The organism is Spirillospora sp. NPDC052269, from assembly GCF_040679435.1.
Lineage (GTDB): Bacteria > Actinomycetota > Actinomycetes > Streptosporangiales > Streptosporangiaceae > Spirillospora.
Map to the genome: position 1 here is coordinate 1 of NZ_JBFAUU010000018.1, position 57,671 is coordinate 57,671.

The window sequence follows — 57,671 nt, forward strand, 5'->3', positions numbered from 1 at the left end:
GCCCGCATCCGCAGCCAACGCCAGCAACGCTGGGGACGCCCACACCCCAAAGCCGCATGAACAAACCAGGCAAACGTATGTGGTCAGCGCACTAGCGGCCCGTCATCAAGATCCGGAACATGCGCGGAACGGCCGCCTGGACGAGGTCGCGAGCGCTCGTGTGCAGGTCAGAGGGTGGATGGCGGGTGATCAGGTCAGCGCCCTCCGGAACCGTGTGTGCAGGTTCGAATCCTGCAGGTTCGTGGATGTGCTCGTTGGTGGGCGGGAAGCCGGTTCCGACGATCTGGCCTTGGTCGTTGATGTCGAAGGCGGTGGTTCCTGCGGCGTTCGGGGCGTCGAAGGACGTGGTCTTTCCGCGGGTTGAGATGAAGGCGTGGCCGTCCGTTGAGTTCTCGGGGACGTAGTAGCCGGTCAGGTCGCCGTTGTCGGAGGCGGCGTTGACGCCGGTGTAGGCGGCGCCGGGGATGTCGAAGCGTGTGAATTCGCCGTGGGATTGGATGAAGCCGTGTTGCGGCGTCGCGTCGGGGGTCACGACGTACAGGCCCACGATCACGTCGTGGTCGTTGATGCGGTGGACTATGGAGTGGTTCGCGCCTGGGTAGGCGATCGGGATCAGGGCGGCGTTGGCCAGCAGGTATTGGGGCTGGGAGCCATCGGGGCGGACGGTCTGGACGGTTATTCGGCCCTGGTTGTTGATCCCGAAAGGCCAGGTCTCCTGGGCGCCGGGGACGTCGATGGGCATGAACTTGCCGTTGGCGAGGCGGAATCCATGGACGATTCCGCCGGTGCCGACGTAGCTGCCCACGATTTCGCCGTGGTCGTTGATGCCCGAGGCGACCGTGCCGGACAGGCCGTAGTCGGTGGCATCGCCTGTGGCGTTCGGGTGATCAAGGGTTGTATAGCGGCCGTTGAGCAGCACGAAGGCGTGGCTGCGGCCGGACGTGTCGTCGTACGTTCCGGCGATCTGCCCATGGTCGTTGATGCCCATGGGCATGGTTCCCGTTGCTCCTGGGACGTCTACGGGGGTGAAACGTCCGTCGGGTTGTCTTAGATAGCCGTGCCCTCCACCGGTTATGCCGGTCATGGCCTGCGCGGCTGCCTGGTGCGGGGCAGCGAATATCGAGATCGCGACGGTCAGTAGCGGAACGAGTACGGCCCCGGCGGAGCGGATCACAACGTTCACGGCGCTTCCCTCCCTGCACTGGGTCGTTCAGGGGTTTCTCGGGTCGGAGACATGATCCGCCGACTGATCAGGGCTCGTCAACGATTCCCAGTTCCTGGCGCATGATTCCCCGCATGTGCGTCAGACCGTCCATCACGCCGGCCAGGCTTTGGAAGAGCTGGGCCAGCTGCTCGTCGCGGACGCTCGAGGCGCGACCACGCTCCACCTTTTTCAGAAGGCCATAGGCTATTTGGAGACCTCGGCTCACCGTTCTTTCCGCGTCGAGGATCCTCTCGCTCGCGAGCAGTTGAGCCTCGGCTCTGGCATCGCGTTGGGCACGGCGGGCTTCGGCGACCTCTTCCTTCTCCGCCTCGGTGGCATCGTCTTCGCGAAGGCTGTGGGCGTACGCCAGCATCGCATCGCGATATTGGCGGTCGGCGGCATTCAGGTTCACGAGGCAGGTCCGCAGCTCGACGAGTCGGCGCTGCTCGTCCTCAGCCGCTCGTTCTTCGCCGCGCATCCGCTCTTGGTGTTCGAGCTCCTTCAGCTTGGAGCTCTGCGAGAGCCGCTGGCTGAGCAGCGCGGATGAGAGCGTGCCGACAACACCCACTACGGAGACTATGAGGGAGGCGATTGAACTGAACATCACGACCTATGCGTTGAGGAGGGATGGGATCTGGAGGCGGAGTTTCAGGTACTGGCGCCGCCACCATGGAGTGGTCAGGGGGACGACTATCTCGGCGTAGACGGAGCGGCCGGTGGGGGTTCGCCGGAACCAGCGGGTTGTTTCGTCTATGAGGTATTGGGCTGTTGGTTCTTCGGCGGCTTCCACCAGGGTCCAGATGATGGCCGGCGTTAGCGTGGGGGTGGTTTGGGTTTTGTCCAGCCAGGTTTTCAGGCTGGATTCTAGGAGGGGGCCTTGGGCATGGGCTAGGGCGGCTCGCCAGGCGGGGGTGGTTATGTGAGGGTCGATTTCTTCGGGGGTCAGGCGCCAGCGGAGGAAGGCTGTGGCGGCGGTTTGTTTGCGGCGGGCCTCTTGCCGGAGGCTGAGGTTTTCTGTGCCTGCACCCTTTGACCAGGTCAGGATGGCGTTCAGGATTTCGTCGGGGTGGTCTTTCGCCAGGGCGAGGAGGGCGTCCGCGGTTTCGGCGCGGACTTGGGGGTTGCCGTTCGTCGCGAGGTGCTTGAGGCGGGTCAGGGCTATTGAGGTGTGGGTCTGGGCCAAGGTCTGGCAGGCCCGGACGAGGGTGAGTTTCAGGGTCTGGTCGACCTTGACCTCCCTCGACCAGCGGTACATGGCGCTGCGGATCCGGCCGCCGACCGTGGGGGCCAGGCAGGTGCGGGCCAGGGCTATGTAGGCGAGGTCGGCGTGGTCGTTCTCGGCCCAGGTCTGGGCGGTTCGGATGATCTGGTCGGCGGCGTCGTGCTCGGCGGCCAGGTCGGCGAAGGTCTCGGCGAGCTTGGAGCGGAGGACGCCCGGGACGGCGGGGTCGCCCGGGAGGGCGGCCAGCCAGTCGAGGAGGTCCGTCCTGATCAGGGGGTAGTCGTCCCAGACGTGGCGGAGGACGGACTCGGTGAAGCCGTGGCGGCGGAACTCGACGCGGTCGGAGTCGGTCGCGGCGGTCAGGAAGCCGCGCAGTCCGGCGGCCGGGGTCCAGGCGAGACCGGAGCCGTGGACGGTGACGTCCAGGCGGCGGAGCAGGGACGCGGCGACGGTGTAGACCTCGGTCGGCTCGGCCCGCTCGAGGGTGGCGGCGGCCACGAGGAGGGCGCGGTCGTGCGGTTCGGGGTGCTCGGTGAACCAGCGGGACAGCTCCTCCGACCAGTGGCGGAAGGACTCCTCGGCCTCGGTGGGAGAGCCGACGGCGGCGGCGATGTCGGCGAGGCGGCGGGCGTCGGCCGGGGACGCGCCGGCCAGGAGGGCGGGGGCGCGGTTCCAGCGGATCCAGGTTGTGCCCAGGCCCTGGCGGGCGACGCGGCGGCGGTACACCTCGACCGGGTCGGGCGGGTCCAGGCGGATGGAGTGCGGGGTCGGGGCGGTGGTGAACACGACCGCGAAGGCGCCCGCGGCGCGGACCGCGTCCGTGAGGCTCCCGAGGGTCGACGGTGACTCGGCGTCGCCGTCGACGAGGTAGCCGCAGGCGGCGCTGACCTTGATCTCCCCGACCTCGTCGCGGTCCGGGGAGAAGAGGCGGATGTCGGTGTTCGGGGTGACGCGTCGGAGGGCGGCCATCGCGGTCGTGCGGCGGCCGGAGCCCGGTGGGGCGGAGAGGGTGACGACGTTCTCGGCGGCCAGGGTCTTGACGATCAGGTCGTGGTTGCGGGCGGGGACGTGGTCGGCGATCCGGTCGAGGATCTCGCGCGGGCCCAGGTACATCGCGGGGTGGGCCCGGACGAACCTGATCATGTTCTGGACCAGGTCGCCGTGGACGGTCGTTCCGATGACGGTCTGCCCGTCGTCGCCGGTGATGTCGACGTCCTGGATGACGGTCATGAGCGCTCCCGTCGGAGGCCCGCATCCTGGACGGCGGTCATCCGCGCTCCTGCCGGAGGTCGCCGCCCGTCCAGTTGCCGAAGGCGTTCTGGTTGCCGTCGCCGGAGATGGTCACGCCGTTGAGGGAGAGGCCCGAGGGCGCGGGCGGCTGCTGCGCGGCGGCCCGTCCAGGTGCTTGCTCGGGGGCCGGGTCCTTCTCCCGGGCGGACGGGGCCGGGACGTAGAGGTAGGCGGGACGGTCGAACTGCTTGACCTTGACCCGCACCTGCGTGAAGCGGCTCGGGGGCAGGCCGTCCACGTGGCCGCCCCGGACGTAGGTGTCGAAGACCTCGGCGGACACGATCAGGGCGGCGAAGGTGACGTCGGGGTCGCTGCCCGTGAGGGCGGCGCGGAGCGGGGCGCTGTCGAGCAGGCGGCTGACGTCGTTGGTCGCGGTGGAGATGCCCGCGGTGACCGGGTGCCGGTCGTCCACGAGGCCGACGTGGAGGGCGACGCGGAGGCGGAGACGGATGCCGTCGGCGCGCAGGCGGCGGGCGGCTCCGGCGAGGACGTCCTGGAGCCGGTCAACGAAGGGATGGACGAGCGCGGGGGTCGCCTCGTGCGGGAGGAGGGCGAGGATTCCGTCCCCGGTGCTCTGCTGGAAATCGGCCGAACGCCAGACCTCGCCCAGGCCGGACGCCTCGCAGGCAGCGTCGAGGGCCTCACGGATCTCGGTGTGGAGTGCGGGCAGGCGCGCGTCCGGATGCTTGCTGAAACCTTCGGCGTCGACGACGAGCAGGCTGCGGAACTGGGGTGCGGTCATGGATCCTCCCGTTGCTCATGCGCCCGCGCGGGGGCGTGCCTTCACGGTCTCGGGGCGGCGCTCGTCGCTCTGTCTGGAATCAGACGTTCGGACGGCTCGATCCGGCCAGGATGCGGAGGGCGTCCGGATCGGTGATGACGACGCGGCGGCGAGCGGTCGTCACGATCCCCCGTTCGCGCAGGTGGGCGAGCTCGCCGGCCGCTGTGCTGCGCGCCAGGCCGGCGGCGCCTGCTATCTCCGTTTGGTCGAGTCCGATGGCGCCTGTGGGGCTTGCGCCGAAACGCAGGAGTGTTCGGGCGAGCCTCGTGCGCGCGGGGAGGGCGCTGAGTTCGGCTCGCCAGGCTTCGCTTTCGCGGATCCGGGTCATCGCGTGGCGTAGGAGGTCGGCCTCTAGGCCGGACGTCCGGACGAACGTAAGGAAGCGGTCGGCGGGGATCGCATAGGTGGTACATGGCTCGACGGCGATGACCGTGGCGGATCGGTCGTCCTGCCCAAGGACGGAGTAGTCGCCGAGGATTTCGCCTGGGCCGCGTACCGCGAGGACGAGATCGTCGCCTTCCGTGGACGAACGCACGATTTTCACTCGTCCGGTGGTCAGGGCGAGGACGTGGGTAGGCGGGTCCCCTTGGCGCAGCAGGGTGCCTCCGGCCGTGTAGGGGCGCGCGGAGCCGAGCTCGAGGAGCCGCCGCCACGCCTCGTCCGTAACGTTCACACTCTTGTCTCTCACAGTTCACAGGCGGAGAAAAGAGATCGGTCCGGAGTCGTCAGGACGGCCCGGCGCCCGTGGGGGCGCCGGGCCGGGACCGGCTAGTTCTTCGGTGCTTCCGCGTAGGAGTGGAAGCGCATCGCGTAGGACGCGCGGCCCTGGGTCAGGCCGCGGAGGTTGGCGACGTAACCGAACATCTCGGCCAGCGGGACCTCGGCCTCGACGATCCGGGCTCCGCGCTCGTCGGTCAGGGCGCGGACGCGGCCGCGGCGGGTGCCGAGGTCGCCGATCACGTCGCCCGTGTGGTCGTCGGGGGTGGTGATCTCGACGGCCATGACGGGCTCCAGGATGACCGGGGACGCCTTCCGGACCGCCTCGCGGAAGGCGTGGGACGCGGCGATCCGGAACGCGAGCTCGGACGAGTCGACCGTGTGGAAGTCACCGTCCAGGAGGGTCACCTGGACGCCGGTCATCTCGTGACCGTCCAGGACCCCCTGGCGCATGGCCTCCTCGCAGCCCGCGTCGACGGCCGGGATGAACTCTCTCGGGACACGTCCGCCGGTCACGCGGTTGACGAACTCATAGGTCGCGTTCCCTTCGTTGATCGGTTCGACGCGCAGCCTGACCCGCGCGTACTGGCCCTTGCCTCCGGTCTGCTTCCTCCAGGTGAAGTCCGCCTCGGCGGCACGGGTGATCGTCTCGCGGTAGGCGACCCTCGGACGGCCGACGGTGGTCTGGACGCCGAAGTCGTCCGCGAGCCGGGTGACCTGCACCTCGAGGTGCAGTTCGCCCATCCCTCCGATCAGGGTCTGGCCGGTGCGCGGGTCGGCGCGGACCTTGAAGGACGGGTCCTCCAGGGCCAGCACGCGCAGCGCGATGGCCAGTCTCTCCTGGTCGGCGTGCGTTCTCGGCTCGACGGCGAGCTCCAGGACGGGCGCCGGGAACTCGATCGGGGCCAGCTCGACCGGATGCGCCGGATCGCACACGGTGTCGCCGGTCGTGGTCTCGCGGAGGCCGCGGACGGCGACGATGTCGCCCGCGACCGCCTCGGTGACCTCCTCGCGCCGGTCGGCCCGGATCCGGAAGATCTGGGCGACGCGTTCCCGCCGCCCGTGCCGGGGGTTCAGGACGGTCTGGCCCCGGACGAGCCGTCCCGCGTACAGGCGGACGAAGATCAGCGCGCCGACGTGCGGGTCGGTCATGACCTTGAACGCCAGGGCGCTGAACGGGTCGTCCGCGCCGGTCGGCACGGCCTCCTCCGGGGACGGCAGGTAGCGGACGACGGCGTCCAGCAGCGGTTGCACGCCCTTGTTCTTGAACGCGCTCCCGCACAGGACGGGCGTCGCCGCGTTCGCGAGCGTCAGGCGCCGGATCGCCGCGTGGACGTCGTCCGCGGACGGCTCACCGTTGAGATAGACCTCCGTGAACGCCTCGTCGTGATCGGCCAGCGTCTCCAGGAGCCGGGCACGCCAACGGATCGCCTCGTCCACGTGCGAGGACGGGACGCCGGCGGTCTCGTAGGCGTCGCCGGGCTCGGCGTCCGCCGGCCAGACCAGGGCCTTCATCGCGACCAGGTCGATCACTCCGCGCAGTTCGGCGCCCGTCCCCAGGGGCAGCTGGACGGGCAGCGGGACCGCGCCGAGCCGGTCGGCGATCATGGCCACGCAGCGTTCGTGGTCGGCGCCCACGCGGTCGAGCTTGTTGACGAAGCAGACGCGCGGGACGCCGTACCGGCCGGCCTGCCGCCACACCGTCTCCGACTGCGGCTCGACGCCGGCGACGCCGTCGAACACCGCGACCGCGCCGTCCAGGACGCGCAGGCAGCGCTCGACCTCGACGGTGAAGTCGACGTGTCCGGGCGTGTCGATGAGGTTGACCGTGTGGCGGACGCCGTCCAGCGTCCAGTGGCAGGAGACGGCGGCCGAGGTGATGGTGATGCCGCGGTCGCGTTCCTGTTTCATGAAGTCGGTGACGGCCGCGCCGTCATGGACCTCGCCGACGCGGTGGGAAACACCGGTGTAGAAAAGAATACGTTCCGTGGTCGTGGTCTTGCCCGCGTCGATATGGGCCATGACCCCGATGTTCCTGACGGTGGACTGGTAACGGTTCGCGGTGCGCATGGGGATGGCCCTCCCTACCTGATCGACTGATTCGGGCCGCCACGAAACTAGCCGTTGACTCAGCGTGAGGTCGAAGGGTTTTCCGGGCCGTCACTTTCGGTAGCGCCGGTTTCCGCGATGCCACTACGGCGCGTCACTTCGGTGGCGTCATTTACGGCGTCGGCGCCGTCCGCCGTGCCGGCGTTTGACCTGGCCGAGCTTGTTCCACCATGGGGGCGGTTCGGGGCCGAAGTGGCGGGCGGGCGGCTGGCCGGGATGAAGGCCCAGGTCACGCAGGGCGGACGCGCTCACCTTGAGGGAGATCCAGCCCCGCCAGCGGCCGGTCTCGTCGGGACCGCAGGCCAGGTCGATACGGATCTCGTGATCCTCGAACGGGATCGTGAAGATGCCGCGGTCACGCAGTCAAGCGTGGAGGACCGTGGCCGCATGCGGGCCGCCGGGGACGTTCTCCCACCCGTCGATCTTGATCCACTCTTCGTCGGATTGCCGCTGCATGCCGTCCATCATGGAGGTTCTCCACTGGCCGCGGGAAGACGCGGAGGAGAAATCCTCACAGCCCATTTCGCTGGACGGAACTCATGGGTCGGACGGCGCCCGCCGGACGCACTAATGTGGGCGGGGACATCCGTTCGGTGAGGGGAGTTGTCGTGGGCGGCTCTGACGTCGGGGGCACGAGGATCGACTCGTCGGTGCCGCATTCGGCGCGCGTGTGGAACTACATGCTCGGCGGCAACGACAACTACGAGGTCGACCGGGCGGCGGCGGAGCGCTTCATCGCGACGTTCCCCGCGATCCTGGCGATCGCGCGGGCCGACCGCGCGTTCCTCGGACGGGCCGTCCGGCACCTGGTCGGCGATCTCGGGATCCGGCAGTTCCTGGACATCGGGACGGGCCTGCCGACGATGGACAACACCCACGAGGTCGCGCAGCGCATCGCGCCCGAGACGCGGATCGTGTACGTCGACAACGACCCGCTCGTCCTCGTGCACGCGCGCGCGTTGCTGGCCAGCACGGCCGAGGGCGCCTGCGACTACATCGAGGCCGACCTGCGCGACCCGAAGGCCATCCTGGGGAAGGCGGCCGGGACGCTCGACTTCGACCGGCCCGTCGCGATCATGCTGCTGGGGATCCTGCACTTCGTCCACGACATCGACGACGCGCACGCGATCGTCCGGACACTGCTGGACGCGGTGCCGTCCGGCAGCTACCTGGTCATCACGCACTCCACGCTGGACTTCGACCGCGACCCGTCCGCGCAGGCCGAGGCGCAGAGCGACTGGAACGCCAAGTCGGCGAACCCGATGCGGCCGCGCTCCCAGGCCGAGGTCGCCTCGTTCCTCGACGGGCTGGACGTCCTGGAGCCGGGCGTGGTGTCGATGACGCGCTGGCGCCCGTCGTTCGAGGACACCGACTCCGTCGCCGGGTACTGCGCGGTGGCCCGCAAGAACTGATCGCGCGGGATCGCACAGAACCGCGAGGTACCGCGCGGAAGCGTCGGCCTGGAGCGTCAGGCGGGTTCGTAGCGGTAGCCGCGGCCTCGCAGCGTGGTGATCGCGCGCGGGTCGGCGCCGTGCTGGGCGAGCTTGCGGCGCAGCGCGGAGATGTGGACGTCCAGGGTCTTGGTGGGGCCGAACCAGTTGACGTCCCAGACCTGGTCGATGAGCTCCTCGCGGGTCACCACCTCGCCCGCCCGGGACACCAGGCAGGCCAGCAGGTCGAACTCCTTGGGCCGCAGCGTGATCTCGCTGCCGTCGAAGGTCGCCCTGCGGGCGGCCAGGTCCAGGCTCAGGCTGCCGGAGCCGACGAACCGCTCGTCCGCCCGGGACGCGCTGCTGCGCCGCAGGTGGGCGCGGAGCCGGGCCATCAGCTCGGTGAGCCGGAACGGCTTGGTCAGGTAGTCGTCGGCGCCCGCGTCCAGCGCCACGACCACCTCGAACTCCTGGGTGCGGGCCGTGAGGACGACGATGACCGTGTCGGTGAGGACCGAGCGCAGCCTGCGGCAGAGGGTGACGCCCTCCATGTCCGGCAGGCCGAGATCGAGCAGGATCATGTCGGGCGCGCGCGCGGAGACGCGCTCGAGCGCGTCCTTCCCCGTGGCCGCCCAGCCAGGCTCGTATCCCTGCGCCGCCAGGGCCTCGCCCAGCTCGGTGCCGATGACCTCGTCGTCTTCCACGACGAGCACGTATGGTCCCGCCATGCCACCTAGAGTAGGGGCGGCTAGGTTAGCGTGACGTTCACACCCGTATCGGGCGTTCACCCCGGTCAACACGCGCTCCCCCCGATCGGTCACGCGGCGCCCCTATGCGGGTGCGTCGTGGCCGGACTCCGGCGCCGGACGGCTGACCTCGCCGCGCACCGGCTGATGGCAGTAGGTGTTGCGGGAGGTCATCTGCAGGGTGTCGCTGACGGTGTCCACGACCTTGGACAGCCGGCCTCCGCTGTGCGGCTCGCTCTCGCACGCGCTGGACAGGGGCGACCGGGCGGCGTGCCCGATGCCCAATGTGGCCAGCAGCGCCAGGGCGAGGACTCCGATGAGCACCTTGCGCATGTGACCTCCCGGGCACGTTCCGTCGCCGTATCGACGGACCAGGCTAGTCCCCCGTGGGTGAGAAGTCCTTGCAACGGCGGTTATGGTGACGTTTACCTTCGCTGCTGACCCACCCGGATATCCTCCGGACACCACCGGTGCCCAGGTGAAAGGGGGATGCCGATGCCGGTCCGGAATCCGGCCGGTGCCACGAGCACGCCGCTGCGCCGCCAGCTTCTGGTCACCATCGTGGGCATCACCTCCATCGCCGTCCTCGTGCTCGTGCTGCTGCTCGCCGTCGCCGTCCAGCGGCTGTACCACAGCGAGGCGATCACCAAGCTGGAGCGGGACGCCACCAGGGTCGCCGCGACCGCGCCGGACGACGAGGCGCACAACCCCCGGCCGTTCAACAAGCCGGCCGGGCTGAACGAGCGCCTGGTCGTCGGGATCTACCGGGTCGACGGCAGCCGCATCGTCGGGGACGGCCCGGACGTCTCGCCCCTGGCCTCCGAGGCGGCCAACGGGCGGCTGCACGAGTCGGTCGAGGGCGGCACCCTGACGGTCGTCGCGCCCATCCCGTCCGAGGTGGGCGTGACCTCGATCGCCCGCGTCGGCATGCCGCAGGACGAGGTGTACGACCGGCGCAACCGGGCCTGGCTCCTGATGGCGGTGTTCGCCGTGGTCGTCATCGGGCTGGCCGCGGCGGCGGCGTTCTACCAGTCGCGCCGGCTCGCGCGCCCGCTGGAGCGGCTGACCCGCGCCGCCCAGTCGCTGGGCGACGGCGACTTCACCGTCCGCGCCGAGCCGTCCGGGGTCCGCGAGGCGGACGAGGCGGGCCGCGCGCTGGAGGTCACCGCCCGCCACCTCGGCTCGATGCTGGACCGCGAACGCGCCTTCAGCGCCGACGTGTCCCACCAGCTCCGCACCCCGCTGACCGGCCTCCTGCTGGGTCTGGAGTCCGCGCTGGAACGTCCGGGGGCCGACCTCACCGCCGCGATCCGCGCCGCCGTCCGGCGCGGCGAGCACCTGCGCGACATCATCGACGACCTGCTCCGCCTCGCCCGCGACGCCGGTCCCGACGCCGAGGTCCTGGACGTCCCGGACCTGCTCGGCGACCTGCGTTCCCGCTGGTCGGCCACCCTTACCGGGGTCGACCGCCCGCTGTCGGTCACCGCCCACGACCCGCTGCCCGAACTGCACGTCAAGTCGTCCGCCGTCCGCCAGATCCTGGACGTCCTGATCGACAACGCCGTCACGCACGGCGGCGGGCGCATCACCGTCGAGGCCAGCGACATCGGCGGCGGCCTCGCCATCGACGTCTCCGACCAGGGCCCCGGCGTCACCGACGACACCGAGGACATCTTCGCCCGCCGCAACTCCGCGTCCGCCGAGGGCCACGGCATCGGCCTCGCCCTCGCCCGCTCCCTCGCCGAGGCCGAAGGCGGCCGCCTCGTCCTCCGCCGCCCCTCCCCACCCATCTTCACCCTCCTCCTCCCCGCCGCCGAACCCCTCCCCCGCACCGATCAGCTCCATCCGTGAAATACCCCAGAGTTACATTTTCCGGCCTCTACTTCACCCTTGGTGAGCGCAATACCCAGCACCCTCTAGGCTGAGCTTTTGTTGGGCCGTCCGCGCGCGGCTTTTTGTCCGGCCGTCCGTGCACGCTCATCCGTACCACCCTGATGACCTGCACGGTCCCTTCTTCTTGGGCGACACAGATGGCAGAGGAACCGGACGGCTGGCGTTTCCGGTTCGGTCTGCTCTGGACGGGTTCGGCGGCCTCCCTGCTCGGCGCGATGAGCGTCACCACGGCGGCACCTTTACTCGCCTTCACGCTTACCGGATCGCCTACTTTTGTCAGTTATGTCGTTGCCGCCGGAACCGTTCCGAGCCTGCTGCTGCACATCCCCGCCGGAATGCTGGTGGACCGGCTCGACCACTGGTGGACGATGCTGCTCAGCCAAACCGTCCGGACGCTGATGTCGCTGGCGGTCGTGCTGACCCTCGCCGCCGGGCTGTTCCGGCCGCCCGTCCTGATCGTCGCCGCGTTGGTGAGCGGAACGTGCACGACCTTCTACAACGTCGCCGAGGTGACGGCCGTCCCGAGCGTCGTCCCGGCGGCGCACTTCCAGCGGGCGATGGCGCAGAACGAGGGCCGGGCGAACGGCGCGATGCTGCTCGGACGGCCCTTGGGCGGAGTTCTGCACGCGGCCGGCACCGGATTTCCCTACGCCGCCGACGCCGCGTTCGGGCTCGCGTCCACGGCCGCGATCCTGACGCTGAGGTCCGCCGGGCTCCGGGGACGCTGGAACCATGCCCATCCGCTGCACGCCGATGGGCCGACCGACGCGTCCAGGATGCGACCCGGTCTTCAGCGAGGCGGACCTCTCGTCGCCGAGATGCTGGAGGGGTTGACGTGGCTGTGGCGGTACCGGTTCCTGCGCACGACGCTGATCGCGTGCACGGCCACGAACCTGTTGTTCCAGGTCGTCACGCTGCTGTTGGTCGTGCGCGCGCGTGAAGCGGGCCTTCCGATCGCCATGGCGGGGGTTCTCCTCGCCGCACCCGGCCTGGGCGGGTCGTTCGTCTCCGGATATGTGGCGGTCACGCGCCGGCGCCGTTTTGGACGCCGCCCGATCAAGCTCGTCAGGCTGTGCATGTGGGCCTGGCTCGGGATGACCACCCTGCTCGCCGTCTTCCCCTGGGCCGGTGTCTGGATGGTCGCGTGGGGCGGCGTCGGGTTCGTGGGGGCGCGGCTGAACATCGCACTGTCCGCCTACCAGGCCAGCCGCACCCCTCTTGAGCTGCGCGGACGCGTCGCCGGGACGAACCGGTTCGTCACCCTCGGGATCGCGCCGATCGGCACGATGTGCGGCGGCGTGGCGATCACCGCGGTGGGCGCTCGCGCCGTCGCGTGGGCGGTGCCGATCGCCATCGCCGCCACCGGCGTGCTGCTCTGGGCGGCCCGCCGGGCGCGCGTGCTCCGGCTTCGGCGGCGGCTCCGTCACGGCGTGCTTCGGGAGGCCGCAGTGCCTGCCCGAGTGTGAGGGGCGATTCGGCGAGCGTCGGATCCGTGAGGGTGCGTCCCACATCGCTCATGAGGCTTTGGAGTTCGTCGTCCACGGCGGCGGCGCTTCGCGGATCCTGTTTTCCGGCGTCGCCGAGGCCGTGCAGCCAGGCACGGCGCACTTCGGCGCGCAGGGCCTCCACGGGCTTCGCGAGGCGCGGATCGTGGCCGACCGCGTCGAGGAACCCTTGGATCTCGCGGACCGCCGTCCGGTACTCGGTGGAAACGCGGCGTCCGCCCGCCAGTTCCTCGTCCTCGCCGAGGGCGCCGAGAGAACGCAGGCGTTCGCAGAGGCGGATGGTCACGCCGAGGTCGACGACGGCGCCGTCCATGCTCCGCAGGGCTTCACGGACGCGCTGGTCGGCGGCCACGGACTGCTCGGCCTGCCGGGCGTCCGCCGCGCGCCGCCGCTCGTAGGTGTGGCCGAGGCGGGCCGTGACCACGCCCACGAACGCGGTGAGCGTTCCGGTGAGGACGGCCGTCCCGCCCGTCACCAGCGCGGTGGCAGTGGAGCCCATACCGTGATCCTCCGCCCGGTGTGGACGCGGCTCAGCGTCACATGCCACACCTGGCGGATCTGTCGTCCGGCGTTTCTCACACGTCCGCCAGGAGGCGCCACGCCTCGGCGCGAAGGTGCTCGGGCAGGGGCGGGTGCCGCGCCTCGACCGCCCGGGTCGCGAGGTCGGTGGCGGTCCCGGTGTCGCCGGTCATCAGCTCAACCTGCGCGGCCCGGTACAGCGCCGGGCCGCTTTCCGCGCCCGCCACGACGGCCTCGCCGATCTCCGCGCGGGCCGCGTCCAGACGGCCCCGCCTCGCGAGCGCCAGCGCGCGGGCCGCGCGGGCGGCGGGATCAGCGGACCGGCCGAGCCGGTCCAGGTCGCGCAGCGCCGACTCCGACTCCCCGCGGTCGGCGAGGATCTCGCCCCGGATCTCCCGGGCCTCGGGCACGTCCCCGTGCCGGTTGAGCACACCGCTGAGCACCGCGAGCGCCGCCTCGGGACGTCCTGCCCGCCACAGCATCCGCCCCAGGCCCACCTGGACGGACGCGTCGCCCGGTGCGAGGTCCGCGCCACTGCGCAGCAGGGCGACGCCCCGTTCGACGTCCCCGGCGGCGAACCGTGCCCAGCCCTCGGCGGCGAGCTGCCGGACGACGGCCGCGCTGTCCTCGATCGTCTGGAGCAGTTCGCCCGCGCGCTGGTGGCAGCGGGCCGCCTCGTCGAAGCGTCCGTGCAGGTAGGCGATGTTGCCGAGGACGGTCTGCACGTCGGCCTGGAACCCGGCGTCGGTGTCGGGGTGACCGGCGGCCGACCCTGCGAGTCCCCGAGCGAGCAGCGCCTGCCCGGCGGCCAGCGCGGCTTCGGCCGCGCGCAGCCGATGCCAGGGGCCGGTGCGGTACCGGCTGTGCCTCGGCCGCTCTCCCAGTCGGTCCAGGGTGACGGCGAGCTCAGGATGCTGGAGAACGTCCGCCACGGAATCACCGGTGCGGACGCTCTTCACCAGATGCGCCTCCCTAAGCAGGTGTCGCGCGGCGGCGGACGCGGTGGAGCGGTCGCGTCCCCGCTCTCGGGCGGGAGCCTCCGCCTTCTCGGGACGCGACGGGATCTCGGCCGCGTGTCGTGCGACCTCCTCTGGCGTGCGCTCCCAGGTCTTCAGCGTCTGCCACTCGGCTTCCGAGGTCGCGCCCGCAGAACGTGCGGCGGCGTCCAGCGCGTCCACGATGTTGCTGACGGTCGCGGTGCAGAGGTCGGCGAGGATGTCGTCCAGGCTGGGGACCAGCCGGCCGGGGATGCTCTCGTCGGTCTCGCCGAGACGGTCCCAGAGCGTTCGGCACGCGGCCTGCAGCAGCACCGGTTCCACGACCGCGTCCTCGTGCCCGGTGCTCAACTCGTCCACCAGGCGTTCGGCCGCGCCGTCCTCGAACGGACGGCCCGCCTGCTGCGCGGGTTCCATCACAGCGGTCAGCGCACCGCTCCAAGTGAGCGGTCCGAGGCGCATCTCCGCGACCGGCAGGCCATGGCGGGCGACGAGCTCCGCCAGGTGATCGGCTTCCTCCTCCCGGACGGAGAGCAGCAGCCGGGTGCCCGGATCGGCGGCCACGGCCGTGAGGAGTTCGTGCAGGCCCGTTTGCCGGCGGGAGAACGCGCCGCCGGTGAACCAGCGCTCGGCGCAGTCGACCGCGAGCAGGACCGGGCGCTGCGCTCCGAACCGTCCGCGGCGCCTGGCCCGGCGCAGGAACGCGGCCACCGGGCCGGCCTCACCGGGTTCCTCCCGCCACGCTGCGAGCAGTGCCAGGAGGTAGGGGTCCCACTCCGGGAACGCCGCGTTCGGCAGGACCCGTCCCTGGAGGGGGACGGCCAGCGGACCGATGTCCGCGACGGGGACGGGGTCGTGCCGGGCGTCGCGCAGCAGCGGGATGGCGCCCGCGTTGATCAGTGAGGTCCGGCCGCAGCCGCTCGGCCCGCGCAGCACCGTGACGGGACGGTGCGTCCAGAGCTCGGCGAGTCTCCGAGACTCCTCGGCACGACCGAAGAACCGATGTCGCTCGGCATCGGTGAACGGCCTCGGCCCGGGATACGGACTCGGGTCAGAGGAGCGGGGCATGTGCTGCTCCACGGCGCCACTCCCTCGCCCGACGTCCTTCTGCCTGTCGGTGCCAAGCTCAACATCACGGATCAGGCGCGTCACTCTTCGCTGAGGTAGGCGCTGAAGTTGGCGCACACCGCTGCCGGCCTGCGCGCAGGCGCAAGCAGGGTCCCGATCTCGTCGGCGAGAACCGACCCACCCAAGCCGCTCAGCTCGTCCAGGGAAGCCCCAGAGAGATCCGGCAGGTCGCTACGGAAATCCACCTCGTCGCGCATCGGAAGGCTCCTTGCTCCGGCGGTCGGGGCTCGTCTGTGATTGTGCCTGTTCCCTCCACGCCGCGGGGCAACCTGGCCACATCGCGCCATTGAGCTGTCCGGCATTGCCACCTTGTATTACGCGAGAGACCATGCGCCTTTCACCCGAACCCCACCGGACCGTCCAGGCTGGACTTCCCGCATGGTCGGACCGTCTCCGGCGGCATAGGATGCGAAACGAGATCAGTGGTGCGACCACGTGCGGAGGCGAGCCGCGTGACGGATCCAATCGACGCGACCCCGATGAACGCAGGAATCCCACGCATCTGGGGCACCAAGATTCCCGCGCGAAACCATAATTTCACCGGTCGCAAGGATTTGCTGTCCTCACTTCGTGAGGGCATCAGAAAGAACGTCGCCGCAGCAGTGGTCCCGTATGCCTTGCACGGGATGGCCGGAGTTGGCAAGACACAGCTCGCAATCGAGTACGCGCACCGTTTCCGTTCCGAATACCAACTCGTCTGGTGGATTCCGTCCGCGCAGGAGAGTCTCGTCAGGTCCTCGCTCGCCGGGCTCGCTCCCCGCCTGGACCTGCCGCCCGCCAACAAGGTCGGCGTGGAAGAGGCCGCCAACTCGGTACGTCAAGCCCTGGAACGCGGCGAGCCCTATAGCCGGTGGCTGCTGATCTTCGACAACGCCGACGAGCCCGAGGACATCAACTCCTTCGTGCCGCAGGGCCCCGGCGACGTCCTCATCACTTCCCGCAATCCCAACTGGAAAGGGCGCGGACGCGTTGCCACCGTCGAGGTGGACGTGTTCTCCCGCACGGAGAGTGTCGAGTTCCTCAGTCTGCGCCTGCCCGGCGCGCTGGGCGACGCGGACGCCTCCCATCTCGCCGACGAACTCGGCGATCTCCCTCTCGCACTCGAACAGGCGGCTTCGCTCCTGCAGGAGTCCGCGATGTCGGTGCGGGATTATCTCTCCCTGCTCCGCGAACGAATCGGCGATCTCCTCCTGGTGGGCGAGGCGAGCGAGTATCCGCGTCCGATGACGGCAGCGTGGAGGCTCGCGGTAGAGGAGTTGGAGCGGAACTATCCAAATGCTGTCCCGCTGTTGCGCTGCTGTGCGTTCTTCGGACCGGAGCCGTTCCCACGGGACGTGTTCCGAACCGCGCCCAAAGGCGTGTCGCCGGAGCTGGCAGAGATCCTTGGCGACTCCATCGAGACCAGCCGCGCCATCGCGGGCCTACGCAGGTATGCCCTGGTGCGGGTGGAGATCGAGGGCGACAACCGCACGATCCAGATGCACCGGCTGATCCAGGGCCTCGTCCGCAACGCCCTGTCGATGGAGGAGAGGGCACACTACCTCTCGGACGTCCACCTGCTGCTGGCGGAGGCGACCCCCAAGGACCCGGACCAGACCGAATCGTGGCGGGAGTTCGGCGCCCTCTACGGCCATATCCAGCCGACCGCTGCCATCGACAGCACCGATCCAAGGGTCCGCTCGATGGTTCTGGCGTTCGCGCGATATCTGTACGTATCGAGCGACCAGGCCGGCGGAGCCAGCTTCTCCAAACAGGTTCAGGACCACTGGCGGCTGACCTCGCCGCCGGACGACCCCGACGTCCTGGCGGCCCAGAGGCTGCGCGCCATCCTCATCCGGGAACGGGGTCAGTACACCGAGGCGTACAAGATCAACCAGGACGCCCTGCGCACCATGCGGGCCAGCAGCCGCAACGACGACGCGTTCCGCGATCTACTACTCGCCGTGATCGACAGCAGCGGTGCCGACCTGCGCGCCCGCGGCGACTTCCGGCAGGGCCGGGAGCAGGGGGAGTTCTCCCTGCGCGAGCATGAGAACTTCTTTGGGCCGGAGCACTTCCGCACCCTCCGTGCGATGAACAATCTGGCGCTCGACCATGGCCTGGTCAGTGACTACGTGAAGGCACGGGACCTCCAGGAACGCTGCTACCGGTTGTCTTCCGGGCGGCCGCGTCCCCCTGGGGTGAGCGCCATGGAGGAGGCATTGCGGCTGAACGGGCTCGCCCGGGCCGTGCGGCTCCTGGGCGGGTTCAGGGACGCCATGGACTTCGGCGAGGACGCGCTCGCCCTCGCCACCGAACAGCTCGGGCTGGACCACGCGGTGACCGTCCGCGCGTCCACCGACCTCGCGATCGCCAGGCGTCGCTCCGGCCGCTATCAGGAGGCGTTTGAGCTCGCCAGAGAAGCACATGAGCGGTGCCTGCGGGTATTCGGCCCGATCCACCCTGACACGCTCGCCTCCGCGACCAACCTGGCGAACACCTACCGGACCCTGAACAAGCAGGATGAGGCGCTGAAGTTGGCAAAGAGCGTCGCCGACCTCTACCCCGACATGTTCGGTCCTACGCATCCCTACGTCTTCGGGGTCCAAGGGAATCTGGCACTGCTCCATCGGGTGCGCGGCGAGACGACGACGGCTCGATCGGTGAACGAAACGGCCCTCGGCGGGCTGGAAGCCAGACTTGGCCGCGACCATCACTATGCGCTGACCATCGCCACCAACCTCGCGAGTGACCTCGCGGACCTGGGCGACCTCGACAGCGCGATCGCGCTTGGCCGGGGCACGCTGAGGCGGCTGCGGTCGCTGCTCGGCATGGAGCACCCCATGACACTGGCGTGCGCCGCGAACCTCTCGACGGACCTCGAGCGTGAGGGCCGGGAGCAGCGGAACGACGCCTTCCAGCAGGAGGGCGAGGAGCTGTACGAGGACACCATCCATCGGTACGCGCGCGTGCTCGGCCTCAACCACCCGGACGCGGTCGTCGCTGCCGAGCGTCGGCATCTGGACTGCGACTTCGACCCGCCACCGATCTAGGCCACCGCCGGTCCGGACCCGCACCGGTCCGCGCCACGGTGCCCGTCCTCACTGTTCGCCGGGTCAGTACGGCGTGCGGGGGGCACCGTGCCGGCCCCGCCAGCGCTCGCGATGCCCGGCCGCGGCGGCGCGTGCGAGGTCGAGCGCGGCGGGCGGGACGGGTTCGCGCCGCCACGCGCGCAGGGTGCGGTCCATCTCGGCGACGAACCGCTCGCCCTCAGTGGTCAGCCTGCCGCTGCGCTTGAGAACATCGGTGACCAACGCGGAGGCGTCACGCCAACGCGCGAACTCGGCGTGAGCCCGCAGTGCTGTGGCACCGCGCTCGTGGTGTCGCTGCCTACGCCAGAACCCGGCCACGCCAAGGTGCGCGTACGCGCCGGTGAGCAGTCCTGCGGTTGGGCGCGGATCGTCCCGCCAAGGCGCGTAGTGGCGAGTTCCGTCGTCCGGGTGAGTGAGAGGGATCGCGTCGTTCAACGCCCCCAGTTTCGCGTGCTGGATCTCGTGCGCGAATGTGACGGCCAGATCCCGTTCGTCTTGTGGAAGGGACGTGAAAACGACGCCGAACGCCTCATGGGCGGTGGAGCTGCTCATGCCCTGTACCGACGGGGCGATGGGGGTGAGGACGCGCAGGGTGCGGGCGGCCTCCTCGGCGATCGTCCAGTGGTGGCGGACGAGCAGGCGCCAGGCTCCTCGCACAACGTCGCGCCACTGCTCGGTCTCCTCCGGGGTGAGGCGTGGCATCGGGTCGCCGCCGATGGAGCGGAGCGGGTCGCAGTCGTCAAGGAGGAGGCGCAGGGCCATGCCGTGGTACTCAGCTTCGAGAGTCCGGAGACCGTGCCAGCCGGGGGCGTCGCGGTGCGGGTCGTCGTCGGGGAGGACGGTCGAGCCCGCGTCGGACGAGATCGTGACCGGGGAGTCGGGGGCGGCGCGGACGACGCCGATCCCGGTGAACGGCGCGGCCACGCCCAGGGACGGCAGGAACAGGCCGTCCGGGCCGCCGACGACCTCGATCGGACGCGGGTCGCGGGCGTGGATCGCCGCGGCGGCGGCCAAGGCGGTGATCGGATCCGTGTCGGCGTCGCCGGCCGCGACCGCGTGTGCCCAGACACCGACGGACGGGTGGTCGAGGACGGCGCGGACGTCGTCCGGCGCGCGTCCCTGGATGTCGGCGAGCAGGGCGTACGCCTGGCGGGCTCGGGCCTCGCGCGCGGGGTCGCGTGACCTGGCGGCCTCGCGTACCCAGCGCAGGAGCAGGAGGCGCTTGGAGCGCTGGACGCGCCACAGCTCGTCCACGGCGTAGGCGCCGCCGCCGCCCTGGGCGAGGCCGACGAAGACCTTCTCCGGGAGGGACAGGCGCTTCAGTTCCGGCCGCATCGGTTCGCTCCTCGGCGACGCGCGTCCTGCCCGGGCCGCCTCGTCCCTCGCACGTGCCAGATCGCGGTCGACGGCGTCACGGACGTGGCTGACCAGCCGGAACAGGTCGCGGCAGTAGACGGACGGGTTCCGGAAGCCGCTGCCCGCCCGGTACCTGTGGACGTACTGGCCGCCGCCGCAGATCTGGCCGACCGGGCAGGCCTTGCAGGTCGCGGACAGGGCCTCCGCGCCGATCTGGCGGGCCGCGGTCGAGGGCAGCGCGAGTGCGGCGTCGAAGCCGTCCCGGCCGATGTGCAGGCCGGTCGTGGCGGCGCCCTCGTAGGCGGACTTGAGCGTGTCGACCTGCTCGATGGTGCCGTCCGTCTCGACCACGACCATCGCGGCCGGGGACAGCCCGACCATCTCGCTCGTGGACGGGCGGCCCAGGCTCAGCGCGATGAGCTCACGGAACAGCCGGACGTGCGTCTCCCGGCGCGGGGCGGCGGTCCAGCGGTCGAAGACGGCGATGAGCCAGTCGCCATAGGGGGTGTCGTGGGCGTCGGGGTCACGTCCGGGCGGCGGGGTGTCCCAGTTGCCGTGTGGAAGCAGGAAGTCGATGGCGGGCGGACGGAACCGGAGCAGCGCCTCGTAGGTCTCGACGGGCGGGTTCGCGAGGTCGATGGTGGCGAGCAGGCCGGAGAACAGGTGCCGGTACGGCTCCGCCGTGAGCATCCCGAGGCCTGCGGCGGTCTGCTCGTAGCTGCCTTGGCCGTTCGCGTGCAGCCGGTGCCGGTCGTGGCCGCGTTCGTCGCCGTCCAGGCTGACGCTGACCCGGACGTCCAGTTCGTTGAAGAGGTCGAGGAACGGTTCGTCCAGCAGGACGCCGTTCGTCTGGACGCCCATCCGCACGCGCGCACGAGCCCCGACCTCCTGCCGGACGGCCAGGACCGCGCGCCGGATCAGGTCGGGGCCGGCCAGCAGTGGTTCACCGCCGTGCAGGATCACCTCGATGTCGGTCAGGCCGTGCGCGCGGACGTGTTCGCCGATCCGCCGCGCGGTGGCGTCCACCACGGCGCCGCTCATGCGCCGGGGCTGCTCACGCCAGCTCTGGTCGGCCATCTCGTAGACGTAGCAGTAGTCGCACGCCAGGTTGCAGCGGCTGTGGATCTTCAGGATGAACTGCCGGAAGGGGGTCGGCCGCCAGCCGGACGCGCGCAGCGGCGCCAGGTCCAGAACGCCGGGCCACTCGCCTCCACCGATGCGAGCCGCCACGCCGATCAGCCCCCAGGGTCGGTCCGGGCAGGGTGCGACGCCGGACGGCCAGCACCTTTGTCCTGATATGTAAGCATTCTTCAAGATCGACAAACCCGTCCCACCGGCCACATGCGGGCAGCGGCACCGCGTCCGGCGACGCGGCGACTTCCGATTCCGTCGCCCGGACCCGCGTCACGGAACGCGATCCTCGACACGACCCCGAATTGCCGTGGAATGGTTATCCGGAATTTATTTTCAACCGCTATGATGACTTCAATAGGATCGGTTCACGTTTTAGCATCGCCGCTGGGAATCCTTTCGGGAGGCGGAGTGATGCGGGACGGGACGGCCAGTCGGACGGCGATGATGGTGGCGGGGGCTCGGGCGGCTCATCTGGTGGTCGACGGGGAGCCGGTGATTCTGCGGGACGACGTCGCGGCGGTGTTGCTCGGGGACGCGGCGGACGGGCTGGTCGGATATCACCGGGAGCATGGCGGGCACATCGTGTTGTGGGGGACGCGGGCGCTCGGGGTGACGCGGGGGCGGTTCGTCGAAGATCGGATCGCGGCGGCCGGGGTCGAGCAGTATGTGGTGCTCGGGGCGGGGCTGGATTCGTTCGCCTTCCGGAATTCGGGGGTCCGGATATTCGAGGTCGACCATCCGGATACGCAGGCGTGGAAGCGGGAGCTGATTTCGGCGGCGGGGCTCGCCGTGCCGGAGGGGCTGGAATTCGTCCCGGTCGACCTGGAGGGCGGCGGGTTGGCCGAGGGGCTCGCGGCGGCGGGGTTCGAGGCGGGGCGGCGGACGCTCGTGGGATGGCTCGGGGTGAGTGTTTATCTGTCCCGGGAGTCTGTCGTGGCTACCGTCCGCGAGGTCGCCGGTCTCGGGGCCGAGCTCGTCATGGACTACATGGTCCCTCCCGGCCTGCGGGACGGGATCGGGCGTGAGTACGGGGCGATCGCCGATCGGGTGGTCGCGGAGAGCGGCGAGCCGGCCCGGACGTTCCTGACGCCGGACGAGGCCGAGGCGCTCGTGACGGGATGCGGGATGGGAGTGCGCGCACACGTGGGGATGGAGGACGCCGTTCCCCCCGAGACGTGGCGCCGGGACGACGCGCTGCGACCGTTCGTGTTCTCCCGGATCCTGGACGCCACCGCGCTCATCTGAGGTGCTCGAGGCAGCGGCGCGGACGCAATCCCGGTTAGGTGCCGGGCCGCAAACTCGGGCGGACGGCGACGGAAAACCGGACCAGCCCTGCGTATGACACGTACCAGTACAGACCAGGGCAAGACTGCCGATAACGGTTGAGACTCGTGGGTTATCGGCCTCTTGAACTGGTACGGACCACCTCTTATCGTCGGGCCACGCGCGTTTCTGCTCATAGGGCATTCGTACCGCGCACATTCTTTCAATGTGCGCGGAGAAGGCGGGGACCAGATGAAACGGCAACTCACGGTCGCCATCGCCGCGGGTCTCACGGTCGCCGTGGGCGCGAGCGGTTGCAGCAAGGGCAGCTCGTCGAGCGACAGTGGCGGATCCAACAAAACGATCAAGTTCGTCGCCGCCATCTACGACGACAACACCAAGGGTTTCTGGGACGGCCTGATCAAGGACTTCGAGGCGAAGAACTCGGGGTACAAGGTCGACCTGGAGATGGTGGACTGGACGCAGATGGACGCCAAGGTCAAGACCTACGTCCAGACCAAGCAGGTCCCCGACGTCCTCAACTACAACGCGTTCTCCGACTTCGCGCGGGACGGCCTGATCTACCAGGCGTCCGACGTGGTGTCACCGAACACGCTGAACGACTTCTCCCCGACCTTCGTGGAGCAGGCCAAGTACAACGGGACGCAGTACGCGCTGCCGTTCATCTCCAGCGCCCGGCTGATGTTCTACAACAAGGACCTGTTCAAGAAGGCCGGCATCAACGACGCGCCCAAGACCTGGGCGGACGTGAAGACCGACGCGCAGAAGGTCAAGGCGGGCGGGGCGATCGGCTACGGCCTGCCGCTCGGGCCCGAGGAGGCCCAGGCCGAGTTCTACTCCTGGGCGATGAACAACAACGGCGGCTGGGTCGACTCTTCCGGCAAGTGGGCGATCAACCAGCAGGCCAACGTGGACACCTTGAACTTCCTCAAGGACCTCAACAAGTCCGGGCTGACCCAGCCGAACCCGGAGAGCACCGACCGCAAGACGGTGTTCAACCAGTTCGCGCAGGGCCGGGTCGGCATGTCGATCGGCGGCCCGTTCACCCGCGCGGGGTTCATCGACCCGGTCAACAAGAACCTGAACTACGGCATCGCGCCGCTGCCCAGCAAGGACGGGAACGAGCACAACACGCTCGGCGTCATGGACATCCTGGCCGCGTTCAAGAAGAACGACGGCAAGAACAAGGAGGCCGTGACCAAGTTCCTCGACTTCTTCTACACCAAGGACAACACCAGCAAGTTCCTCAAGCTGGAGAACTTCCTGCCGGTGACCAAGTCCGCCGGTGACGCGCTGAGCGCCGACCCGTACTTCAAGCAGTTCGTGGACTCGCTGCCCACCAGCAAGTTCGCCCCGACGAGCAACCCCGCGTGGAGCGCGGTCGCGGGCGCGGTGAAGCAGCAGCTCGGCACGGCCGTCGCGAACAAGGACCCGAAGACCGTCCTCGGCGACATCCAGAAGACCGCCGAGAAGGCCGGCTGATCGAGCCGTGCACGACGTCCAGCAACCGGACGACGTGAGCCCGGTGGACGCGGCGTCCGGAGTCCCCGGCTCCGGTGCCGCGTCCCCGGCCGCGCTGCGGGCGCTGCGCAAGCTCGCGCCCCTGCTGTGGCTCGGCCCGTCGATCCTGCTCATCGCCTTCGTGGTGCTGTGGCCGGTCGTGGAGATGGCCCGCACCTCGCTGCAGAAGATCACCTCGTCCGGCCTCACCCAGGGCTGGCACGGGGTCCAGAACTACTCCGACCTGTTCGACGAGGACGCCCTCATCCCGGTCCTGCTCCGCACGGTGCTGTGGGTCACGGGGGTCGTCGTCGTCACGCTGCTGCTGTCGCTGGCGCTCGGCCAGCTGCTCAACGCCCGCTTCCCCGGCCGCCGCGTGGTGCGCTGGGCGGTCATCGTGCCGTGGGCGGCGTCGGTCCTGATGACCGCGCTGATCTGGAAGTGGATGCTGGACAACTTCTCCGGCCTGGTCAACCGCGTGCTGCTCGACCTGCACGTCATCGGCCACCCGCACAACTGGCTCGGCGATCCGCACCAGGCGATGCTCTGGATGATGTGGGTGGCGGTGTTCGTGTCGCTGCCGTTCACCTCGTTCGTGATCCTCGCCGGGCTGCAGACCATCCCGGCCGACGTGTACGAGGCGGCCCGGGTGGACGGCGCGGGCCCGTGGCGGTCGTACTTCCAGATCACGCTGCCGCTGCTGCGCCCGGCCGTCCTCATCGCCGGGATCATCAACGTCATCAACGTGTTCAACTCGTTCCCGATCATCTACGAGATGACCGGGGGCGGACCGGGCAACGACACCGACACCACGACCACGTTCATGTACAAGCTGGCCTTCTCCGACCAGCACGTGGGCGAGTCCGCGGCGATGTCGGTGGTCAACTTCGCGCTCGTGCTGGTCATGGTGCTGCTGTACCTGCGCTTCTCGCGCTGGCGGGAGGAGACCAAATGAGCGAGTCGACGGTCGCGCCCCCGGTCCGGGGGCGCGCTGGGCGGCGGCCGGTGCGGCTGCGGACGGTCCTGCTGACCGGTGTCGGATGGCTGGTGGGGCTGCTGTTCGTGCTGCCCTACCTGCAGATGTTCCTGACGTCGCTGAAGTCGCCGTCCGACCTGACGCACTCGCCGGGCACGTACGTGCCGTCCCACTGGCAGTGGTCGAACTACGCGGACGTGTGGAAGGGCACCGGCGTCGGGCAGGCGCTGGTGGTGTCGCTCGAGGTCGCGGTCGCGTCCACGCTGGTGACGCTGCTGTGCGCGCTGCCCGCCGCGTACTACACGGCGCGCAACCGGTTCCGGGGGCGCGGGGCGTTCCTGCTGCTGGTCCTGGTGACGCAGATGTTCGCGCCGACGGCGCTGGTCATCGGCATCTACCGGGAGATGGTGGCGCTCAACATCACCGACACGCTGCTCGCGCTGATCCTGGTGAACGCCGCGTTCAACCTGCCGTTCTGCGTGTGGATCCTGCACGGGTACTTCTCGTCGATCCCGCGCGAGCTGGAGGAGGCGGCTTTCCTGGACGGGGCGGGCCGGATGGGCGCGCTGACCCGGGTGACCCTGCCGATCTCGATGCCCGGCGTGGTCACGGCCGTCGTCTACACGTTCATCGCGGCGTGGAACGAGTTCATCGTCGCGCTGACCGTGACGGTCTCGCCCGACCGCAAGCCGCTGACCGTGGTCGCGCCGTCGTTCGTGACGCAGTACCAGGCGCACTGGCAGTTTCTCTTCGCCACCTCGATCATCGCTATCGTGCCCGTTGTGATCCTATTTGTCGCAATCGAGCGCTACCTGGTCGGCGGACTCACCGCGGGCTCCGTCAAATGACCGTCGTCGCCCTGGACGTCGGCGGGACGTCGCTGAAGGGCGCGCTGATCGAACCGGACGGGAGGGTCCTCCGCACGGAGGGCCGTCCCACCGGCCGTGAGCACGGGCCCGACACGGTCGTCCGGGCGATCGTCGAGTTCGCGGCCGAGCTGGCCAGGAGCGCGCCCGGCGTCACCGCCGCGGGCATCGCCGTGCCCGGCCTGGTGGACGAGGCGACCGGAACGGCGGTCAACTCGTCCAACATCGGCTGGCGGGACGTGCCGCTGCGCAAGCTCGTCGCCGAGCGCCTCGGACTGCCCGTGGCGCTCGGCCACGACGTGCGGACGGGCGGCCTCGGCGAGGCGGTGCGCGGGGCGGGCCGCTCCGGCGGCGACTTCCTGTTCCTGCCGATCGGCACCGGCATCGCGGCCGCGATGGTGCTGGACGGCACGCCCTACCCCGGCTCGTCGGGGTGGAGCGGCGAGATCGGGCACGTCGTCGTGCGGCCGGGCGGCGAGCCGTGCGCGTGCGGGAACCGGGGCTGCCTGGAGACCTACGCGTCGGCCTCGGCGATCGCGCGGCGCGCGGGCGGGATTCCGGCGGAGGAGGTCGTCGAGCGCGCCGCCGCCGGGGACGAGCGCTGCGCCGAGGTCTGGTCCCTGGCGCTCGACACCCTCGCGGACGCGCTGGCCGCCGCGACGCTGATGCTCGACCCGTCCAGGATCGTGCTGGGCGGCGGCTTGGCCGAGGCGGGCGACGCGCTGCTGCCCCCGCTCGCCGAGCGCCTCGTCCCGCGGCTGACCTTCCGCGCTCCCCCACCCCTGGTCCCGGCGGAGCTGGGGCCTCTGGCCGGCATGCACGGCGCCGCGGTGATGGCGCAACGCCTCGTCAGTTCCTGATCTCCGGGCGGTGGTCGTCGCTTTCGCAGGACGGCGGCCATCGTCCGGCCTTGGCTGGCTGAAATGCCGGATCTGGCCCGTTCCCAGGGAAGTGGAACGGACCAGATCCGGGGGGAGCGGCACGGCTCGCGGGTCGCCGCTCGTTCGGGGGGTGCGGCCGGGGTCAGGCCAGGGCCTTCTCGGTGGACGGTGACTCGTCGGCAAGCGGGGCCCGGTCGGCGGACGGGGACTGGTCGGCGAACTGGGTGCGGTGGAGTTCTGCGTAGCGGCCTCCTTCGGCGAGCAGGGTGTCGTGGGTGCCGCGCTCGACGACGCGGCCGGACTCGATGACCAGGATCTGGTCGGCGGCGCGGATGGTGGACAGCCGGTGGGCGATGATGATCGACGTGCGGCCGTCGAGCGCCTCGGTCAGGGCCTCCTGGACGGCGGCCTCGGACGTGGAGTCGAGGTGCGCGGTCGCCTCGTCGAGGATCACCACGCGCGGGCGCGCGAGGAGCAGGCGGGCGATGGTGAGGCGCTGGCGCTCGCCGCCGGACAGCCGGTATCCGCGCTCGCCGACGATGGTGTCGAGGCCGTCGGGCAGGGAGCGGATCAGGTCGTCGAGGCGGGCGCGGCGCAGGGCGTCCCAGATCTCGTCCTCGTCGGCCTCGGGACGGGCGAGCAGCAGGTTCTCGCGGATCGAGTCGTGGAACAGGTGGCCGTCCTGGGTGACCATGCCGAGGGTGTCGCGGACGGCCTCGAAGGACAGGTCGCGGACGTCGACGCCGCCGAGCCGGACGGCGCCCTCGTCCACGTCGTAGAGGCGCGGCAGGAGCTGCGCGATCGTGGACTTGCCCGCGCCGGACGAGCCGACGAGCGCGATCATCTGGCCGGGCTCGGCGCGGAACGACACGTCGTGCAGCACTTCCTCGCCGCCGCGCGTGTCGAGGGTCGCGACCTCCTCGAGCGAGGCGAGCGAGACCTTCTCGGCGGACGGGTAGCCGAACCGCACGTGGTCGAACTCCACCGAGACCGGGCCGTCAGGCGCGGACTTCGCGTCGTCCTTCTCCTTGACGAGGGGCTCGAGGTCGAGGACCTCGAAGACGCGCTCGAAGCTGACCAGGGCGCTCATGATCTCCAGGCGGGCGCCGGCGAGGGCGGTGAGCGGCGCGTACAGGCGCGTGAGCAGCAGGGCGAGCGCGACGACCGCGCCCGCGTCGAGCTGGTCGCGCAGCGACAGGAAGCCGCCGAGGCCGTAGACCAGCGCCAGCGCGAGCGCGGACACGACGGTCAGGGACGTGATGAAGACGTGCTGGAGCATGGCCGTGCGGACGCCGATGTCGTGCACCCGGCGGGCCCGGACGGCGAACTCGGAGGACTCGCGGGCGGGCCGTCCGAACAGCTTGACCAGGGTCGCGCCGGGGGCGGAGAAGCGCTCGGTCATCTGCGTGGACATGGCGGCGTCGTTGGCGGCGGCCTCACGGCGCAGCCCGGCCAGGCGGCGGCCCATCCGGCGCGCGGGCAGCACGAACACCGGCAGCAGGACGAGCGCGAGCAGCGTGACCTGCCAGGAGATGCCGACCATGACGGCGAACGTGAGCAGCAGGGTGACCATGTTGCTGACCACGCCGGACAGGGTGTCGGAGAACGCGCGCTGCGCGCCGATCACGTCGTTGTTGAGCCGGGAGACCAGCGCGCCGGTGCGGGTGCGGGTGAAGAACGCGACCGGCATGCGCTGGACGTGGTCGAACACGGTGGTGCGCAGGTCGAGGATGAGGCCCTCGCCGATCCGCGCGGAGAACCACCGGTTGAGCAGGCCGAGGCCGCCCTCGGCGAGCGCGAGCACGGCGATGGTCACCGCGAGGCCGATCACCACGCCGGACGAGCGGTGCCCGACGATCGCGTTGACGACCCGTCCGGCGAGCACCGGGGTCACCACGGCGATCACCGCGAGCACCACGCTGACCAGCAGGAATCCGCTGATCCTGCGGGAGTGCGGGCGGGCGAACGCCGCGATGCGGCGCAGCGTCGCCTTCGAGAAGGGACGGCGTTCGTCCTTGGCGTTCATCGCGTGGTGCAGCGAGTGCCACGCGGTCACTTCCATGTCCATGTGCGTCCTGCCCGGGTCGAGTGGTCCAGATGCGTCGGAGACCCATCCTGGGACCTCAACCAATATTGAGGTCAACTCCGCTCGCCACACCACTGTGCCGGAAGGGTCCGACAATCCGCGGGGTACGGTCTCGATCATGACGATCGATGTCGCGAAGGTCCGGAATGAAACGCCTGGTTGCGCGCGCGTGGCGCACCTCAACAACGCGGGGGCCGCGCTGCCGCCGCGCCCGGTCATGGACGCCGTCGCGGGGCACCTGGAGCTCGAGGCGATGACCGGCGGCTATGAGGCCGCCACGGAGAACGCCCAGGCCATCGACCGTTTCTACGACGCGATCGCCGGGCTGATCGGCGCGCGCAGCGACGAGATCGCCTTCGTGGAGAACGCGACCCGCGCCTGGGACATGGCGTTCTACGGCATCGCGTTCGCGCCGGGCGAGCGCGTGCTGACGACGGAGAGCGAGTACTCCAGCAACGCGATCGCCTACCGGCAGCGCGGCGTCCAGGTGGACGTCGTCCCGGACGGCCCGGACGGCACGATCGACCTCGACGCGCTGGACGCCGAGCTCCGCAAGGGCGGCGTGCGGCTCGTCTCGATGAACCACATCCCGACCTCGAACGGGCTGATCAACCCGGCCGCCGACGTCGGGCGGCTGTGCCGGGCGGCGGGCGCGCTGTTCCTCCTGGACGCCTGCCAGTCGGTCGGGCAGCTCCCGGTCGACGTCGACGAGATCGGCTGCGACCTGCTGTCCGCGACCGGCCGAAAGTACCTGCGCGGGCCGCGCGGCACCGGTTTCCTCTACGCGCGCAGGGACGTCCTCCCCCAGATCGAGCCGCCGTTCCTGGACAACATGGCCGCCGAATGGCACGCGCCCGACCGGTACGAGCTCCGTCCGGACGCCAAGCGGTTCGAGACGTGGGAGCGGTTCGTGGCCGGACAGATCGGGTTGGGCGTGGCCGCCGACTATGCGAGCGCTCTCGGCATCAATGCCATCACCGCCCGCATCGACGTCCTCGCCACGCTCCTGCGCGCGGAACTGGCCGCGAAGCCTGGCGTGACCATCCACGACCGAGGCGTCCTACGGTCCGGCGCTGTCACCTTCACGGTGGACGGCCGGACACCCGCCGAGATCGTCCAGGCCGCGCGCGCACGAGACATCAACGTGAACATCAGCGAGCCCCGTGCGCACGGGTACGACCCGGACGCCCCCGAAGCGGTCGTCCGGGCCTCCGTGCACTACTACAACACCGAGGACGAGCTGGAGCGGCTGCTCGCCCTCATCTGACGCGTCCGAGGCGTCCGAGGCGTCCGACGCGGTTCACGGCCGTTTGAGGGGTCACGGCTCTCTGAAGGGGGCGAGCACCTGGTCCGCCTTGGGCTTGTCCACTTCGAGCCGGTTGGGATCCGAGGCGTCGGGACGGTTCGGCAGGGTCACGAAGTGCGGCCGCGACGAACCGGTGCGCGTGAGGCTCTCGGCCAGCGCCTTCATGTTCGCCAGGTCCAGGCTCGGGATCGCCCTCACCGAAGCGGTGCTCAGCCTAAGGAACTCGGCGAAACGGATCGGGTTGCTCAGCATCAGGTGGTGAGCCCTTTCGTACACGGCCGCCATGAACTTCTGCTGGCGCTTGATGCGTGAGAGGTCCGAGCCGTCGCCGATGCCGTGCCGCAGACGCGCGTACGCGAGGGCGTCCTTGCCGTTCAGCATGTGCTTGCCCGCGCCGAGGTGGAGGCCCGACGCCGGGTCGTTCACGTCCACCGGGAGGGTGACGGGCACCCCGCCGAGGGCGTCCACGATGCGGGCGAAGCCGCCGAACTCCAGGACCACGGCCTGGTCGATCCGGACGGAGGCGACACTCTCCACCGTCTTGATCGCGCAGGCGAGGCCGCCCTCCGAGTACGCCCCGTTGATCTGCCCCCGGCCGGGCGTGGTCCTCGTGCCGTCCGAGAGGAGGCACGAGGGCCGCTGGACCATCAGGTCGCGCGGCAGGCTGACCACGGTCACGTTCTTGCGGTCGGCGGGCAGCCTGACCAGCACGATCGTGTCCGAGCGGGCGGGGGCGGGGTGGGCCCCGTCCGCCGGCCCGCGCACGTCCGAGCCGAGGATGAGGACGTTCATCGGCCGGTTGGCGGCATGCGTGAGGCCGTTCACCGGCTTGCGGTGATGGCCGTCGGGACGCAGCAGGACGGCCGGGACGAGCAGCAGCGCGGCCACGGCGCAGGCGGCGAGGGCCAGGGCCGTCCAGCCGCGCGGACGCCGGCGGCGCAGGCCCCGGCGGGCGCGCGGGTCGCGCGCGGCGTCGGTCAGCCGGGAGCGCTGGCGGGCCAGCGACGGCGGCGGATCATGCTCGAGCGCGCGGCCGAGATCGCGCAGGGGCGACAGGTCGTCCACGGCTCAGCCCTCCTCAGCGGCCGGGTCGGCGGCGGTCGGGTCCACGCCGCCGAACGCGGCGCGCACCTTGCGGCGGGCCCGGTTCAGCCGCGACCGGACGGTGCCGACGGGAATGGACAGGGCGCACGCGACCTCCTCGTAGGTCAGGTCGCCCCACGCCACCAGCAGGAGGACGTCGCGGTCCCGGCCGGGCAGCGCGGCGAGCGCGCCGGCGAGCTCGGCGCGGGACGCCCAGGCCGCCACGCCCGCCGCGACCCGGTCGGCGGGGCCGTCGTCCGGGCCGTCCACGGGGCTGCGGCGCAGCGCCCGGTAGTGTGCGGCCTCACGCCGGTGGTGCCGCGCCATGATCTTGGTGACGATCCCGAACAGCCAGGGCCGGGCGTCCGGCTGGGACAGGTCGTAGCGGCGCCGGCCGCCGAACGCGGCGAGGAAGGTGTCCCCCACCAGGTCCTCGGCGGTCTCGGGGCCGAGCCTCCGGGACACGTAGCGGTAGAGCATCCCCGCGTAGCGGTCGAACAGCGCGGCGAACGCCTCCGGATCGTCGTGCGACCGGCGGATCAGCTCCGCGTCGTCCGCCGTCACGGCGGGCGGGGCGGTCATCGTGGACACCACGGCCTTCCCGGGGGTAGCGGGCCTCGTTTCGACGGTGTCTTGCCGTCCGGGCCCCTCCGGGTTCACGATTTCAAGATCACCAAATGGTAACGAAGTGAACTTTCCGGATAACCTGCGCATCTTCCCAGAGTGAGCGCGAGAGGACCCGGGACACGGGGAGTCCCGGCCTGTGTCCGCGCTCTACCGCTTCAGGGGGCCGAGCAGGAGGACGCGGCGTGAAAGACGACGCCCATAACCGACCGGACGAGATCGAACCGGCCCGGTCGGAGGAGATCGAGTCCTCCGCGGACGAGGACACCGAGGAGACCCCGGAGGTCCGGGAAACCCAGGACGGCCAGGACAGCCAGAACAGCGACACCGACACCGACGCCGGGGCTGACGCTCCGGCGGCCGAAGGCCCTGACCGGGCCGAGCACGCCGAACCCGAGAAGGCCGAATCCTCACGGGATTCGGGCAGCCATCCGATGCCGGCGTCCAAGTCGTCCGGTCAGTGGACGGTGACGCTTCCGCAGCCTCCAGAGCCGCCTGAGCCCTCCGAGCGGCCAGGTCCTCAGGAGCGCCCGGAGCCTGAGGAGCAGCCGGACCGCCCCGCGCGCCACGAGCGGCAGGAGCAGCCGGAGCGGCCCGAGCCTGAGCGGCCTGAGCGGCCGGCGCGGCACCAGCGGCAGGACCCGCCGGAGCAACCGGAGCCTGAGAAGCGCCCTGAGCGGCCCGAGCGCCCTCCGCAGCACGAGCGGCAGGAGCAGCACGAGCGGCCGGCGCGGCAGGAGCAGCCCCAGCGGCAGGAGCGGCCGGGACGGCCGGAGGCGACGCCTTTCCGGTCGGCTTCTCCGACGGTCGAGGACAGGCTGCCCACCGTCCAGGCCCCGAAGCCGGACGCGCCCGCGCACGAGGAGGACGCGCCGCGCTCCAGTGGGCCGCATCCGACCACCCCGCACACCAGCGGTTCCCACCCGTACGGGCCGGACTCGGGTGGCGAGCCGTCCGGCGGGCCCCGCACGAGCGGAACGCACCCGACCACGCCTCGCACCAGCGGCCCCCATGAGGAAGGCCCTCGTCGCGGCGGCCGCCACGAGGCCGCTCCCCGGACGAGCGGTCCCCACGAGGCCGCCCCTGGGAGCAGCGGGCAGTACCAGGTCACGCCTCCCGGAAGCGGCCAGCACCCGACGACCCCTCGTACCAGCGGCCAGTACCCGGCGACGCCCCAGACCAGTGGTCAGCACCCGGCGACGCCGCAGACCAGTGGTCAGCACCCCGTAACCCCCCGGACGAGTGGTCAGCACCCAGTCGGGCCCGCCGCGCATGCCTCTCCCCCGGCTCCCCCAGCTCCGACGGCTCCCCCGGCTCCGGCGGGGCCCCGGACGAGCTTCGACCGGCCGGTCTCGCCCCGGTTCAGCGCGCAGGCGCAGGCCGAGGCCCAGGCGCGCGCGCAGGCACAGGCCCAGGAACAGGGCTGGGGCACCGACGTCACGCGCCTGGACTCGCCGATCAACCCGTCCCAGTACGCGGTGGGCGTCCAGCCGCAGCAACAGTCACAGCCCCAACCTCCGCAGCAGCACCACCAGCAGCATCCTCACCAGGAACAACACGCGCAGTACCAGCACCAGGCGCAGCAGCATCAGCCCTATGCGGACCACTACGCGGATCAGCGGCCGGCGCCCCGCAGGGACGCGCCCGTATACGAGGAGGAGGAGCCCAAGAAGGGCCGGCGCGGCCTGGTGATCACGCTGGTTGCCGTGCTCGTCCTGGTCGTCGGTGTGGTGGCCGGGCAGCTGCTCCGGCCGGTGCCGGAGCCGTCGCTCACGCTCGCGATGACCTCCGGAAGCCACACCTTCGCGGGTCAGAAGCCCACTTTGCCCTGGCCGACGGCGGGGCAGGCGACCGTGTACGTGGACGGCCTGGGCACGATGGGATCGTCCGGCGCGGCGTCGCCGACGCCCACCGCCAGCGTCGCGAAGGTCATGACGGCCTACGTGATCCTGCACGACAAGCCGCTGCGCAGCGGCGAGTCCGGGCCGACCTTCACCATGTCGCCGCAGGGCGTGGCCGAGGTGCCGCAGCGCAGGAAGCGCGGCGAGTCGATGCTCGGGATCTACGCGAACCAGCAGCTCACCCAGCGCAAGGCGCTGGAGGCGCTGCTGGTCATCTCGGCGAACGACGTGGCGCACGAGCTGGCCCGCTGGGACACCGGCTCGGACCAGGCGTTCGTCCAGAAGATGAACGAGGCGGCGCGCTCGCTCGGCATGACGAACACGACCTACACCGACCCCAGCGGCTACGACTCGGCGACCGTCAGCACGGCCGCCGACCAGGTCAAGCTGCTGCGCGCGGCGATGAAGCTGCCCGCGTTCGCCGAGTCGGTCGCGCTGCGCCAGTACGTCCCGGCCGAGGGCGGCCCGGCGCGCAGCGCGGGCAACGCCCTGCTCGGCCAGCACGGCGTGGTCGGCGGCAAGACCGGCTACACCGACAAGGCGGGCGGCAACTTCGTGTTCGCCGCGCGCCGCCAGGTCGGCGGGGTGGACACGCTGATCCTCGGCGCGGTGATGAACCAGCGCTCGCCGAGCGCGATGGGCGCGATCAACGCCGCGGGCCCGCTGGTCTCGGCGGCCGGGAACGCGCTGGTCAGCGCGACGGTCGCGCCGTCCGGGAGCCGGGTCGCGAAGGTGGACGACGGGCTCGGCGGCGGCGCCGGGCTCCGCGCGGGCAAGGCGTTGACCGTGGTCGGCTGGCCCGGCCTGACCGTCCCGTTCGGGCTGGCCGGGAACCCGCCGGAGTCGGCCCCGCAGGGCGCGAAGATCGGCACGCTGACGGCGGGTCCGGCGCGCGTCCCGCTGACGCTGGACGCGCCGCTGGGCAAGCCGTCCCTCCTGCACCGCCTGCTCCGCCTGGCCTGAGCACCCGGCGAAGCCGATGTGGCGACGCACCCGAATCCAGGGTGCGTCGCCACACTCGTTTCACCGTCCGGACGGCGAGGGACGAGACCAGGCGTTCAGGACGCGGTCGGCGCCTCGGACTCCTGGTTCTCGGAGGCGAGCGCTCCCGCGAGGACGAGCCGTCCGGACGTGCGGACCATGTAGGTCACCTCGTCGAGCGGGCGACGCAGCGAGGTGAGCGCGACCAGCGCGGCGAGCAGCGTGTGCCCGAGGACGATCTCGACCGCGTCGCGGTCGGGCACCGGGTCGCCGATCGCGGCGGACAGCCGGTCGCGGACGAACAGGAACAGCACGGTTCGGGCGTCCTCGACGGACGGGTCGTCCGAGGTCACGGCCTGGATGATGGCCGAGGTGAGGGTCAGCTCGCCGGCCGCGACCTCCACGATCCGCTCCAGCAGGGAGGTGAGCCGCTCGGTGGGCGTCTCGCCGACCGCGAGCGCGTCGATGTCGATGGTCACGCGGTGCGCCCAGGTGGCCGCGACCTCGGTGAGCAGGTGGTCCTTGGTGGCGAAGTACCGGTAGACGGTGGCGCGGGCGACCCCGGCCCGGTCGGCGACGTCGTGCATGGTGACGGCCTGGTAGCCGCCCTCGTCCGCCAGCTCGCGGGCCGCCTCGAGCAGCCGCTCCCGGCGGGCCTGCTGGTCCTTCGTCAACGTCCTGGTGACGGTGATCCGCACCTCGCCGCTCACGCCGCCACGCACACTGCCGCTCAACGCGCCTCCTCGTTGTGACACCCCCATTGTCCCGCAGATCCACCCGCACCAGCGAGCACGCGGTCGAATCGAGACCCGGCGTTCAGGAACCGCCGGGGCCCGGCGTCCGGCCGGGATCGCGGTTCCGCTTCGCGGAGTCTGACAGAGGAGAGGGCGGAAGAGGACCCCTGGCCGCGACCGGCCGCGACCGGCCGCTCACAGATCGCCGGTGGTCGGCCGAGGTGCACGGCCCGTTTCGCACGACCTCCGGAACGCGTCCGGGGACGCGTTCCGGAGGGAGCGGGCTCGGTGCGGGTCAGGCGACGACGTCGAGCGTGCGGCGGCGCTCGGCCCACTGGAGCGAGTGCCTGATGGCGTCGCCGATAGTGAACTCGGGCTTCCAGCGCAGGACCTCCCACGCCTTCGCCGGGTCGACGAACGCGCCGACGACGTCACCGGGACGGGCCGGGGCCTCCTCCACGGCGAAGTCGTCGCCGACGACCTCGCGGAAGGCGTCCACCAGCTCCCGGACGGTCGTGCCGTCCCCGGTGCCGAGGTTGACGACCTGGTAGGCGGGCGGCGCCCCGGCCGGGCGCGCGGGCGGGACGATCGCGTCGAAGCGGTCGACGGCCGCGACGAACGCCCGCGCGATGTCCCACACGTGGATGTAGTCGCGGATCGCCGTGCCGTCCCGGGTCGGCCAGTCCACGCCGGTGATCCGGAACGCGACGCCCGACTCGTACGACTCGATCATCTTGCCGAGGGCGTGCGTCGGCTTGCTGGACTGCAGGCCGGTGCGCATGCCCGGGTCCGCGCCGATCGGGTTGAGGTAGCGCAGCGACACCACGCGCAGCCCGTAGGCCGCGGCCATGTCGCGCAGCGCGGCCTCCGCCATCGCCTTCGAGCGCGTGTAGGGGTTCTGCGGGTCGAGGTCGGACGCCTCGGTGACCGAGAGGTCCTCGGACGGCCGGTACATGCCCGCGGTGGACGCGAACACCATCCGGTCGCAGTGGTTGCGCCGCAGGTGCTCGGCGAACTCCAGCGTGCGGGTGAGGTTGACGTGGTAGTAGCGGGCCGGATCGCTCATCGAGTCCGGCACGACGATCAGCGCGGCGCAGTGCACCGCTGCGGTGATGTCCGGATGCTCGGCGAAGATGCGGTCGACCAGCGCGCCGTCCCCGATGTCGCCCTGGTAGAAGATCTTCCCCTCGGTGAACTCCGGACGCCCGGTGACCAGGCTGTCGAGCACGACCGGCGTGACGCCGCGCTCGGCGAAGGCCGACGCGATGGTGCTTCCGATGAAGCCCGCGCCCCCTGTGATCAGGACCTTCACTTGTCTTCCCCTTACCGAAGTGTGCTCCCCGTGGCTCGGTATTCACAGAATCCGCATAGGTCCGGACAAGGTCAACGGAACGTTTACCAACTGACCGGGACCGGACGCCCGTGAACGGGTGTCCCAGGGGTCGAGTCCGTGGGCACACGCGGAATGACCCCGCGCGCGCGAGTGGCCTGGCCTGCGCGAACGGGAACGTGACCGCTGCCGGACGGCCGTCTACAGCGTTTGTGGGATCCGTTTTCGCCGGGCGGCGGGGATGGTGGCGGAATGCAGCCCACCCGGGTCCTCATCGTGGACGACCACGCGCTGTTCGCCGAGGCGCTGTCGGCCCGGCTCGCCCGCGAGCCGGACCTGGTCGTCCTGCCCGTCGCGGCGGCGGGCCGGCAGGCGCTGTCCCTGGCCGCCACCGAGCGCCCGCACGTCGTGCTGCTCGACCTGGACCTCGGCCCCGAGAACGGCCTGGACGTGCTGGCCCGGCTGCGCGAGCGCCACCCGGACGTGCGGGTGGTCGTGCTGACCGCGTCGGACGGCGTGGACACGATCGTCCGGTGCGTCCGGCGGGGGGCGGTCGGGTTCCTGTCGAAGACCGAGCGGGCCGAGCGGGTCGCGGGCGTGGTCCGGCAGGCCGCGCGGCGCGGCGGCTGGATCCCGCCCGAACTGCTCGGCGACGTGCTGCGCCGGCTGCAGTCCGGCCAGTCCGAGCCGGACGGCGCGGACCGGCTGCTCGCCGACCTCACCCCGCGCGAGCGCGAGGTCCTGCAGTGCATGGTGGACGGCCTGAACCGCGCGGAGATCGCGGGCAGGCTCGGCCTGTCGGCCAACACCGTCCGCACGCACACGCAGAACCTGCTCGCGAAGCTGGACCTGCACTCGGCGCTGGAGGCGATCACGCTCGCCATGCGCGCCGGGATGCGGCCGTCCGAGGACCACTGAGCGCCCCCAGCAAACGACGTAGCCGAGTCGTCTTTGTGGGCGATTCGATCTTTATGCGGCCTTCCTACGCTCGCGGTGTCAGCACCAGCCGAGGGGGCCGTTGCCGTGGAGATCGACGAGGTCGCCGCCCGGGTGATCCGCACGTACTGGGCGCTTCTGCTGGTCACGACGGTGGTGCCGCTGGTCGCGGTGTTCGTGGTGATGAGCGGCCAGACGCCGCCCGCCGCCGCGCAGGCCCGGATCGTCGTGCCGGGCGGAGCCGCCGCCGGGGCCGCCGGGGACAACGGGGTGAGCGCGGCGGTCAGCACCGCCAAGGCGTTCGCCACCGGTCACGACCTGCTCGCCAAGGTCATCAAGGAGAACCACCTCGCGCGGGACCCCGACAAGGTCGCCAAGCAGATCACCGTGAAGGGGCTCGGGACGTCCACGGTGGTCGAGCTGACCGTCAAGGACGAGGACGGGCCCGTCGCGCTGAAGCTGGCGCAGGCGATCTCGGCCGAGACCGTGGACGGGATCAACACCTCCAACCAGAGCGCGATCCAGAGCCAGCTCAACCAGGTCGGCCAGCAGATCACCGCGCTGGAGAAGCAGCAGGCGACCGCCGCGCCGGGCCCGGCCACCGACCGGATCCTGACCCAGCTCACCGACCTCAGGACCAGCCGGAGCGACCTGCGCTCGCAGCTGGTGACCGCGGGGAACGCCTCGATCGCGCAGCCCGCGATCGCCGCGCCGAAGACCGACCCGAAGGTGATGATGACCGTCGTCGCCGGGCTCGGCGGGCTGGTCCTCGGCATCCTCGCGGCGGTCGTCACCGAGATGGTCAGGCCGACCGTGCCCGGTCAGCGCCGGGTCGCGCGACGGCTGGACGTCCCGTTGCTGGGGTGGCTCGGCCGGTCCCCGGCGGAGACGGCCGCGCTCGGGCAGCGGGTCCGGCTGGCCGCACGGAAGGCCGGGGTCGAGCAGGTGACGGTCGTGTCGGCGGCGGGCGTTCCGCTGCCCGCCGAGCTCGTCTCGCAGATCGCCGCAGCCGTCTACGGGGACGGGACGCGCGTCGTGCCGTCGCCCACGGCGGACGCGGACAGGAGCCGGTTGAACGGGAAGAGCCGCACGTCCGAGCGGGACGGCGAGGGAGAGGGCGGCGCTCCGCGGGGCCCGGTCACACCGCCGGACGAGCCGCCGTCGACGTCGGTCGTCCGGGCGGGTGGACGGACCGTCCTGACCCGCGAGTCCGGCGAGGTCGCCTCGCCGACCGACGTCACCCAGCCCGTGGAGCTGCGCCCGCTCACGCTGGTGCACGCGGTCGAGGACGTCGATCCGGGCGCGGACACGCGGTTCGGGGTGGTCGCGGTGGCCGGACCGGTGACGCCGGTCGCGGGCCTTGCGTCGGTGCGCGACCTGGTCGCCGCGTCCGGCTGGCCGCTGCTCGGGGTCGTCGCGACCAGCCGGAAGATCAAGGGGTAGCCGTATGGGCCAGGACGCTGTGAACAGCGACGCCGTGAACGACGACGCCGTGAAGCACGAGAAGGTGCCGTTCGCCGTGCCGTCCTTCGCGGACGGCGTGGCCGAGCGGGTGACCGAGACGCTGACCTCCGGCTGGGTGACCACCGGCCCGCAGGTCGCCGAGTTCGAGCGGGACTTCGCCGCTTACCTGGGCGCGGACACCGTCGTCGCGGTGGCCTCGTGCACGGCCGCGCTGGAGCTGTGCCTGCGGGCGCTCGACCTGCCGCCGGGCTCGCCGGTGCTGACGCCGAGCCTGACGTTCTGCGGCGCGGTGAACGCGATCCTGCACGCGGGGCTGCGGCCGGTGCTGGTGGACGTGGACGAGGACACGCTCGTCCCGTCCGAGGAGACCGTGGCGAAGGCGGCGGCGCGGACGAACCCGCTCGCGATGGTCACGCAGAACCAGGCGGGCTACCCGGTGGACGTCCCCGCGCTCGCGCGGGCGGCCGGGATCGACCGGAACCGGGTCGTCGAGGACGCGGCGCACGGCCCGGGCGCGGCCCGCGGCGGCGTCAAGGTCGGCGCGAAGTCGCACGCGGCCTGCTTCAGCTTCTACGCGACCAAGAACATGCCGATCGGCGAGGGCGGCGCGGTCGCGACGACCGACCCCGACCTCGCCGACCGGGTCCGGTCGACGCGGCTGCACGGCATGAGCAAGGACTCCTGGAAGCGGTACCTGCCGGGCGGCAGCTGGCGCTACGACGTCCGGAACGTCGGCCTGAAGGCGAACATGACCGATATCCAGGCGACGATCGGACGGGCCCAGCTCGCGGCGCTGCCGGGCTGGCAGGACGAGCGCACCGGGATCGTCCGCCGCTACGACGAGGCGCTCGGCGGGCTGCCCGGGATCGTCCTGCCGCAGCGGAAGCTGGACGGCATCACGCACGCGTGGCACCTCTACCAGGTCCGCGTGCCGGACCGGGACGCGCTGATCGCCGAGCTGACCGAGGCCGGTATCGGGACATCGGTGCACTTCATCCCGATCAGCCATATGACCGAATACCGCGAGCTGCTCGGCCCGGACGAGTGCGGCGCGGTGCCGGTGACCGACCGGGTCGCCGAGGAGCTGCTCTCACTCCCGCTCTTCCCCGGCCTGACCGAGGCCCAGCAGGAACGGGTCGTCTCCCTCCTCACCGGCGCGCTGCGCCGCCGAACCGCGCTGGCCGGCTAGCCGTGAGGTGGTTCCCGGGACGCTCGCCGAGGACGCGGCCGAAGGCCGTGCCCCCGGCGCCGCCGCCGAAGGCCCGCGGGGAGGCGACGCCGCTGGCGACGCTGCTCGGCCGGGACGAGGTGGCGGTGACCGGTCCGCGCGCGCGGCGGCTCGTCCGTGGCCGCCGGGTGCTGGTGACGGGCGCGTGCGGGACGGTCGGCTCGGCGCTGTGCCACGGGCTGAAGCGGCTCGACCCGGCGGAGCTGACGCTGGTCGACATCGACGCGTCCGGGCTGGCGCGGCTGCGGCACGAGATGACCGCGCGGCTGCCCGAGGCGCGGGTGGTCGCCGCGCCCGCCGACGTCCGGGACGGCCCGGTGGTCGCGGCCGTGCTCGCCAAGGCCCGCCCTGAGCTGGTTTTCCACGCCGCCGGACGGCACGACCTCGGGAGGGTCGAGCGGGATCCGTGCCGGGGCGTCGCCGACAACGTCCTTGGGCTGCGGAACGTCGTGGACGGCGCGGTCCGGCACGGCACCCGGCATCTGGTGTTCGTGTCGTCCGACAAGGCCGCCGACCCGACCTCGGTGTTCGGCGCGACGATGCGGCTCGGCGAGTTCCTCCTCCAAGCGGCGGCGGGCGGGCCGACCCGGTTCGCAGCCGTCCGGATCGGGAACGTGCTCGGCCCGCGCGGGCGGCTGCTCGGGCTGCTCGCCGACCGGATCGCCGCCGGGGAGACCGTGACGATCACCCATCCCGAGGTGGCGCGGCACTTCATGACCGCCGAGGAGGCCGCCGGGCTGCTGCTGGAGGCCGCCGCGCTCGCCGAGGAGGCCGAGACGTTCGTGCTGGACATGGGCCGTCCGGTGCCGGTGGTCGAGCTGGTGCACCGGTACGCCGAGCAGCTGCGGCTGCCCGAGGTGACGATCCGGTTCTGCGGCCTCGGCCCCGGCGAGAAGCTCTCCGAGAAGTCGTTCGCGGACTGCGAGGCTCGCCTCCGCACCGCGCATCCGAAGATCTGGGCGACCCGGCCCGCGCCGCCACCGGCCGCCGGGCTGTCCGCCCTGCTGGACGAACTGGGCGCGGCCGCCGACGCCGACGACGCGGCGCGGGTCCGGCGGATCCTGCGCCGGCTGCTCCCCGAGTACCACCCGGCGCGGCGGCCCGAGCCGTCCGCCGCCGGGCCGCCGCGAGACGCGGGATCGCCGGCCGATCCCCCCGGCCTGTAGAGGGGTGCGCCTTGGAAGCCCTGGACCCGGACCGCAAACTGCGCGTCGCCACCGTGATCACCCGGTTCAACGGCGGCGCGGGGAACGTGGCGCTGAACGGCGCGCTCGCCCTCGATCCCGACCGGTACGAACGCGCCGTCATCACCGGTGGCGTCGGCATGGACAGCGCCGCCGCAGCCGGCTCGGACGGATCCGGCCTGGACGTGCTGCACGGTGAGGCGGCCGTGAAGAACGCCGCCGCCGGTGACCTGACCCCGCGCGCGTACGAGGCCGGCATGGAGATCACGCAGGTGAGGCCGCTCGTCCCGCAGATCTCTCCGCGCGACGACATGGCCGCGCTGCGCACGCTCACGACCGTCCTCGCCGAAGGGCGGTACGACGTCGTCCACACGCACAGCGCGAAGGGCGGCGTGATCGGACGGATCGCCGCCGCCCGCGCCGGAGTGCCGCGGATCGTCCACACCTGGCACGGCTTCCCGTTCAACGAGTTCCAGTCGCGGCTGCGCCGATCGGTGTACGTGCGGCTGGAACGCATCGCGGCCAAGCACACCGACGCGTTCCTGGCGATCGGGTCCGAAACCGTGACGACGGCCCTCCGCCTCGGCCTGGCGACCCCGGATCGCGTGCGACTGTCCTGGCCCGCTGTGGACGTGTCGGCGTTCGAGGCGGCGGCGTCGTCCGGCGCGCGCGCACGAGCCCGACGCCGCCTGGACCTGCCGCTCGGCGTGAAGGTCGTCGGATCGGTCGGACGGCTCCAGTTCCAGAAGGGCCCGGAGATCTTCGTCCGGGCGCTCGCCGAACTGCCCGAGGACGTGTTCGGGATCTGGGTCGGCGGCGGGCCGATGGCCTCTGAGCTGGAGAAACTCACGACCAAGCTCGGCCTGACCGACCGGATGCGCTGGCTCGGGCACCGCGACGACGTCCCCGAGCTGCTGCCCGCGTTCGACGTGATGGCGATGGCGTCCCGCTGGGAGGGCCTGCCGTGCGTGCTGGTCGAGGCCATCGCCGCCGGGATCCCGCTGGTCGCGACGGCGGTCCCGTCCAACCAGGACCTGGTGCTCGCGGGTGAGACCGGAATGCTCGTGCCGCCGCAGGACCCGCACGGCCTCGCGGTCGCCGCCGCGGCCCTGCTCGACGAGCCGGTCGCCGCCGCGCGGATGGCCGAACGGGCGCGCGGCCGGGTCGGCGACTGGTTCACCCCCGACTACCTCGGAACCGTCCTCGACGAGACCTACCGGGGCACCTCCGCCCGCCCCTACCAGCGGTGATGCCGATGCTCCTGACCGCGCCGAACATCGCAGCGCCGGAGGTGGACACGTCCCCTCCGGCGAAGCGGCATTGGCGGCTGACGGCGATCGTCCTCGTGCTGTCGATCGCGTCGCTGCCGATGCTGATGCCGTTCGGCATGGGTCCGGGTCCCGGCAACACGGCCATTCCGGACGTCCTGCTCGTCCTGCTGACCGGGACGACGCTGCTCTGGGCGACCTCGCAGGGCAGGCCGGTGCCGTGGCCGTTCCTCGTGCCGACGCTGCTGGCCGTCCTCGCGGGCGCCGCCGCTTCGCTCGTGAACGACGGCGCGGGCGCGTTGCCGCTGGTCAAGGACGTGTTCGTCCTGTTGTGGGCGGTGTGCGTCGCGACGCTCTGCCAGGACGCGGGCATGACCCGGATCGCGCTGCGCGCCTACGTCTACCTCGGCACGCTGTACGCGGTCATGGAGATCGTCGGGATGGCGGCGGGCATCGAGGCGCTGTCCGGCAAGCAGGTCGACGGCGCGCGCGCCATGTTCACCTTCGGCGACGCCAACTACGCGTCCAACTGGTTCATCTGCGTGTTCTTCATCGCGCGCGCCACCCGACTCCCCCGCAGGAAGGGCGCCCGCTGGACGGTCTGCGCGATCCTCCTCACCGCCGAGTTCCTGACCGGCTCGAACGGCGGCACGCTCGCCCTCGGCATCGCGCTCGTCGTCGGCTACCTCTGGCGGCTGATCAGGGACGGCAAGGCGCACCACGCGGTCGCCGTCGGCGCGCTCGCGGCCGTCCTCGGCGGCGGGACGGTCTTCGTCCTCACCCAGGTCGACACCGCCACCCTGGTCGAACGCGTCGGGGACACCGCCCCGATCCTCCGCGACTCGATCGGACGGACGACCGGCGAGAGCACCGAATCGCGCGGGACCGTCCTCAACACGACCCTGACCATGCTCGGCGAGCAGACGCATCCGTTCGGGATCGGCCCGAACGAGGTGCGCCAGCACAGCTACGACGGCCAGTACTCCTACGTGCGCGAGGCCCACAACGACTACATCGCGGCCGTGCTGGAACGCGGCTTCCTCGGCGGCGTAGCGGTGATCACGCTGGTGTTCGTCCTGCTGCTGCGCTGCGTCCGGATCGCGCGGCGCGGCGCGCTGAACCGCGAGTACGCCGATCTCGTCCCGCATCCCGAGCTGTTCGGGGCGCTGGTCGTGGTGTTCCTGGTGTCCGCGCTCTTCTACCAGACCCTGCACTACCGGCACGGCTGGGCGTTCTTCGGCCTGATCGCGGCCGTGGACCTCTACGGACGGCAGCGGGAGGAGAACGCATGACGCTCCTAGAGGAACCGAAGAGCGGCCTGCGCGGAAAGCTCCAGGGACGCCTTGTCGGCCTGGTCGCGGGCAACATGGCCGGACGGCTCGGCGCGCTCGCCTCGCTCGGGATCGCGACGATCCTGGTCGCGCGGATCGGCGGGCCGAAGCTCGTCGGCGCGCTCACGCTCGTCCGGATCCTGCCCGGCATGGTCTGCCAGCTGTCGAACGCGGGCCTGATGGGCGCCGCGCCCTACTACCTGGCCGGCGAGCAGTACGACCAGCGGCGGGTGCGGCCGACGGTCGCGTGGCTGACGGCCGGCGGCGCGGTCGTCGGCGGGCTCTCCTGGCTCGTCCTGTCCCCCGGGATCTTCTACCTCTTCTTCCGCGACTTCGGCGTCTGGGTCGCGCTGGCCGGGGCCCTGCCGTCCTTCACGCAGGGGTTCGTGTCGGTCGGGAAGGGCCTGCTCCAGGGCACCGGCGACCTGCGCGGCGCGAGCCTGGCGATCACCGTCGAGGAGTTCGTGTTCCTGCCGTTCTACGTCGGGATGCTCGGCCTCTGGTACGGGCCGGGCGCGCTGATCACCGCGCTCGTCCTCGCCGACGTCGCCGCCGCCGCGTGGATCGCGCGTCGCCTCGCCCGGCGCGGCTTCTTCTCCGGCTGGGGACGCCCGTCCTTCGCCCTCGGCCGCGAGATCGCCGGATTCGGCATGCGCGGACAGCTCGGGCAGCTCGTCGACCTGCTGAACCTCCGGCTGGACGTCGCGTTCCTCGGCGCGATGGCCGGTCCGTCCGTCCTGGGCGTCTACACGGTCGCGTCGAAGTTCGCCGAGCTGGTGCAGCTACCGGGGCTCGCGATGAACTACGTCCTGTATCCCGACTTCGCGAAGGAGGCGCGGGACGTCGCGGCCGAGCGGACGCGGAGGCTGATCCTGCCCGCGCTCGCCGTCTCCGCCCTCGCGATCGTGCCGCTCGCACTGCTCACCGGGACCGTCCTGCCGTGGGTGTTCGGGTCGTCGTTCGACGGCGCGCGCAACCCGACCTACCTCCTGCTCTGCGGACTCGTCACGTTCGGCGTGTCCGGGCTGCTCCAGGCGTACCTGTACGGCGTCGGACGCCCCGGGCTCACCTCGGTCGCGCAGGCCGCCGGGCTCACCGTCACGGTCGCCCTGGACCTGCTGCTCATCCCCCGCTTCGGCGCGACGGGCGCGGCCGTCGCGTCCGCCTTCTCCTATGCCACGACCACTCTCGTCCTGCTGTTCTGGTTCGCCCGCCTGCGCGCGCGGACCACCCTCGAAGCGGAGGCGGCCCCGTCATGACCGAACTCCAGGTGTCCCCCGTCGACCCGTCCGACGGCGTCCCGCCCTCCGGCGCCCGCCGGACGCTGGACGTGTTCGGCGCGCTGCTCGGCCTGATCCTGCTGTCGGCGCCGCTGATGCTGATCTGGTGCGTGGTGCGGACGTCGAGCCCGGGCCCCGGCCTGTTCCGGCAGACCCGCGTCGGGCAGGGCGGGCACCCGTTCACCATGCTGAAGTTCCGGACGATGCGGACCGGCGTCGGCGGCCTCACCGTCACCGCGAACGCCGACCCGCGGCTCACCCGCGTCGGGCGGCTGCTGCGCGAGTGGTCCCTGGACGAGCTGCCGCAGCTGTGGAACGTCCTGCGCGGCGACATGACGCTGGTCGGGCCGCGTCCAGAGACCTACGACCTCGCCGTCCATTACGGCCCGGACACCCGGTGGGTCTTCGACCACCGGCCGGGGCTGACCGGGGTGTCGGAGGTCCGGTTCCGCGACTTCGACGTGCTCGGGCCTGGCGAGACCGTCGACCTGGTCAACTACATCGAGCGGATCGTCCCGGCGCGGGTCGCGGTGGACGCCGTCTACCTGCGCGAACCGTCCATGCGGGCGACGGCGCGCGCGCTCTGGGACACCGTCCGGCACATCCTCGGCTTCACCGTCCCGCCGCTCGCCGTCCGCCCGGACGGCACGGTCGGGACGGCGGCGAAGCGGGCCGCGCAGGACGGGCAGGCGGAGAAGGATCCGGAGACCGCCGGCGATCACGCCCCGGACGTCGCGTGAGGCCGCGTGAGGCCGCGGTGAAGTTCAAGATCCTCACGGTGGTCGCGGCGATCGCGCTGGTCGCCGGCATCGTGGTCGTCGTGCAGGTCGCCACGTCCGGCGGCTACCACCCGTACCGGGGGCCGAGCGCGACGCCCGGGACCCGGGCGGTCCGGGCCGTCCCCACTCGCCGGATCGCGCTGAACACCACGCCCGCCGACTATCCGCGCCTCAAGGAGCTCGGCTTCGACCTGGTGGACGCGCAGCCGGACGACGCCGCGCTCGCGCGGATCCCGTCCGGGATGCGGGCGATGCTCTGGGTCGGCAACTTCACCTGCGACGACTTCTCCCTGCCGTTCGACGCGTTCGCCGCGGCCGTCCGCAGGTACGGGCACGACCCGCGCGTGTACGGCTGGTACCTGTCGGACGAGCCGAACCCGGGCGAGTGCCCGAAGGTGCTCGGCGAGATCCGCCGCCGCGCCGACCTGATCAAGGCGCAGGCCCCCGGTCAGATCGCGTTCGTGTCCCTGACCGACTGGCCCATGGCCGACGCGACGCCCGCCAAGCTGAACGTGGACGTCGTCGGCCTCGACCCGTACCCCTGCCAGGGCGGCGCCAGCCCGCGCGCCGCCTGCGACCTCGGCGCGATCGACCGCATGGTGCGGCTCGCCGACCACGCCGGGATCCCGCGGACCTCCGTCGCGCCCGTCCTGCAGACGTTCGGGCAGGGCTGCACGAAGGGCGACAAGCAGTACTGGATGCCGACCGGGGATCAGTTCCGGGCGCTTCTCGGGCGGTGGGACCGGCTCGTCCCGGACCCACCGCTCGAGATCGCTTACTCGTGGGGCCACCAGGACGAATACGCCTGCCCCACGCTTTCGGACGCCGCCGACCTCCAGTCGATCCTGAAGGAGCGGAACACCCGCTGAGGCTTCGCCTACTGCGTGCTGGTGACCGCGTGGTCGGACATCGCGGTCGGCCCGTCCTCTCCGGCGAACGGCACGTTGAACGCGCCGAGCTTCAGCGCGAGCAGCTCCATACCGCCCACGAGCAGGACGAACACGACGGCGAGGACGGCCAGGCGGCGGCGGTCGCCGCGCACCTTCCGCACCGTCGGCCGGGCCTTGTGCACAGCATCTTCGATTTTCCCTAGGACCATCCGCAAAATCCCCTCAACCCCCGCGAAGCAGGTAAAACGGTATCGGATCGGCGGTTCTCACACCCCCCGATCGCACAACCGCACGCCCTCCCAGCGGAACGTTCGGTGTGGCCTTGCCCACCTGACGGCCGCACCCATCCGGCAGCCGGGCCCACTCGACGGCAGCGGTCACCGACAGCGGCGGGGCGCCCAACGACAGCGGTTCGCCGACAGTGATCAACGACAGCGGCGGGTCACCCGACGGGACGGCTTCCGAGACCGGCGGCGCGGGCGTTGACGCATTGCCCGGACGCGAGGTCGAACGCGAAGTTGTGCGCCAGGCAGTGGATCTGCCCGTCCCGGACGACCGCGCCGATGGACAGGTCCTCGCCCGCGTGCGGGCAGTAGCGCGGGATGTCGAAGGCGCGTCCGCCGGTGCGGACGACTATGCGCTCCGTCTCGTCCCGTCCGGTCTCGTACTCCTCGACCGCGCGCAGGGCCTGCGCGTTGGCGTGCTTGAGCAGGCCGACGAGGTAGTCGTTGTAGACGTCCGGGTCGCGGTAGAGGCTGAGCCGGAACGAGATCAGCAGGTCCTCCCAGGCCAGGCGGCCGGTGAGGACGGTGTCCAGCCAGCGTCCCGCGACGGTGATCCGGTACTGCGGCCGGACCTCCGGACCCGCCCCCGGACGGCTCGCGTCGGTGACGGTCACCGCGCCCGGCTTCAGGTCCACGTCCCAGGTGCCGCCGTTCCGGCCGGCCACCTCGAACCGGACGGTCATCGCGATCTGCTCGAGGAAGTAGTCGCTGAGCGCGCCGAGCCGGTCGAAGTGCTCGACGAACCGGTCGAACAGGTCCGGGCCGGGCTCGGGATAGGCGGCGAGGACGCCCGCGATCAGATCCTTGCGGTCGGTGGCGTACCGCTCGATGTAGCCGTCCCGGTCGGCGTCCGCATAGGAGAACTCGGCCGACACCGGGTCGCGGGTGATCTCGCCGGTGTCCAGCTCGATCGCGTCGCCGGGCTGGAACGACTCGAACGCCTGGTTCGGCAGATGCTCGCGCAGCCAGCGGACCGACGCGTCCGGGTCGCAGAACGCGCCCTCCTCCTGGTCGAGCACCCAGTTGAGGTGCGAGACCTCGTCGTCCAGGAAGCACGGCGGCCCGGCGAACGGCACGGCCAGCTCGGGCGCGGTCTGCCGGACGAGCCGCTGCGCCGCGCGCAGCTTGGCGATCCGCTTGGAGAGCGAGACCCGCGCCATCTCCTCCGCCGGGTACTCGTAGCAGATCGGATGCCAGGACGCGCCGGACGTCTGGAGCGCCATGAGGTCGAGCCGTCCGCCGGCCACGTGCTTGGCGCGGCGGGCCTGCGCGGCGGTCAGCCGGGCGTCGTTGCAGTGCAGCACCGCGCGCCCGTCCGCCACGATCAGAAATGCGGCGTCATGGCACATCGGCGACAACTCCGGAATCACGGTGATCCATGACCCGCGATTGTCCAAGGGGAATTTCTCCCACGGTGACACTTCAATGACCTGGCGGGAACCGGCGGCCGTTCGCATGCGTTCTCTGAACGCGGGTCCCGGATATCCGGGAATGAGGATTCTGGTCCGCGCCGGAAGCCGTTCGATGACCCAGGGGTCGAAGTGGTCGAGGTGTTCGTGCGACACCGCCACCCAGTCGGCCTCCAGCAACCCCGGAAGGTCGAGGTGATCATTCCTCGGATACTGGTGCCACGCCCCCAGGAAGGCCCCGGTGGGGGCGAGCCACGGGTCGGCGAGCAGGCGGAACGCGTCCGCGCGCACCACGAGTCCGGCATGTCCGAGAAAAGTGACCTTGGGCATACCGGCACTGTGCCTGCCGCTCCTGTGCCGCACACCCATCGGAATGCGCAAGACCGCTACGCCGAAGGCATGAAGAAATGCCCCCCGGGTGACCGTTCCCGGACGGCCGGCGGCCGATCATGACCCCCGTCCTTCGACGTTCCGACAATGGCTCGGGTTGGCGCGGATAATCGGACTGTCCACAACCGGTCAGGCAGCGGTCAGTGGCGGTCAATTGACTGGACATGACGGGCGGTACGGGGTGACCGTCGAGATACGGGCCGTGTGGGGAGACGGCCCCGCAGTACTCCTGGAGAGGTGCCGGCATCACGGACGGGGGTCCTCCATGCAGCACGGCCAGCCACGGTCCTCACCACCGTTGGACGCGCCACGCCGAACATCCGGCCCAGACCCTTCCGACAGACCCGCGGCCTCCCCCCACGGCAACCCCTGCACCCGCGCCCACGCGGGCGACCCCGTGCTCTGGCGAAGGCGCCTGCGGCACGACATCCGGCACGAGCTGGGCACCGTGATCATGCTGGCGTCCGCGGTCGCGGTCGCCGACGACATCGGCCCGGCCAGCCGCGAGCGGGTCGAGCAGCTGCTCGGCGAGACGCGCTGGCTCGACCACCTGCTCCGCCAGCTCGACGAGGAGGCCCCGGACGGCGACGCCGGCGACGACCCGTCCGCGCTCGCGCCCGCGCAGCGGCTCCGGGTGGACGAGCTGGCCGCCGAGGTCGTCACCGGCATCCGGCTCGCCACCCCGCACGAGCTGTGCTTCTCCGGCGATCCCGCCTGGGCGCACATGGACGCGGTCGCGCTCTGGCGGGCGCTCCGCAACGTCCTCGACAACGCCTGCCGGGTCGCCGAGCACCGGGTGAACGTCCGGGTCGGCGTCGAGCGCGGCTGGGTCGTGCTCCAGGTCGACGACGACGGCCCCGGTTTCGGCCAGGCCCCCGGCGGCCTCGCCTCGCTCGGCCTCGGCATCGTCCACGACCTGGTGTCCGGCTACGGCGGCAGCCTGGAGATCCGCACCTGCGAGATGGGCGGCGCCCGCGTCCGCCTCCTGCTGCCGTCCGCGCCGCCCCCGGACGTCACCGGCGCCCCCGAGACCGCCCTCGACGCCGACCTGGACGCCGGTCTCGATGCCGGTCTCGATGCCGGTCTCGATGCCGGTCTCGATGCCGGTCTGAACGGCGGCCTGGACGCCGACTGGGACGACTGGCGGCCCATCGGATGAGCCGATCGACCTGGACGCCCCGGGCGGGGTGGACGGCATGACGGGCGCCGCCCCCACCGTGGTGGTCTGCGACGACCACCGCGTGTTCACCGAGTCGCTGTCGCTGGTGCTCGCCGACGCCGGGTACGCGGTCGTCGGGCAGGTCGACTCCCCCGCCGAGCTGCTCGCCGTGCTGCGCGCCCGGCCCGCCGACCTGTGCCTGATCGACCTCAACTTCCCCGGCACCACCGCGCTGGAGTGGATGCCGCGGCTGCGCGCGGTCGCGCCGTCCACCCGGTTCGTGCTGCTGACCGGCTACCTGGAGCCGCCGGTCCTGTCGGCGGGCCTGACCGCCGGCGTGAGCGGCTTCGCGCACAAGGGCCAGCAGGCGGGCGACATCCTCGCGGTGCTGCGCCGGGTCGGACGCGGCGAGATCGTCGCCGAACGGGCCGCTCCGCGGCGCCTGGGCGCGCGTCCCGGGGTCCCCGGGCAGAGCCAGGCGCAGCGGGTCGCGCGGTTCCTCACACCACGCGAGCGCGAGGTCCTGACCCGGCTGGCCCGCGGCGAGTCGACCCAGGCTCTCGCCAAGGCGATGGGCGTCACACGCAGCACGGCGCGCAGCCACGTCCAATCGGTGCTCAGCAAGCTCGGCGTGCACTCCCAGAGAGAGGCCGTCATCGAGGCCGCGAGGCATGGTCTGGTGAGCGTCGAAACGGGAGAATGGCTCGCGGGCTGATCCCCCGGACGGCCCGCCACACCGCTGATCTGGGCCTCGCCGGGCCGGGAGCGAAGCCCCCCGAACGTTCACTGAAGCACCGGACGAGCTGAGCTGATCTTGGACATAGGGTAAACGTGCGGCTAACCCTCAGGTCGGTAGGGTGACCGCACGGAATCGCCCGGGGCACGCCCGCGCCATACGATCCAGTTTCTGAATCTTCGCTGGAACTCTGCCGCACGTTCGCCGAGTTCTCTAAGGGCGCCCGGATGCCGATCGACGTGCGAACCACTCTAGGGGGACCGACACATGCTGGGATTGACGAGCTGGGGGCTCATCATCCTGCTTTTGGTGATCCTCGCCGCCGTCGTGGCCCTGGTCGTGCTGCGCGGCTGGAACCGGCTGGGCGGCAGGGGCCCGCTCGCCCTGGCCGGACGGATCGGCGTGATGGCCGGCGTCCAGTTGGTGATCGTCTCGCTGCTGCTCACCGCCGTGAACCAGTACTACCTGTTCTACGGCAGCTGGTCGGATCTGCTCGGGGCGGCGGGCGGCAAGTCCCAGGTCCTGGAGAAGCCGCCGGCCAACCCGAACGCGGCCGCGGCGTCCCAGGTCACGGTCACCTCGGCGGCGCAGCTCGGCCCCGGCAAGGGCCACACGCCCGCCAAGGACGGCCTGGTCCAGCACCTCGACATCCAGGGCGTCCGGACGGGCCTGAAGTCCGAGGCGTACGTGTACCTGCCGCCGCAGTACTTCCAGAAGAAGACGGCGGCCAAGCGCTTCCCGGTGGTGCTGTTCATCGCCGGGTACCCGGCCGCCGACCGGCTCACCTGGATCGACAAGGGGCACGTCCCGGAGGAGGCGTTCCTCCAGATGTCGGCCCACAAGGCGCAGCCGATGATCTACGTGATGATGCGGCCGACCATCGAGAACGGCTGGGACACCGAGTGCGCCGACGTGCCGGGCGGCCCGCAGGTCGAGACCTTCTTCTCCCAGGACGTCCCGGACGCGGTCACGAGCACCTACAAGAACCGGGTCGCCCGTGACCGGCGCGGCTGGGGCCTGGCCGGGTACTCGACCGGCGGCTACTGCGCGACGAAGCTGGCGATGCTGCACCCGGACCGGTTCTCCGCCGCGTCCAGCATGGCCGGGCACTTCCACGCGCTGCTCGACACCACCACGCGCGACCTGTACGGCAAGAGCAAGGCCGTCCGCAACAGCAACAACCTGATCTGGCGGCTGAAGAACCTGCCGCAGCCGCCCGTCTCGATCCTGGTGGCGTCGGCGCTGTCGGGTGAGAAGACCTACCCGTCCGCGAAGAGCTTCATGGCGGCGGCACGGCCCCCGCTCGTGGTCGCGAAATGGATGCTCCCGTCCGGCGGCCACAACTTCAAGGCGTTCCGCAAATACATCCCTCCCACGATCACGTGGCTGAGCGATCACCTCCAGGGGGAGTGACGTGGAGCCGTCGAATCTCACGTTCATCGGGCTCATCTGCCTGGTCGCCGCCGCGCTCGGCATCGGCGCCCTCTGGGTGTGGCCCCGCCTGGCCGGCTCGGGGCTGAAACGGCTCGGCGCCCGCGTCCTGGTGCTGGGCGCCTCCCAGATCGCGCTGACCCTCGCGATCACCCTGCTGGTGAACCGCTGGTTCGTGTTCTACAACACCTGGGACGACCTGTTCGGGCCGGTCCGGGCCAACGCCAAGGTGCAGACCGTCCAGCCCAGCCGGGGCAAGGAGGACACGCTCAGCAAGCTGGTCAAGCGCACCGCGACCACGCTCGGCCCGCACCGCCAGAACCGTCCCGCCGACCCCAAGGTGGACGGCCGCGTCGACAAGCTGCAGATCACCGGCGCGACGACCGGGCTCACCACCGAGGCGTACGCCTACCTCCCCGCGCAGTACTTCCAGCCGCAGAACAAGGGCAAGCGGCTCCCGGTCGTGCTGGCGATCTCCGGCGGCGCCGGGGCGTCCGACGACAAGCTCGCCTGGATCAAGCAGGCGCGCCTGCCGGAAGAGGCCGCCAAGCTCAACGCCGCGAACAAGACCCAGCCGGTCATCTACGTGATGCTGCGCTCGGTGAAGGGCCTCACGCAGGTGTCCGCGCCGCCCGCGGGCACCGGCCCGACCACCAACGGACCGACCGCCGCCGGGCCGACCGCCAACGGAGCGGCCGCCGGGCCGACCACCGGGCCGACCACCCAGTCGACCAGCCGCCCGAAGGACGGCGTGAAGCCCCCGGCCTCGGCGGGCAGCCATCCGGCGGCCTGCCTGAACGTGCCGGGCAAGGGCTACGGTCAGGCGCTCGACTTCTACGCGCAGGACGTCCCGCTCGCGCTCAGCGACCTGTACCGCCTGCCGTACGACCACAAGGGCTGGGGCGTGCTGGGCTTCGGCTCCAGCGGCCAGTGCGCGGCCCGGCTGGCGATGACCGACTCGGCCCGGTTCGGCACCGCCGCGACGATCAACGGGGTCTTCGACCTGTCCGCCGAGGTGCCGCCCGGGCTCGCCGCGAACGACATCCCGGGCCAGCCCCACCAGGCCGACCCGTTCGGCGGCAGCCCGCAGTTCCGCCAGGAGCAGGACCTGTTCTGGCGGCTCGACCACATGCCGCCGCCCCCGGTCTGGATGCTGGTCACGGCCGGGTCCGGCGGACGGCAGGTCCAGCAGGCCGACCGGTTCGCGTCGCTCGCCAAGGCCCCGCTGCACGTGGAGAAGACGCTCCCCTCGGTCACCGGCGACACCCTCGCCGCCTGGCACGGCCAGATCCCCCAGATCGTCAGCTGGCTCAGCTTCCGCCTCCAGGGCGAGTAACCCGCACCGCCCCGGCCTGCCCGCCTGGCCTGCCCCGACTCGCCTCGCCTGACCCGGCCCGATCTGCCCGGCCTGCCGGGCCTGCCGGGCCTGAGCCGCCCGGCGCGCTCTTCGGGTGGGGCGGGCCGGGCTCCGGCGGCGCGGGAAGGTGCCTCGCGGGTGGGCTGAGCTGCGTACTCCTGCGGGAGTAGGGGTGATCACTCCCGCTGGGGGACGCGGGGTCGGGGGCGGGCGTCCTACTGTGCCCAGGTGAGCCTCTCCCCACCCTCCGCCGCGCCCGGGCGGCCGCGGTCCCGGCTGCGGCCGGCGTCCTGGCCCGTCTGGGTCGTGCCCGTGTTCCTGGCGGCGTTCCAGGTGTTCGTGACGGTGGGGGCGGCTCACCACCGCTGGAACCACCGCGGCCACCCCGGCCCGCCCATCCCGCCCGTGACGCCACTGGACGCGCTGGCGATCGCGCTGCTGATCGGAGGGCCGGCCGTCCTGCTGCTGCGCCGCCGCCACCCGGTGGTCACGCTGGCCGCCACAGGCCTGATCACGGGCCTCTACTTCCTGCGCGCCTACCCGTACGGGCCCGTGCCGGTCACGGTCTTCGTGGCGATCCTGGCGGCCCTGTACGCGGGCCACCGGCGGGCCGCCTGGGCCGGGACGCTCGGCGGCCTCGGCGTGTACTTCGCGGTCACCCAGCTCCTCGGGATCGACCCGGAGCAGCGCGGCACGTCCACGAACACGTTCCCGGCGCCGCGGCCGGAACTGGCCGGGGTGCTGTTCGCGCTGGGGTGGGCGCTGGTCGTCCTGGTCTACGGCGAGCTGATGCGGATGCGGGCGCAGCGGTCGGCGGCCGCCGAGCGGTCCCGGGCCGAGCGGGAGCGGCGGCAGGCCAGCGAGGAGCGGCTGCGGATGGCGCGCGAGCTGCACGACATCCTGGCCCACAACGTCTCCATGATCAACGTGCGGGCCGGGGTGGCGCTGCACCTGCTGGACGACGATCCGGAGGAGGCGCGCGCCGCGCTCACCGCGATCAAGGAGGCCAGCAAGGAGGTCCTCACCGAGATGCGGTCGGTGATCGGGGCGCTGCGCGCGCAGGACGAGTCCGCGCCGCGCTCCCCCACGGCCGGGCTGGTCCGGCTGGACGAGCTGGCCGCCCGCGCCCGCGCCGCCGGGGTGCGCGTCGAGGCCGGGACGAGCGGGGACGTCCGGCCGCTGCCCGCCGCGTGCGACCTGGCCGCGTTCCGGATCGTCCAGGAGTCGCTGACCAACGCGGCCCGGCACGGCGGTCCCGGTCCGGTGACCGTGCATGTCCACATCGACTACGGCGAGCACGAGCTGACCGTCCGGGTGGAGGACGATGGACGCGGCGCGCCGGGTCCGGACGAGAACGACGAGCGGCCGGGCGGCGGCGCGGGCCTGCGCGGGATGCGGGAGCGGGCGGCGGCGCTCGGCGGCTCGTTCCGCGCCGGGCCGCGGCCGCGCGGCGGGTTCCGCGTGGAGGCCGTCCTGCCGATCGACGCCGAGGAGGAGCGGGCATGATCAGGGTGTTGCTGGCCGACGACCAGGCGCTGGTCCGGGCGGGGTTCCGGGCGCTGCTCGCCGCGCAGCCGGACATCGAGGTGGTCGGCGAGGCCGGCGACGGCGAGGAGGCCATCGCGGGCGCCCGGCGGCTGCGTCCCGACGTGATCCTCATGGACATCCGCATGCCCGGCCTGGACGGCCTGGAGGCGACCCGCCGGATCGCGTCCGACGAGCGGTGCGGCGACGTCCGGATCGTCATCCTCACCACCTTCGAGCTGGACGAGTACGTCTTCGAGGCGGTGCGCGGCGGGGCCAGCGGGTTCCTGGTCAAGGACACCGAGCCGGTCGAGCTGATCCACGCGGTGCGGGTGGTGGCGGGCGGCGACGCGCTGCTGTCCCCGAGCGTGACCCGGCGGCTGATCGCCGAGTTCGCCACCCGGACGCGTCCGGCGCACGTGTCGCCCCGGCTGAACGACCTGACCGACCGGGAGCGCGAGGTGCTGGGACTGGTCGGCGAGGGGCTCTCGAACGAGGAGATCGCGACCCGCCTGGTGGTCAGCCCGGCCACCGCGAAGACGCACGTCAGCCGCGCGATGGTGAAGCTCGGCGCGCGCGACCGGGCGCAGCTGGTGGTGCACGCCTACGAGTCCGGGCTCGTCCGGCCGGGCTGGCTGACCTGACCCGGGGCCCGGACGCCGAGCTCCGGAGGGGAATTCTCACTCTGCGACAATCCTCTGTCGCCGAGCGTGCGGACGTGCGATGGTGTGGATTCCGGGGGGTGGACGGCGCAGGCTGAGAGGTGTGCTCGGAGGGTTGGCGTGGCCGACGTGACCAGGATCCTCGCGGTCGACGACAGGGCGGACAACCTCGTCGCACTGCGGGCGGTGCTCGACGCGCTGCCCGTCGAGGTCGTGTGCGCCGACTCCGGACGGGCCGCGCTCCGCGCGCTGCTCGGCGGGGACTTCGGGCTGATCCTCATGGACATCCGCATGCCCGGCATGGACGGCCTGGAGACCGCGCGGCACATCCGCAGCCGTCCGCGCACCCGGCACGTCCCGATCGTCTTCATGACCGCCAGCGACACCCCCGACCTGGCGTCCAGCGTGTACGCGGTCGGCGCGGCGGACCTGCTGGCCAAGCCGTTCGACCCGTGGCTGCTGCGCGCCAAGGTGACGGCGTTCGCCGAACTCGACCGGCACCAGCGCGAACTGCGGCGCCAGGCCGCGCTGCTGCGGGCCGCCGTCACGGCCTCGGCGACGCCTCCCGCGGCGGCTCCCGCCCCGGCCCCCGCCGTGATCGCCGCGCCGGCCGCGGACCCCGCTCCGGCGGGGGCGCGGCTCAGGCTCGTGGACGCGCGGCTGCGCGAGGTCGAGTCGCTCGCGGAGGGGCTGGACCCGGCCGTCCCGCCGCTGTGCGCGCAGGTTCGGGCGCTGCGCCAGGCGCTCGATCCCCTGTTGCGCGGGGGCGTCGCGCATCAGCATTGATCACTTTCGGTAGTGGTTTTCGGGCGTCCCGAACGACCGCTATTACATGATCAATCGAATATCTTCCCAGCTCAGCCGCTGTCAGTTTTTACCTTTAATTTCGGATCTGGGTTTGAGCAAGTAAGTACTTGAGGGTAACTTGCACGATGAGTCACCGAAGTGACGATCGTCACCAGATGACCGTTTCCTACCCCCTCGTCCCCCTGGGAGAGAGCACATGACCGACTCCACCGAGGCCGCCCTCGGCAAGGTCCGCTGGAAGCGTTTCGCCGCCCTCGCCGGGCCGGCCGTGGTCGGCGCCGGAGCGCTGGTCTTCATGACCGCGCAGGGTTCGCTCGCGTCCTCGTTCGCGGTCTCCGGCAGCAGCTTCAAGGTCAAGGCCGCGGCCCTCGACGGCACCGGCTTCGTCCAGTACGGCGGCGCGGACGAGGAGAAGAACGGGACCAAGCACCTGGTCCAGATCTCCGGCATCAAGAACGCCAAGATCACCAACATGTGCCAGTCGGTGAAGGTCATGCCGGGCGTGGTCCTGCGGCTCACCGCGGGCGACGGCGGCAAGCCGGTCGAGGCCAGCAACCTCACCCTGGACGTCCAGCAGCTCGACGCCGACGCCGAGTTCAAGAACATCGAGATCGGGCGCGACGCGTCCACGATGGACAAGAACACCCGGGCCCTCGGCCGCGCGGGCGCCGGCATGTTCGGCCAGCAGGCCGACGAGGTGCACCTGAAGAACGTCCGCCAGGTCGCGTGGGCCACCACCGCCGGCACGTTCAAGCTCAACAACCTTTCGATGAAGCTCGGCGACGAGTGCTTCTGAGGACCGCATGAGTTCCACGACTCCGCACGGGTTCCGCCGGTGGCGGCGCACGCGTCCCTTCTGGGGCGGGCTGTTCGCCGTCCTCGGCGGCCTGGAGATCATCT

The 57,671-nt window shown here is 71.5% G+C and carries 47 protein-coding genes (1 of these 47 running past the window's edge); 29 read left to right on the plus strand and 18 right to left on the minus strand.

Translation table 11 applies throughout. From position 1 onward, the window contains the following. Nucleotides 1-91: 91 nt before the first annotated feature. The 6 genes from AB0L06_RS32890 to fusA all read right to left on the minus strand — a co-directional run bounded on the left by AB0L06_RS32890 (nucleotide 92) and on the right by fusA (nucleotide 7,284). Nucleotides 92-1,183 (minus strand): hypothetical protein, encoded by a 1,092-nt coding sequence (locus tag AB0L06_RS32890; protein WP_500235042.1) that lies wholly within the window; start codon nucleotides 1,181-1,183, stop codon nucleotides 92-94. A gap of 67 nt (nucleotides 1,184-1,250) precedes the next feature. Then, entirely contained in the window at nucleotides 1,251-1,772 is a 522-nt protein-coding gene (locus tag AB0L06_RS32895; protein WP_500235043.1) for a hypothetical protein, read from the minus strand. A gap of 42 nt (nucleotides 1,773-1,814) precedes the next feature. Next, nucleotides 1,815-3,656, minus strand: coding sequence for a hypothetical protein (locus AB0L06_RS32900; RefSeq protein ID WP_500235044.1), 1,842 nt, complete (start codon nucleotides 3,654-3,656; stop codon nucleotides 1,815-1,817). A gap of 37 nt (nucleotides 3,657-3,693) precedes the next feature. Beyond that, complete coding sequence (locus tag AB0L06_RS32905) at nucleotides 3,694-4,458, minus strand: hypothetical protein (RefSeq protein ID WP_500235045.1); 765 nt, start codon at nucleotides 4,456-4,458, stop codon at nucleotides 3,694-3,696. Between the two features lie 79 nt (nucleotides 4,459-4,537). Next, entirely contained in the window at nucleotides 4,538-5,170 is a 633-nt protein-coding gene (locus AB0L06_RS32910) for a Crp/Fnr family transcriptional regulator (protein ID WP_500235046.1), read from the minus strand. A 95-nt stretch (nucleotides 5,171-5,265) separates the two neighbouring features. Next, nucleotides 5,266-7,284: an elongation factor G gene (fusA, locus tag AB0L06_RS32915; protein ID WP_500235047.1), complete on the minus strand. Its 2,019-nt coding sequence runs from the start codon at nucleotides 7,282-7,284 to the stop codon at nucleotides 5,266-5,268. Between the two features lie 647 nt (nucleotides 7,285-7,931). Here fusA and AB0L06_RS32920 point away from each other — a divergent pair. After that, nucleotides 7,932-8,735: an SAM-dependent methyltransferase gene (locus tag AB0L06_RS32920; RefSeq protein ID WP_500235048.1), complete on the plus strand. Its 804-nt coding sequence runs from the start codon at nucleotides 7,932-7,934 to the stop codon at nucleotides 8,733-8,735. A 56-nt stretch (nucleotides 8,736-8,791) separates the two neighbouring features. Here the strand turns inward: AB0L06_RS32920 and AB0L06_RS32925 are convergent, their stop codons facing one another. Continuing rightward, a complete protein-coding gene (locus tag AB0L06_RS32925) occupies nucleotides 8,792-9,481 on the minus strand; it encodes a response regulator transcription factor (protein ID WP_500235049.1) in 690 nt (229 codons plus the stop codon). Between the two features lie 102 nt (nucleotides 9,482-9,583). Continuing rightward, nucleotides 9,584-9,832, minus strand: a complete 249-nt coding sequence (locus AB0L06_RS32930) for a hypothetical protein (RefSeq protein WP_500235050.1) — start codon at nucleotides 9,830-9,832, stop codon at nucleotides 9,584-9,586. 162 nt (nucleotides 9,833-9,994) lie between these two features. Here AB0L06_RS32930 and AB0L06_RS32935 point away from each other — a divergent pair, with 162 nt between their 5' ends. Next, nucleotides 9,995-11,350 (plus strand): HAMP domain-containing sensor histidine kinase, encoded by a 1,356-nt coding sequence (locus tag AB0L06_RS32935; protein WP_500235051.1) that lies wholly within the window; start codon nucleotides 9,995-9,997, stop codon nucleotides 11,348-11,350. Nucleotides 11,351-11,529: 179 nt separating this feature from the next. After that, complete coding sequence (locus tag AB0L06_RS32940; RefSeq protein WP_500235052.1) at nucleotides 11,530-12,858, plus strand: MFS transporter; 1,329 nt, start codon at nucleotides 11,530-11,532, stop codon at nucleotides 12,856-12,858. Between the two features lie 614 nt (nucleotides 12,859-13,472). On the opposite strand, the gene AB0L06_RS32945 is transcribed toward AB0L06_RS32940, so the two are convergent. Then, entirely contained in the window at nucleotides 13,473-15,479 is a 2,007-nt protein-coding gene (locus tag AB0L06_RS32945) for a tetratricopeptide repeat protein (RefSeq protein ID WP_500235053.1), read from the minus strand. 80 nt (nucleotides 15,480-15,559) lie between these two features. After that, nucleotides 15,560-15,736, minus strand: a complete 177-nt coding sequence (locus AB0L06_RS32950) for an FxSxx-COOH-like cyclophane-containing RiPP peptide (protein ID WP_500235054.1) — start codon at nucleotides 15,734-15,736, stop codon at nucleotides 15,560-15,562. Nucleotides 15,737-15,991: 255 nt separating this feature from the next. On the opposite strand from AB0L06_RS32950, the gene fxsT reads away from it, so the two are divergent. Then, on the plus strand, nucleotides 15,992-18,571 hold the full coding sequence (fxsT, locus tag AB0L06_RS32955) for an FxSxx-COOH system tetratricopeptide repeat protein (RefSeq protein ID WP_500235055.1): 2,580 nt from the start codon (nucleotides 15,992-15,994) through the stop codon (nucleotides 18,569-18,571). A 63-nt stretch (nucleotides 18,572-18,634) separates the two neighbouring features. Here the strand turns inward: fxsT and AB0L06_RS32960 are convergent, their stop codons facing one another. Then, complete coding sequence (locus AB0L06_RS32960; RefSeq protein ID WP_500235056.1) at nucleotides 18,635-21,196, minus strand: FxsB family cyclophane-forming radical SAM/SPASM peptide maturase; 2,562 nt, start codon at nucleotides 21,194-21,196, stop codon at nucleotides 18,635-18,637. 315 nt (nucleotides 21,197-21,511) lie between these two features. Between AB0L06_RS32960 and AB0L06_RS32965 the strand changes: the two genes are divergently transcribed. The 5 genes from AB0L06_RS32965 to AB0L06_RS32985 all read left to right on the plus strand — a co-directional run bounded on the left by AB0L06_RS32965 (nucleotide 21,512) and on the right by AB0L06_RS32985 (nucleotide 26,586). Next, on the plus strand, nucleotides 21,512-22,345 hold the full coding sequence (locus AB0L06_RS32965; protein WP_500235057.1) for a class I SAM-dependent methyltransferase: 834 nt from the start codon (nucleotides 21,512-21,514) through the stop codon (nucleotides 22,343-22,345). 270 nt (nucleotides 22,346-22,615) lie between these two features. After that, nucleotides 22,616-23,866, plus strand: coding sequence for an extracellular solute-binding protein (locus AB0L06_RS32970; RefSeq protein WP_500235058.1), 1,251 nt, complete (start codon nucleotides 22,616-22,618; stop codon nucleotides 23,864-23,866). Between the two features lie 7 nt (nucleotides 23,867-23,873). Then, the gene (locus AB0L06_RS32975) at nucleotides 23,874-24,839 is read left to right on the plus strand and encodes a carbohydrate ABC transporter permease (RefSeq protein WP_500235059.1); all 966 of its coding nucleotides are present in this window, start codon (nucleotides 23,874-23,876) and stop codon (nucleotides 24,837-24,839) included. Next, on the plus strand, nucleotides 24,836-25,708 hold the full coding sequence (locus AB0L06_RS32980) for a carbohydrate ABC transporter permease (protein WP_500235060.1): 873 nt from the start codon (nucleotides 24,836-24,838) through the stop codon (nucleotides 25,706-25,708). The genes AB0L06_RS32975 and AB0L06_RS32980 overlap by 4 nt, the downstream gene beginning before the upstream one ends. Then, nucleotides 25,705-26,586: an ROK family protein gene (locus tag AB0L06_RS32985; protein WP_500235061.1), complete on the plus strand. Its 882-nt coding sequence runs from the start codon at nucleotides 25,705-25,707 to the stop codon at nucleotides 26,584-26,586. Before AB0L06_RS32980 ends, AB0L06_RS32985 begins: the two co-directional genes overlap by 4 nt. A 163-nt stretch (nucleotides 26,587-26,749) precedes the next feature. Here AB0L06_RS32985 and AB0L06_RS32990 read toward each other — a convergent pair whose 3' ends face one another. Next, nucleotides 26,750-28,675: an ABC transporter ATP-binding protein gene (locus AB0L06_RS32990; protein WP_500235062.1), complete on the minus strand. Its 1,926-nt coding sequence runs from the start codon at nucleotides 28,673-28,675 to the stop codon at nucleotides 26,750-26,752. 136 nt (nucleotides 28,676-28,811) lie between these two features. Between AB0L06_RS32990 and AB0L06_RS32995 the strand changes: the two genes are divergently transcribed. Further along, the gene (locus AB0L06_RS32995; protein WP_500235063.1) at nucleotides 28,812-29,960 is read left to right on the plus strand and encodes an aminotransferase class V-fold PLP-dependent enzyme; all 1,149 of its coding nucleotides are present in this window, start codon (nucleotides 28,812-28,814) and stop codon (nucleotides 29,958-29,960) included. Nucleotides 29,961-30,011: 51 nt separating this feature from the next. Here the strand turns inward: AB0L06_RS32995 and AB0L06_RS33000 are convergent, their stop codons facing one another. Together AB0L06_RS33000 and AB0L06_RS33005 are read right to left on the minus strand one after the other, a co-directional pair. After that, nucleotides 30,012-31,064: an LCP family protein gene (locus AB0L06_RS33000; protein WP_500235064.1), complete on the minus strand. Its 1,053-nt coding sequence runs from the start codon at nucleotides 31,062-31,064 to the stop codon at nucleotides 30,012-30,014. 3 nt (nucleotides 31,065-31,067) lie between these two features. Then, nucleotides 31,068-31,664 carry an RNA polymerase sigma factor gene (locus tag AB0L06_RS33005; protein WP_500235065.1) on the minus strand — a complete coding sequence of 199 codons (597 nt, stop codon included), beginning with the start codon at nucleotides 31,662-31,664 and terminating at the stop codon, nucleotides 31,068-31,070. 227 nt (nucleotides 31,665-31,891) lie between these two features. Between AB0L06_RS33005 and AB0L06_RS33010 the strand changes: the two genes are divergently transcribed. Further along, nucleotides 31,892-34,570 (plus strand): D-alanyl-D-alanine carboxypeptidase family protein, encoded by a 2,679-nt coding sequence (locus AB0L06_RS33010; protein WP_500235066.1) that lies wholly within the window; start codon nucleotides 31,892-31,894, stop codon nucleotides 34,568-34,570. Nucleotides 34,571-34,665: 95 nt separating this feature from the next. Here AB0L06_RS33010 and AB0L06_RS33015 read toward each other — a convergent pair whose 3' ends face one another. Both AB0L06_RS33015 and galE read right to left on the minus strand, forming a co-directional pair. After that, complete coding sequence (locus AB0L06_RS33015) at nucleotides 34,666-35,322, minus strand: TetR/AcrR family transcriptional regulator (protein WP_500235067.1); 657 nt, start codon at nucleotides 35,320-35,322, stop codon at nucleotides 34,666-34,668. A gap of 295 nt (nucleotides 35,323-35,617) precedes the next feature. Continuing rightward, nucleotides 35,618-36,634: a UDP-glucose 4-epimerase GalE gene (gene galE / locus AB0L06_RS33020; protein WP_500235068.1), complete on the minus strand. Its 1,017-nt coding sequence runs from the start codon at nucleotides 36,632-36,634 to the stop codon at nucleotides 35,618-35,620. A gap of 270 nt (nucleotides 36,635-36,904) precedes the next feature. On the opposite strand from galE, the gene AB0L06_RS33025 reads away from it, so the two are divergent. The 9 genes from AB0L06_RS33025 (at nucleotide 36,905) to AB0L06_RS33065 (ending at nucleotide 46,991) form a co-directional block, all read left to right on the plus strand. Then, a complete protein-coding gene (locus AB0L06_RS33025; protein ID WP_500235069.1) occupies nucleotides 36,905-37,570 on the plus strand; it encodes a response regulator in 666 nt (221 codons plus the stop codon). 105 nt (nucleotides 37,571-37,675) lie between these two features. Then, nucleotides 37,676-39,031: a YveK family protein gene (locus tag AB0L06_RS33030; protein WP_500235070.1), complete on the plus strand. Its 1,356-nt coding sequence runs from the start codon at nucleotides 37,676-37,678 to the stop codon at nucleotides 39,029-39,031. 4 nt (nucleotides 39,032-39,035) lie between these two features. Beyond that, complete coding sequence (locus AB0L06_RS33035; protein WP_500235071.1) at nucleotides 39,036-40,241, plus strand: DegT/DnrJ/EryC1/StrS family aminotransferase; 1,206 nt, start codon at nucleotides 39,036-39,038, stop codon at nucleotides 40,239-40,241. Between the two features lie 47 nt (nucleotides 40,242-40,288). After that, on the plus strand, nucleotides 40,289-41,446 hold the full coding sequence (locus tag AB0L06_RS33040) for a polysaccharide biosynthesis protein (RefSeq protein ID WP_500235072.1): 1,158 nt from the start codon (nucleotides 40,289-40,291) through the stop codon (nucleotides 41,444-41,446). A gap of 11 nt (nucleotides 41,447-41,457) precedes the next feature. Next, complete coding sequence (locus AB0L06_RS33045) at nucleotides 41,458-42,714, plus strand: glycosyltransferase (RefSeq protein ID WP_500235073.1); 1,257 nt, start codon at nucleotides 41,458-41,460, stop codon at nucleotides 42,712-42,714. 5 nt (nucleotides 42,715-42,719) lie between these two features. Next, nucleotides 42,720-44,024 carry an O-antigen ligase family protein gene (locus AB0L06_RS33050; protein WP_500235074.1) on the plus strand — a complete coding sequence of 435 codons (1,305 nt, stop codon included), beginning with the start codon at nucleotides 42,720-42,722 and terminating at the stop codon, nucleotides 44,022-44,024. Further along, entirely contained in the window at nucleotides 44,021-45,322 is a 1,302-nt protein-coding gene (locus AB0L06_RS33055; protein ID WP_500235075.1) for an oligosaccharide flippase family protein, read from the plus strand. Before AB0L06_RS33050 ends, AB0L06_RS33055 begins: the two co-directional genes overlap by 4 nt. Continuing rightward, nucleotides 45,319-46,083, plus strand: coding sequence for a sugar transferase (locus AB0L06_RS33060; RefSeq protein ID WP_500235076.1), 765 nt, complete (start codon nucleotides 45,319-45,321; stop codon nucleotides 46,081-46,083). Before AB0L06_RS33055 ends, AB0L06_RS33060 begins: the two co-directional genes overlap by 4 nt. Before the next feature lie 17 nt (nucleotides 46,084-46,100). After that, nucleotides 46,101-46,991, plus strand: a complete 891-nt coding sequence (locus tag AB0L06_RS33065; protein WP_500235077.1) for a glycoside hydrolase 5 family protein — start codon at nucleotides 46,101-46,103, stop codon at nucleotides 46,989-46,991. An 8-nt stretch (nucleotides 46,992-46,999) separates the two neighbouring features. On the opposite strand, the gene AB0L06_RS33070 is transcribed toward AB0L06_RS33065, so the two are convergent. Further along, the gene (locus AB0L06_RS33070; RefSeq protein ID WP_500235078.1) at nucleotides 47,000-47,221 is read right to left on the minus strand and encodes a hypothetical protein; all 222 of its coding nucleotides are present in this window, start codon (nucleotides 47,219-47,221) and stop codon (nucleotides 47,000-47,002) included. Nucleotides 47,222-47,454: 233 nt separating this feature from the next. Beyond that, on the minus strand, nucleotides 47,455-49,035 hold the full coding sequence (locus AB0L06_RS33075) for a Rieske 2Fe-2S domain-containing protein (RefSeq protein ID WP_500235079.1): 1,581 nt from the start codon (nucleotides 49,033-49,035) through the stop codon (nucleotides 47,455-47,457). Between the two features lie 457 nt (nucleotides 49,036-49,492). Between AB0L06_RS33075 and AB0L06_RS33080 the strand changes: the two genes are divergently transcribed. The 9 genes from AB0L06_RS33080 to AB0L06_RS33120 all read left to right on the plus strand — a co-directional run. Further along, the gene (locus tag AB0L06_RS33080) at nucleotides 49,493-50,254 is read left to right on the plus strand and encodes a sensor histidine kinase (protein ID WP_500235080.1); all 762 of its coding nucleotides are present in this window, start codon (nucleotides 49,493-49,495) and stop codon (nucleotides 50,252-50,254) included. A gap of 37 nt (nucleotides 50,255-50,291) precedes the next feature. After that, the gene (locus AB0L06_RS33085; protein WP_500235081.1) at nucleotides 50,292-50,969 is read left to right on the plus strand and encodes a response regulator; all 678 of its coding nucleotides are present in this window, start codon (nucleotides 50,292-50,294) and stop codon (nucleotides 50,967-50,969) included. A 288-nt stretch (nucleotides 50,970-51,257) separates the two neighbouring features. Then, nucleotides 51,258-52,403, plus strand: coding sequence for an alpha/beta hydrolase (locus AB0L06_RS33090; RefSeq protein ID WP_500235082.1), 1,146 nt, complete (start codon nucleotides 51,258-51,260; stop codon nucleotides 52,401-52,403). 1 nt (nucleotide 52,404) lies between these two features. Next, a complete protein-coding gene (locus AB0L06_RS33095; RefSeq protein ID WP_500235083.1) occupies nucleotides 52,405-53,757 on the plus strand; it encodes an alpha/beta hydrolase in 1,353 nt (450 codons plus the stop codon). Nucleotides 53,758-54,006: 249 nt separating this feature from the next. Then, nucleotides 54,007-55,284 carry a sensor histidine kinase gene (locus AB0L06_RS33100; protein ID WP_500235084.1) on the plus strand — a complete coding sequence of 426 codons (1,278 nt, stop codon included), beginning with the start codon at nucleotides 54,007-54,009 and terminating at the stop codon, nucleotides 55,282-55,284. Further along, a complete protein-coding gene (locus AB0L06_RS33105) occupies nucleotides 55,281-55,946 on the plus strand; it encodes a response regulator transcription factor (RefSeq protein ID WP_500235085.1) in 666 nt (221 codons plus the stop codon). Before AB0L06_RS33100 ends, AB0L06_RS33105 begins: the two co-directional genes overlap by 4 nt. Before the next feature lie 138 nt (nucleotides 55,947-56,084). Beyond that, nucleotides 56,085-56,750, plus strand: coding sequence for a response regulator (locus AB0L06_RS33110; RefSeq protein WP_500235086.1), 666 nt, complete (start codon nucleotides 56,085-56,087; stop codon nucleotides 56,748-56,750). Between the two features lie 217 nt (nucleotides 56,751-56,967). Next, nucleotides 56,968-57,567, plus strand: a complete 600-nt coding sequence (locus tag AB0L06_RS33115) for a DUF6230 family protein (RefSeq protein WP_500235087.1) — start codon at nucleotides 56,968-56,970, stop codon at nucleotides 57,565-57,567. A gap of 7 nt (nucleotides 57,568-57,574) precedes the next feature. Further along, on the plus strand, nucleotides 57,575-57,671 hold the beginning of the coding sequence (locus tag AB0L06_RS33120) for a DUF6114 domain-containing protein (RefSeq protein WP_500235088.1). Its footprint extends 1,043 nt past the window's final position; the window shows 97 of its 1,140 coding nt (coding positions 1-97); its start codon is at nucleotides 57,575-57,577; its stop codon lies off the right edge, out of view.

Bases quoted from the DNA above. Each gene is read 5' to 3' on its own strand.
- AB0L06_RS32900 (WP_500235044.1), bottom strand. From the start codon at position 3,656: ATGACCGTCATCCAGGACGTCGACATCACCGGCGACGACGGGCAGACC.
- AB0L06_RS32905 (WP_500235045.1), bottom strand. From the start codon at position 4,458: ATGACCGCACCCCAGTTCCGCAGCCTGCTCGTCGTCGACGCCGAAGGT.
- fusA (WP_500235047.1), bottom strand. From the start codon at position 7,284: ATGCGCACCGCGAACCGTTACCAGTCCACCGTCAGGAACATCGGGGTC.
- AB0L06_RS32925 (WP_500235049.1), bottom strand. From the start codon at position 9,481: ATGGCGGGACCATACGTGCTCGTCGTGGAAGACGACGAGGTCATCGGC.
- AB0L06_RS32930 (WP_500235050.1), bottom strand. From the start codon at position 9,832: ATGCGCAAGGTGCTCATCGGAGTCCTCGCCCTGGCGCTGCTGGCCACA.
- AB0L06_RS32935 (WP_500235051.1), top strand. From the start codon at position 9,995: ATGCCGGTCCGGAATCCGGCCGGTGCCACGAGCACGCCGCTGCGCCGC.
- AB0L06_RS32940 (WP_500235052.1), top strand. From the start codon at position 11,530: ATGGCAGAGGAACCGGACGGCTGGCGTTTCCGGTTCGGTCTGCTCTGG.
- AB0L06_RS32945 (WP_500235053.1), bottom strand. From the start codon at position 15,479: ATGCCCCGCTCCTCTGACCCGAGTCCGTATCCCGGGCCGAGGCCGTTC.
- AB0L06_RS32950 (WP_500235054.1), bottom strand. From the start codon at position 15,736: ATGCGCGACGAGGTGGATTTCCGTAGCGACCTGCCGGATCTCTCTGGG.
- AB0L06_RS32965 (WP_500235057.1), top strand. From the start codon at position 21,512: ATGCGGGACGGGACGGCCAGTCGGACGGCGATGATGGTGGCGGGGGCT.
- AB0L06_RS32970 (WP_500235058.1), top strand. From the start codon at position 22,616: ATGAAACGGCAACTCACGGTCGCCATCGCCGCGGGTCTCACGGTCGCC.
- AB0L06_RS32980 (WP_500235060.1), top strand. From the start codon at position 24,836: ATGAGCGAGTCGACGGTCGCGCCCCCGGTCCGGGGGCGCGCTGGGCGG.
- AB0L06_RS32985 (WP_500235061.1), top strand. From the start codon at position 25,705: ATGACCGTCGTCGCCCTGGACGTCGGCGGGACGTCGCTGAAGGGCGCG.
- AB0L06_RS32990 (WP_500235062.1), bottom strand. From the start codon at position 28,675: ATGGACATGGAAGTGACCGCGTGGCACTCGCTGCACCACGCGATGAAC.
- AB0L06_RS32995 (WP_500235063.1), top strand. From the start codon at position 28,812: ATGACGATCGATGTCGCGAAGGTCCGGAATGAAACGCCTGGTTGCGCG.
- AB0L06_RS33005 (WP_500235065.1), bottom strand. From the start codon at position 31,664: ATGACCGCCCCGCCCGCCGTGACGGCGGACGACGCGGAGCTGATCCGC.
- AB0L06_RS33025 (WP_500235069.1), top strand. From the start codon at position 36,905: ATGCAGCCCACCCGGGTCCTCATCGTGGACGACCACGCGCTGTTCGCC.
- AB0L06_RS33035 (WP_500235071.1), top strand. From the start codon at position 39,036: ATGGGCCAGGACGCTGTGAACAGCGACGCCGTGAACGACGACGCCGTG.
- AB0L06_RS33050 (WP_500235074.1), top strand. From the start codon at position 42,720: ATGCTCCTGACCGCGCCGAACATCGCAGCGCCGGAGGTGGACACGTCC.
- AB0L06_RS33055 (WP_500235075.1), top strand. From the start codon at position 44,021: ATGACGCTCCTAGAGGAACCGAAGAGCGGCCTGCGCGGAAAGCTCCAG.
- AB0L06_RS33060 (WP_500235076.1), top strand. From the start codon at position 45,319: ATGACCGAACTCCAGGTGTCCCCCGTCGACCCGTCCGACGGCGTCCCG.
- AB0L06_RS33070 (WP_500235078.1), bottom strand. From the start codon at position 47,221: ATGGTCCTAGGGAAAATCGAAGATGCTGTGCACAAGGCCCGGCCGACG.
- AB0L06_RS33075 (WP_500235079.1), bottom strand. From the start codon at position 49,035: ATGCCCAAGGTCACTTTTCTCGGACATGCCGGACTCGTGGTGCGCGCG.
- AB0L06_RS33085 (WP_500235081.1), top strand. From the start codon at position 50,292: ATGACGGGCGCCGCCCCCACCGTGGTGGTCTGCGACGACCACCGCGTG.
- AB0L06_RS33090 (WP_500235082.1), top strand. From the start codon at position 51,258: ATGCTGGGATTGACGAGCTGGGGGCTCATCATCCTGCTTTTGGTGATC.
- AB0L06_RS33105 (WP_500235085.1), top strand. From the start codon at position 55,281: ATGATCAGGGTGTTGCTGGCCGACGACCAGGCGCTGGTCCGGGCGGGG.
- AB0L06_RS33115 (WP_500235087.1), top strand. From the start codon at position 56,968: ATGACCGACTCCACCGAGGCCGCCCTCGGCAAGGTCCGCTGGAAGCGT.